The sequence below is a fragment of the Megasphaera sp. UBA4382 genome (assembly GCF_002391155.1).
In the GTDB taxonomy this organism is placed as follows: Bacteria; Bacillota; Negativicutes; order Veillonellales; family Megasphaeraceae; genus Megasphaera; species Megasphaera hexanoica.
Genome location: NZ_DGRS01000015.1, coordinates 1 through 57,671, shown reverse-complemented (window position 1 = coordinate 57,671; position 57,671 = coordinate 1). Strand labels below are relative to the sequence as shown.

Below are 57,671 nucleotides of genomic sequence, written 5' to 3'. Positions count from 1 at the left end.
GCGCCGGCAAACAGGTTCCACTGCGAACCGGTCATGACGATAAATACGAGGTAGCCAAACAAGCCGACGACGATGGATGGCAGGGATGCCAGCGTTTCTACGGCCATGCGGACCCAGTGGGTCAGGCGGCCTTTCTTTGCATATTCAGCCAGAAAAATACCTGCGGGAATCCCCGTAATCGTACTAGCGACCAGGGCCAGAAAAACAAGGTAAATCGTATTAAAGAACATGTTGCCCAGCCCCTGGGGACCAAAGGAGAGCATCTTTCCCGTCATGCCGCTGACCCCGTCGATGACGACGTACAAGACAAAGGCGATGAGCAGAATGACGGCAAAGGCCGCCCCGGCGACGAAAATACGGGTCATGCATGCATCTTTTCTTTTTTTTGCTTCAACACGGATCATATTAGTTTCTGCCTCCTTTTAATTCGGAAGCGGCATTGATTTGATGGATAATAAAGATAAAGAGGAACGATAACAGGAACAGCACCAGTGCCATCGTCCACAGCGCGGCATTATATTCGCCGCCTTCCATGGCACCACCCATATCGGCAGATATAGCTGTCGTCAGCGTGCTGGCCGGTAAAAAGAGAGATGTGGGAAAGACTTTCATCTGACCGATGACCATGGCGACAGCCAGCGCTTCTCCCAATGCTCTGGCCAGCCCCAGGATGATACCAGTAAAAATGCCACTCTTGGCTGCAGGCAGAACGACATGAGCGATTGTTTCCCAGCGTGTAGCCCCCAGGCCGTACGACGCTTCCCGCCAGGACTTGGGAACGGCTGCCATAGCATCGGCTGCCATAGTCGTGATGGTCGGGAAAATCATGATCGCCAAAACAATACCTGCTGCCAATACGGAAAAGCCAAAAGGCATGGGGAACAGTTTCCGCAGTGCCGGAATCAGTACGGTCATGCCGACAAAGCCATATACGACCGATGGAATACCCGTAAAGAGTTCGATAGCCGGCTGAATCAGACGGCGGCGCTGAGGCGTCGCAATTTCTGTCATGTAAATGGATGAAGCCATGCTAAAAGGCAGGGAAATAAGTAGTGCCAGTGCACATGTGACCAGTGAACCGGTCAGAAACATAGCCGCGCCGACCTGTCCGCCGCCTTCTGCCGTATCACTCGGCTTCCACTGGCCGGAAAATAAAAATTCCGTTACACTGTGACCGAATGTAAAGAATGTATCTGTGCCTTTAATAAAGAGAAAAGCGCCAATGAGAAGCGGCACCAGTGCCATACCGATGCCGCAAATCGTGATAAAGGTCCTGGCTGCCTTCTCGTTGCGGTGGGCCTTCCGGACTACCGTATCGATTGCCTTCATAACCTGTCCCCCTATAAGAAACAGCGTGCCGGATTTTATGATAAAACCCGGCGCCGCCTTATTTGAATGAATGTACTTAGTGAACTTCTTTGGTCTGCATCTTGGAGCTTACACCATAACCGAGTTCTTCAATCCGTTTGCCGTAATCGGCACCCTGGATGAATTCGATAAAGGCTTTAACAGCTGCTTTCGGTTCTTTGCTGGTGTAAATGTGTTCATATCCCCAGACACTGTATGTACCGTTATAGGTATTTTCCAGCGTCGGTGCCACACCATCGATAGAAACGGAATCTACGCTGCTGTCTTTGATGAGATAGGGAAGAGCGACATAACCAATAGCACCGGGGTTCTGGGCTACGCTCTGGATGAGAATACCGGAATTATCTGTTTCCAGGGATTTGTTGTCCGCTTCTTCAGCACCATTGATGGCATACTGTTTAAAGAGGGCCCGTGTACCAGACGTTTTCGGCCGCGTTACGAGAACGATTGGCATATCTTTGCCGCCAACATCTTTCCAGTTGGTAATTTTAGCGGTGAAGATATCCTGCAGCTGCTGACGCGTGAGATTCTTTACTCCTACATCTTTATTAATAATCGTAGCGACCGTCATAACGCAGACTTTATGGTCTTCCAGTTTTTCTGCTTTGGCCTTGTCCAGTTTCGTTTCAGCCGGGACATCGGAGTTGCCCATATCGACGGATCCATCGGATACCTGTTTCAGACCCGTGCCGGAACCACCTGCATTCAGGGTAATGGTAACATCCTTATTTCCCGCCTTGAACTGTTCGGCTGCGTCTTTAACCAGTGGCAGCAGCGCAGAAGAACCGGAACCGGTAATACTGCCGGAAACAGCTGCCTGCTTGCCAGAAGCACCCTTATCCTTATCTCCGGAACTGCCGCATCCGGCAGCCGTCACAACCATCATAGCGGCTAAGGCTACGAGAACTAATTTTTTCCATTTCATCGTAAATCGTCTCCTTTGTGGAAATTGGTTTCCTTGTTCGATTGCAACCTTATGGTAACAAGGCCGTGTAAGGAATCTATGTAAAGAATGTAAAGATTCTGTCAAAAAAATCCCATTCCTACTGTCTCCCAAAATCCCATGAAACTAAAAAAAATGTTGCCCCAACTGTCTTCTCCCACTGGGAGAGGACGGCCGGGGCAGCACCTCTGGTTATCCTATATTTTATTTATATGGTATTACATCTGTATGACATCGTCCTGTGGATTCATCAGCTTCTGTCACGCTTTTGATAGACCGGCAGTGTTGCCGCCGCATAGGGCATGACGGTAACGGTATAGTCCGTCTTGTTTTCTGCCTGCAGCGTCTTCTGCGCCATCTGCCAGGCCTCTTCCATCGTCTCTGCCGGAATTTCTCCGGTCCTGCGAATGACTTCAAAGTAGGCCCGGTCGGTAACAATGTACACTTCTTTCATCATCCGTATGAGACAACGGGTCTTATATGCCGAAAAGGCAGGAATGGTAAAATGCTGGCGCACGGCAGACAGCACCTCGTCGAGGTCATCCCGGAAAAACCAGTCCGTGAAGTCCGCCGGTTCATACATATCGGGGCAGGCCATGGCCAGAATCAGGATACCGCCCGGCTTTACAGCAAAAACGGCATTCATATGAGCCTTGGTTGCCTGATACAAATTGATATCTTTGGGATGTCCCCCGGCTGACCCGATCACGACATCCGACAGATGCTCAATGGGTACGCCGTCCAGTGCCAGGAGGCGCCGGCATCCTTCCTGCCATGCCGTCTGCCAGTCGCCGCTTACGACATCGTGTAATTTCCCCTCCGCCGTGAGGACCAGGTTGACGAGAAAGGCCGGTTTCAAGAAAGCCGCTCCTTCCATCATATCGCAGTGGATGGGATTGTCTGAAAGTTTTCCCGCATCACATCGGGAATCCATCCCGTACGGGCAGACAGGATTCAATGCCAGGGCATGGTTAGTCATAATGGTGTCATAGCCGGCAATTCCCGGCAGTACGGCCTTGCGGCCGCCGCCAAAACCCGCCATATCGTGGAACGAAACAGCCCCGGTCAAGATGACCGTATCGGCTTCTACAGCCAGGCGGTTCAATTTCACATCATTACCATAAGATGTCGTTCCCACTGATACGAGTTGATTTTCATCATGACAATCATGCTGGACGATGTTCAGACGCTGCATCATATCCCGGCCACATACGGCCGCCGTTTCCTCTTCCGTCTGTTGGCGATGCGTGCCCAGGGCGACGAGGACCGTAATCTGATCATCAGCAATGCCTGCCTCTTCCAATTCTGCCACAATAGCCCGCAGCATGCGGTCCGTATGAACCGCCCGGGTCATATCACTGACAATGATGACGACCGTGCCGCCCGGCTTTACACAATCCACCAGAGGACGGCTGTCTATGGGATGGCGCAGGGAATAGCGGATTGCCTCTTCCTCATGGGCTGTTTCTTTTGTTTGGGTGCTGGTGAAGTGATACTGTATATGCTGTTCGTCCAGAACCAGAGACTGTGTTCCAGTTCCGTAGGGAAACTCAAATGATTTCATGCCCTTCAATCTGCCTTTCCTTAGTTTGTATGATACAGGGGAAATGAAACAGTAATCGTCGTCCCTTCCCATTCTTTGCTCTGAAGAGAAATCTTCCCCTGATGTTGTTCTACGATATGCTTGACAATGGCCAGTCCCAGCCCACTGCCGGAAATCGCCTGGGATCGGCTGGCATCGGCGCGGTAAAACCGCTCAAATACGCGTTTTTGCTTATCTTCCGGAATGCCGATGCCCGTATCGCGGACGATAAGCAGGACCCGGTGTTCTTCAGAGCGGACGGTCACATACACATGACCGCCGGGCCGGTTATATTTTACGGCATTATCGATGAGATTCATGACAACTTCTCTCAGGCGGCCCGTTTCTCCCCATACAGGCACTTTTTCCAATGCACAATGGACAGTGACCTGTTTTTCATGAAGGACCGGTTCCATAAATCCTACGACATCCTGCACAATACCTTCCAGATAGACAGGCTGGCATTCCTGTACTTTCCGCCGCTCCTCAATACGGGATAAATGAATGATTTCATCAATCATAGCAAGCAGCCGTTCGGCCTGCTCGTGGATCCGGCTGCCAAAATGCTGGGCATCTTCCTTATTTTTAAACATGCCGGCCGACAGTATTTCAGAAAATCCCCGGATAGACGTAAGGGGTGTCTTCAGTTCGTGAGAAACATTCGACGTAAATTCCCGGCGCAGCTGCTCCCGCCGTTCCCGTTCCGTTATATCGTCGAGAATGAACAGGATACCGTATACTTCCTTATTTTTATACACCGGCTGTACGGTCAGCTGATACAGCAGGTCATCTTTGCTCAGCCGCTGTTCCTGCGCTACCCCGGATATATCATTGCCACGGATAGCCTGCCAGTCCGGTTCTGTAAACAGAGATGGCAGGGAAAGCCCCGTCACGGCCAAATCACGGCGCAGGTTCAGGACAGAAAGAGCACACTGATTGATGACCAGTACTTTATAGGATGTGTCGGTCAGGATAACGCCTTCCTGAAGATTTTCCAGCATCAGACGGATGATATTCCGCTGTTTTTCCAGCGTCTGAATCGTGTGTTCTATCGTCTGGCTCTGTTCGAGTATTTTTTCTACCAGTGGTCTCAATTCACTGTATACAGGCGGCACTTTTCCACGGATACTATCGGGGGAACCAATATGTTCCATAATCAGGGCAGTCCGGCGTAACGGCGTCAGAAGACTGGCCGTCAGTTTACGTGATGCCCCGATGCAGCAAAGAGACATACACAGCAGGAGCAGGCACAAGAGAGGCAGCAGAGATACAAAATGAGCATACAGAGAGTCTCGTTCCAGGCTGAGCCTGAGGACGGATCCATCATCCAGCCTCCGGGCCTGATAATATAACATCTTCGACAATGTATGAGAATCCCTGACGGAAGAACCAGTCCCCGTACGCATAGCCTGCTGCACTTCCGGCCGTTCCAGATGATTTTCCATCGACGCCCGGTCATAATCTGACTCGTATAACACACTGCCATCCGGCCCGATCCAGGTAATCCGTATGATTCCCTTTTCCGCATGGCCCGTTTCCTGCAGATACGCTAAGGGCCTATCCACCTGCTTTATTCCCGTCGTCAGTACGGTCATCGTATTTTTGAGTTCTTCCTCAGCCTGTCCCTGCAGGGAGTGCCAGACAAGGATACTATACAGGATCATCGTAACCGCCATACAGGCAAATCCGATGGCCAGCAGGCTGAGATAAATGCGCTTTTTCATTTTATTTTAGTTTTTAAGGACATAACCGACACCGCGTATGGTGTAAATGATCCGGTTATTGGTGCCTAACTTTTGACGCAGGCTGCGGATATGCATATCGATAGTGCGTGTTTCCCCTTCATAGGAAAACCCCCAGACGGCCTCCATAATACGTTCCCGCGTCAGGACAATGTTCTGGTTAATCATCATATAGCGCAGCAATTCAAATTCTTTAACAGTAAGAGGACACGCCATACCATTTACCGTCACTTCATGCCGTTCCTCATCCATACGGATTGGTCCGCATTCTAATATATGCGGCATTTCTTTTCTCGCCTGGCAGCGGCGGAGTACGGCATGGATACGGGATGTCAGTTCTACGATACCAAAGGGTTTTTTGACGTAATCGTCGGCTCCTTCATTCAGTCCCTTGGCAATATCAAATTCACTGGTTTTCGCTGTAAGCATGATAACCGGCAGCGTTTTATATGCGGCCTGATCACGCAGACGGCTCAGTATACTCAGGCCGCTTTCGCCAGGCAGCATAATATCGAGGAGAACAAGATCTGGTTTTTCACTTTCCATCGCCTGCCAGAATTCATGGCTGTCTGCCATCGTTTTTACAGCGAAATTCTGACTTTCCAGCGCATACCCTATGAGCTCCCGGATACTTGCATCATCTTCTACACAATAAATCAAAGACACGTGTACCACCCTTCCTTCAGGTCATTATATGTTACAGTAAAGTATACAAACAAAATATGTATACACTATGTAACTTCTGTAAAAGATATGTAAAAAGCAGCTGCGCCCAGGCACAGCTGCCGGATAATTAGAAATCTAAATCTTTAGATATAAGCTGAACTTCCCATTCTTTATCCACCTGCTTGTACGTAACGGTGGCGATAAAAGAGTGAAGATCACGGACCCATGTAAAGTTGCGGTCGTCAATATTGCCATTATCGAGATTCTTGTTAAAGGTGAACATAATCGTATCGAGAGGCGTCAGGACATATCCTACCGAGAACCCTTTCTGGCGGGGATGATCTATCGTATCGAACCGGTACGGCGTATATCCGCTCAGATTATGTTTTTTATACCAGAAACTCGTCCACAGCCGCGAATTGATACCCTGATTGAGGACAACGCCCCAGTACGGATCCTTCCGTACGGCATCGCGGTAAGAATACAGATCCTTCCGGTATCCCGTAAAGAAGCGGAGATTGGCCTTTGACCATAAATGAATGGGATTATGGGTCAGTTCTGTCCGGAACCCCTTATGCGTACCTTCCCGGTCTCCTTCGGCCCAACGGCCCCAGCTGGCACTGCCATCGATATAAATACCAGAATTTCCCGCATAGATACGGGGCATATAATAGCGCAGTTCCGGCCAGCGCGTAGCCCAGATATGATCGTCGTTATCGGTACTTTCTTCCTTGCTGTACCCGAATGTAAAGGTACCGACAGGCGTCCTTTTGCCGACTTTAAGGCCTGGCTTAAACCCTTCTTTAGAGTAAACGGCATAGTTCACATCCATATAGAGGTCCCCGTTGCGATTCATGGGGAACCGGGCATCGCCGCGAAGGCCGATGCCATTATCATTATTATACGTAGGCCGTGGAAGAAGCGAAAAAATCCACGGTTTCTGATTCCGGTCTTTGTCCAGCCGGCCTTCGTAATGTCCATACGTGAAGAGACAGATATTCTTGAACCACAATTTCGTATTTTCTGCAGTAAACTTTTCGCCGGGATAAATATGAATATCATCACCGGTAATATAATAATCCGGCGTCTTAGCTACGGCATGAGGGGTCGTAATGAGCCCGTGTCTGACATATCCCGAGCCATCGTACATTTCTGCCCCGGTGCCGCGGATATAGGTCGTAGGATCAATAAAGCCCTGAACCGTATCCATGGAAGCGGCAGGACCTGTACCAGAATAGGTAAGGCCTGTCGTTTCCAAAGCCATCGTACTATCCAGATAGACCGCTTTTCCCGATGTATGATACACCTGGGACTTGGTATTGCCTTCTATCGTATTGGCATGGATTTCATCCATGCCCCGCATGACGTCCACATTGCCACGACCTGCAACGAATCCGTCATTGCCGCGGACCAGGAGTTTGTCTGCCGTCATATGGACAGGCTGCTGAGGCAGGACTACATCATGGGCAGCCGAAGCTTCATCCAGATTGACGGCCTGCACGCCGCCCGCTGTCGTCCGGGCTACCGGTAATACGTCTTCCCTATGATTTTTTATTGTAATGCTGCTCTTGTCAACCGGAACGTCCTGGGCAGAAATCTGCAAAGAAAGAGGCAGTAATGCCGAAAGGACAGCCACTGTCAAACGTTTATTCATCTATGTCACCTGTCAGTTATTCATTAGTCGGTGTAATCGTCACAGTAGACTGGATATCGTCGGAGTCTGCCGCATCATCGTGTTCCAGCGGCACAGGAGTCACCGCTTCCGCCTGTTTTAATTCCGCTGTTGTCGTGTCTGTCGCCGGGTTTTCATCCGGTATGGTACGGCTTACAGAAGAAGACGGTACAGCGACGCCGCTGGCTGCCATATCCGCCGTAGCCGTATCTGTTTTTTCCCCATCCTGGCGGAATCCGACCACATCTGTATTCGCCTTCGTTTCTGCATACATGACCGTGCCCACGGGAATATCGACATCATTTCCCTTGACAAAAAGCCCGCCTACCAGGCCGACCGGTCCGAGGATGATAGCGCCCGCAGCCGATGCTCCGACAGCCCCGGCTGTACGTTTGTACTGTTCTTTCGTCTTTTCGCCTACAGTCAGTTCCACCGGGGTTCCATCGGCAGCCCGTACCGTATGATACGAAATTTCTATTTTTCCATCGCGGCCGAACCGTCCAGCCTTGCGTGCCTTGCTGACTGTCGCGTCTGTTTCCATTCCCCGGGGAATGGCCACGACATCTCCCACCTGAACGTCTTCAGCTACAATGAACCGTACCGTATCGCCTTCCGTCAGTGTCTTGGACTGGATGGGATCCATATTTTTCATCGTAACAATTGTTCCGGCCGGAACCGATACGGTTTCCGAGGTGAATTTCTTATTTCCCAGAAGGCTCGTCCGCAATGCATGGACACGCCCGGAAAGAGATCCCGTAGCCGCTTTGCCGTCCAGACCTTCTTCTAATTCGGAAACGCGGCTTACCAGTGGTTCTTCCGTGATTTTGCCGGAATACTGCCACTGCATCATATTGACAGCTGCCAAAAGTGATAAATCAGAACCTGAATTTCCGTATACATCGGTATATAAGGAATCAGTCCGGCTCTGGACACTGCCAGAAAGTCCGGCTTGTCCATTCAATGTCTTATCCAGTGCCCGGATCCGGTCGTTGAGTGACCCGCTCTGCGGAGCACCATATACAGTCGTTTCTACCTTTTCGGCTTTTTCCAGAATTGTATAGTCGGCCGCGCCGGCAGCCATCGTACCGCATACTGCCAGGACAGCCAGTAAGCAGGCCGCTTTCTTTCTCCACATGCTGCATCCCTCCATTATATGTCACATACATTGTATGCCATAGCATTCGTATAAATTTTTTTGTCTATTCTATATAATTATATCGGTTTCATATGTAAAAAGCAACACTAGCAGTAATAATAACCTGCGTGTCCATCCTGCCGGCAGGAACATCGAAGTAACAAAAAAAGCATCGCATTCCGGTCCCGGCCACAATGCGATGCCTCGTTTACTTTTTCCTGCCTTCTACGCCCGGCGTTTGTTTGCCTGTTTTTTACGCCACCATAAAAATCCATAAATGGCGACGACAATAACCGTCAGAACGAGCAGTCGTTCCCAATGTTCATTAATCCGCAGTAAATCGTGGCCAAACCACACTTCGACAACGACCGCCGGAATTTTTCCAATGGCATTGGCAATAAAATGATCCCTGTAGGAAATATGGCTCAAAGCACTGAACGCCGTCACTACTACATTGGGAGAATACGGGATAGCCCGTCCCAGCATGATGGTACGTATACAGCTGTAAGAGTCCAGTTTTTCCAGCTTATTGCTGCGCTGAATCACTTTTTTTGCCTGATTCCTCAGCAGCGTCCGCGTCAGCCGGAAACTCACTTCAATTCCCAGTACTTCACCGATCCAGGAAATAATAATCCCCGGCACCAGTCCGAAAATAACGCCATTTACCGTCAGAAAGGGAATAGACGGAATAGCCAGCGCATTGGCAAATACAATCATGAATACACTGACCAAAATGGCACTATAGCCAAAAGACGCAATATAATCGGTCAGACCATCCAGATCGCCTTCCACAGTCAGCCGCCACATGGTCGAATAAAAATCTGGCAGAAACCACTGGATGGACCACAGGAACAGAATTACCGCCAATACGCCGATAATCCGTACAGTCCAGCCTATTGTCTTATCAGTCATATGGATACTATCCTCTTTTTACCCTTTGCAATAACCTTAAAAAGGCTGCCTTGACAGACAAGGCAGACACCTTCTTTTGTACGACTGTATCATCCGTTGTCTGCATAATACAGCAGACGTTCAGCACCATGACAATACAGACTAAATAATATTATACCATAGTTTCCACCGTTACGATAGGGTAAATATACGTTTTCACCGTGCCAGCCAATGGCCGGCACGCAGATCATCAAGGCACTGATGTAAACGCCGTTCATCATAAAACACTTCTTCCAGGCACAAGCCCTGGGCAGGTGCCGTAGCCCCCAGCTGATTTCTATCCCTGCTTTCCAATATTTCCCGAAAGCGTACAGGCGTCAGCCGGTGAAGTCCTAAATCAACCAGTCCGCCGGCAATATTGCGTACCATATGATAGAGGAATCCATCACCCAGGACATCTATATGGACGATGGCCCCTTCTTTTTCCACAAGGACAGCATACATGGTTTTTACGGGATTCATAGGCGTTGTATTTTTTCCCTCGAAAGCTGAGAAATCGTGAGTTCCCAGCAGTATTTCTGCCCCCTGGCGCATAGCGTCCAGATCAAGGGCGTTGCGGATGAACCAGGCGTAGCGGAGGCGGAACGGATCGTGTATACGGCTGTTGACAACCGTATACCGGTAATGTTTGCCTACGTTATCATGGCGCACACTGAAGTGTTCCGGCATTTCCCTGGCCGAAAGGACGGCAATTTGAAGAGGCAGATACCCTTTCATGGCATAAGGGATCTTTTCTACGGGAATCGTTCCTTCGCCATAAAAATTGACAACCTGCCCCCGGGCATGTACGCCCGCATCAGTACGGGCCGCGCCATACACCGTAATAGGAGAAGAAAAAATCTGTGATAATCCCTGTTCCAGATGCCATTGTATGGAAGAGGCATTCGTCTGGCGCTGAAAACCGTGAAAGTCCGTGCCATCATAGGCGACGATGAGACAGATGTTTTTTTTCATACAAACTACCGCATAACCACTAAAACAGCTGTCAGACCTATCACTATGACCATGGCAATGCTGTCGCGGAAGGTATATGCCAGTTCGTGCATACGCGTCCGCCCTTCCCCGCCACGGTAACACCGGGCTTCCATCGCCGTAGCCAGATCGTCAGCCCTTCGGAAAGCACTGACAAACAAAGGTACCAGAAGGGGTATCATATTTCTGCCCCGCTGCATGATACTGCCGCTGGTAAAGTTAGCACCACGCGCCGTCTGAGCTTTCATGATGCGGTCCGTTTCTTCCAGAAGAGTCGGTATAAAACGCAGGGCAATGGTCATCATCATCGCCAGTTCATGAGCTGGCACGCCGATGCGCCGGAAAGGGTTCAGCAGATGTTCGATTCCATCGGTGAGGACGATGGGCGATGTCGTATACGTAAGCAGGGAAGAGAACACAATCAGATAAATAAGCCGTGCCGTCATAAGCGCGCCCTGGCGGATTCCTTCCCAGGTAATATGCAGGATGCCCCATTGCCAGATGACCGTACCGGGTGTCGTAAAGACATGGATCCCCATAGTCAGGATGATGATGACCCATAGCGGTTTCAGTGACTTCAATATAAGCTTTAATGGCAGATGGGAAATAAAAAAGCATGCCAGGATAAATACCGTTATCAAACCGTACGCCGGGAGCGATTCCGCCAGAAAAATAGCTACAATAACGATCAGCGTCGCTATGATCTTGCAGCGCGGATCCAGCTGGTGGAGAAAAGAAGTACCAGGAAAATACTGTCCCAGCGTAATATCTTTAAGCATGGTCTTTCCCCCTTATACATTGAAAAATGGAATCAGCAGCTTCTTCTACCGTATGCACCCGGTCCTCGAGTGGCAGGCCTCGTTGTTTCAGATATTGCATCACTTCCGTCACCGGTGGCACGGAAACGCCGGCACGGTGGAGCGTTTCCTGTTCCGTAGCAAAAACAGACAGAGGTTCCCCATCAATACAGATTTTTCCCTGGGAAAGGACGATGAGGCGGCTTGCCATGCGGGATATGTCGTCCATATTGTGAGAAACGAGGATTACGGTAATATTCTTTTCCCGGTGCCAGCGCTGAATTTCCGCAAAAATTTCCCGCCGTCCTGCCGGGTCCAGTCCGGCCGACGGTTCATCCAGGATGAGATACTGTGGATGGATGGCAATGACGCCGGCAATGGCGACACGGCGCATCTGACCACCGCTCAGGCGAAACGGCGACCGGTCGGCATAGGTTTGGTAATCCAGGCCGACAAATTCCATCGCTTCCCTGACCCGTTCTTCTATTTCATCGTCATTAAGGCCGAAATTACGGGGACCAAAGGCGATGTCTCTGGCTATGGTTTCTTCAAAGAGCTGATATTCCGGATACTGGAAAACCATGCCCACTTTATGGCGCATCTGCATGGCTTCCTTTGTTTTCTGGCTGATGTCCGTGCCATCGACGGTAACCGTACCCTGCGTAGGCTGCAAAAGACCATTTAAAAGCTGGACCAGTGTCGATTTACCCGATCCCGTATGCCCGATAATACCGACAAACTCACCCGATTTGATTTCCAGACTCACGTCATGCAGGGCCGTTTTTTCAAACGGCGACCCCAGGCCGTACGTATGCGTAACATGTTCCAGCTTTATTGACATAATGCGTCTCCCAATTCTTCCTTGCTGATAATACTCCCTTCAATGGGGATTCCCTTTCTGCGCAGGCGGGCAGCCAGTTCTGCCGGTACAGGCACATCCAGCCCCAGTTCCAGCAGTTCATCGACATGAGTAAATACCTCGCGGGGCGTGCCATCCATTTTGACTTCTCCGTGGTGGATGACGATGACCCGGCCAGCCTGTACGGCTTCTTCCATAAAATGTGTAATAATGATGACCGTAATGCCTTCCTGGTTCAGCTGGCGGATGGTGTCCATGACTTCCTTCCGCCCCACAGGATCCAGCATGGCTGTCGGTTCATCCAGGACGATACAGCGAGACTGCATCGCCAGGATGCCTGCAATGGCCACCCGCTGTTTCTGGCCGCCGCTCAGAAGATGGGGGCCATGCTTAGCAAAAGCTGTCATGCGGACTCTGGCCAGGGCGTCACTGACACGCTGGCGGATTTCTTCCGGCGGGACACCCAGATTTTCCGGTCCAAAAGCAACATCCTCTTCTACGACGGCCGCGACGATCTGATTGTCAGGATTCTGAAAAACCATGCCCACGTTCTGGCGGATTTTCCACAAATTGGCCGGATCATCGGTCCGCATCCCCAGGACTTCACACGTTCCTTCCGTCGGTACGAGCAAGACGTTGAAATGCTTGGCTAATGTCGATTTTCCCGAGCCGTTCGTACCGATGACAGCGACGAATTCGCCGGGCTGTATTTCCAAAGAAATATCCTTCAGGGCATAGACGGTCTGCCCGTTTTCATCCTCATAGGTATGACTCATATGATCGAGTTTAATCATAGGTGTACTCATGTACCTGTCTCCTTACACGTGAATATATCCGCACCTATTATACAGGGTTTAAGCGTCCTTGTAAATCAGAACAGACGGCTTCCTGTCTGGTAGACAATAAAAGTCAGCACCCAGGCTACGGCAATCTGGAATACGACAGAAAGGGCCGTCCATTTCCAGCTGTGTGATTCAGCATGGATGGTGGCAATCGTCGCCGCACAGGGGATATAGAGCAGGGAAAACAACATCATACAGTACGCGTTAAGTTCTGTGAACCCCATCTGTCCCATGCTGGCCGCCAGAGTAGCCAGTGCCGTTGTAGAATTAATATTGACGCCATCGAAGAGTACGGCAAAGCTGGAAACGACAACTTCCTTGGCCGAAATACCGGCAAGGAGCGCCAGGGAAATCTGCCAGTATCCCAGACCAATCGGCGCAAAGAACGGCACCAGTCCCCGTCCGAGGATTGCCCCGAAACTGTGGGCCATGTCACCATAACCGGAAGGCCCGAAATTGAGGATGAACCACATGAGGATAGATGCGGCAAAAATTATCGTACCTGCACGGCTCAGATAATCTTTGACTTTTTCCTTTACGGAAATCATTACGGTGCGGCTGCTGGGCCGCTTGTATTCCGGTAATTCAATGAGCAGGGCATTATCTGCCTGCTGCCGGTGGAACAGATTCAGCAGCAGCAGGCAGATGAGTGCTACTACAATACCGATGAGGTACATCGAATAGGCAACGACCATGGCATGTTCCGGAAAGAACATGCCCGAAAATAAAATATAAATGGGCAGGCGGGCACTGCAGGACATAAAAGGCGTGACCAGCATGGTACGATAGCGGTCGGTCTTATTTTCCAGAGCCCGCGATGCCATGATAGCCGGTACACTGCAGCCAAATCCCAGGATCATGGGAATGAATGCCCGGCCAGAAAGGCCCAGATGATTCATGATGTCATTCATGATAAATGCCACCCGCGACATGTATCCACTGTCTTCCAGGACAGCCAGCGTAACAAATAAAATACAGATATTAGGCAGAAATGTCAGGATGCCGCCTACGCCGGCAATGATGCCATCACATACAAGAGAGATGAGCATCTCATCTGCCCCGAGGGACAGCAGGCCGTCTGTCGCATAGACCGACAGGATATCGATAGCCGACTCAAAATAATCCCGAAGCATATCACCGATAAAAAAGGTCAGGAAAAACACGACGCCCATGACGAAAAGGAAAATCGGGATACTAAGCCATCGGTTTGTCAGAATATGATCGGCATAGTCCGTCGCGGCTGCCCGTTTTGCCTGATTGACGACGACTTCCTGGATAATTTCTTCAATAAAACTGTATTTCTGATTAATAATGTCCGTTTCATAACTGCGGTCTACCACCCGTTCTATCCCTTCCAGCGGGAATTTTTTTGTAATTTCCGGGTCTTGTTCCAGCAGTTTCAGTGCATGCCAACGGTAATTAAAAAGGTCCGGATAGGCACTCTTCAACATATTCTGCAATTGGTCGATTTTATCTTCCAGCCCGTCGCTATACACCATGGCAAAATCCTGATGATGATTGTGCTTGTGATGTGTTTCATCGGAATGATTATGAATCAGCCGGTCGGGATGTACGTGGTCCTTATGGTGGATAGCCGCATGCAGCAGGACGCTGAGTCCCCTCCGCTTCAGCGCGGAAACGGGAATGACTGGCACGCCCAGCATCTCCGGCAGGCGGTGCAGGTCAATTTCCATACCACGTTTTTCGACAATATCCATCATGTTGAGCGCTACTACGACAGGTCTCCCCAGTTCGAGCAGCTGCAAAGTCAGATAGAGATTTCGTTCCAACGCCGATGCATCGACGACATCGATGATGACATCGACGTCATCACTTAAGATGAAATTCCGCGATACCTGTTCTTCCATCGTATAAGAAGTCAGACTGTACGTCCCCGGTAAATCGACGAGATGGATATGAACGCCGTGGGAGTCGATGGCCCCTTCCACTTTTTCGACAGTGACGCCCGGCCAGTTCGCCACTTTCAGATTTGCTCCCGTATAGGCATTGAACAAGGTCGTCTTGCCACAATTCGGATTACCGATAAAGGCGACAGTCATCCCCTCGGTCGGCTCTGCACCCGTATGTTCCATTCCCTGGGGAATATGCTTTCCCCTTTCTTTTTTTCCCAATCCCAGCATAGTGTCAGCTCCTTACTACAATGCGGGACGAAATGCCCCTGCCAATAGCCAGCCGCGTATTGCGCACTTTGATGATCATCGTGCCGCCATTTTTATTGTTCAGGACATCGACGGGTGTACTGACTATCATTCCCAGCGCCTGCAGACGTTTTTCAATTCTCGGCGCCAGGTTCAACGTTTCTACAATATATGTATGTCCTGCTATTCCCTGATCTAGCGTCATACTATTCCCCCCTTACCGGGACCGTTCCGGACCGTACGCATTGTCACCTTCTGTTCCCCGTACGGTGAAAAAGGCCAGGAAACAAACGGCTGTAATGGACTGGACAGCTGTCCCCAGCGTATCCAGTGCCAGGATGGGAGCTACATAACTGCCTAAATAACAAAAGTACGGAATGATAAAAAGAGCTCCTCCTTTATTCATATCATGACAACGCCTCCATCCCAGTGACAACTGGGACCAGACGGTCGGAATGGTCAATACGATGAGCAGAATGCCAAATCCCCAGGCAAAATCAATGCGATGGATAATAATCGATTCTACGATTTTACTATAGAGAATGAATGTAAACATAAACTGCGCCACGATAAGCAGCAATGTCCGCATAATGAAAGGTCGTCGGGCAATGCGTCCCTGAAAGGCAAAATATTTTTCTTTCAGTTCCTTGCCATTGCGGAATCCCAGAATACTGTCTTCCGATCCCATTCCGACGGGCATTTCCAGACCTTTATGGATACGCGCCGACTGGTGGGACCGCTTTTCTAACTTCAATTTCTTGCGGGACATGTGTATACCTCCTGTATAACCGCTTATAATGCAACTGATGATAGCTGTTTTCTTCTAAATGGTATCATATTCTGTGCCTGCACTCAAATATTTTCCACAAATCTATGTTATAATATAGCAACAACACGAAAGGAGAACGGCGATGAACAATCATATGATAACAAATTTAACCGGTTCAGATGGCTATTTCACTTTTAATTTTTTCTGCGAATCTATTGTATCTTCCCTCCATACGGTCATTCACCTCATGGAAGATGAACAGATAACGGCACCGGAAAAGCTCTCCGAACTCCCCGGACTGCTTGCAAAAATAGGGGAAGACCTCACCCATGGATATGAAAAGCAAGAAATCGATATGGACCGGTTCAAAGACAATATTCTCGATTTTTACGATGCCGCCTTTGCCGCCAATGATGAACTGGCCCCTCTCATACTGAAAGGCAGCGATCATCTGCGCTACTATTATTACGTCTACGCCCAGGGAGTCAATATCATGCTGCGCACTCTGCTGGAAAATATCGTCCGCGATATCCCCAAAAATGTCGATCCCCGTCCCTATATTACAGACATTATGACTGATTTTACGAAACAGCTGGCAAATCACCCGTAAAAAACACCGGATTCCTCCTTATCCAGGACGAATCCGGTGTTTTTTACCTATTATCCATCAATTCAGCACAAAGAAATGAAGGAACGACACCAGTGCGACGACAAAGCGGTAATAGGCAAAGGATGCCAGTGTCGATTTATTCAGGAATTTCAAGAACCACAGGACGGACACGTAGGCTACAATAAAAGCCGTTACAAATCCGATGGCAATCATGACCAGGTCATTGCCACTGAGATAAGATAAGCTCTTCAGTAAGTCATAAAAACAGGCTACGATCATGACCGGGACAGCAATGATAAAAGAAAAATCAGCTGCCGCTTTCCGGCTCATGCCCAGGAACAAGCCTCCGGCAATGGTCGAACCAGAACGGGAAAAGCCAGGCCAGAGAGCCAGCATCTGAAATGCTCCGACGAGGAATGCCTGAACGATGGTCATCTTTTCTACATCTTTGCAGCGCACCTTCATGTGAGCCTTTTCCGCAGCCAGCATGAACAGGCCTCCGATAATCAGACCGATAATAACCGTACCTGCAGAAAAGAGATATGTCTTAATGGCATGATGGGCCAGATAGCCGATACCCATGACAGGGACAATACCGGCTGCCACATGGGCCAGTGTAAGTCCCGTATCGGTGCGGAACCAATTTTCCCGGCGGAATAAGTTCCAACAGCGATACTGATACAACATGCGGATAAACTTTTCCTTGTAAATGATGAGCACAGAAAGAATCGCACCCAGCTGGATAAACACTTCAAACACGCTGGCCCGGGGACCGTCAAATCCCAGCCAGTCACCGACAAGAATCATATGACCGGTGGAAGATACAGGCAGATATTCTGTAAAGCCTTCGACAATGCCGAGGATGACGGCAATCATATAATCGTTCATTGATATAACTCCTTTGTCATAAATCCATGAGTGGTCAGAAAGCAAAACCTTTCACACGCATAAAAAAAATTATATCACACACCTTGACAGAAAGATAGAGAAATCCGTAAACATGTCCGGACTAAATGGATATCCGGCAAAACATAACAGGAGCTGCAACGAAATGAATCGTCTTCACTTCGTTGCAGCTCCTGTTATGTTCATGCTTATAAAATGGCAGCTTACGTCCTGCCACCTACAGGCCAGCCTACCTTCTTCTGGTCCGCCTTAATCAAGACTCATGACGTGATTCGGGTCTTCAATCGTAAATTTAGCGTATTTCGGATCGCCTTTGTGTTCAAAATACAGAGTGTTGCCTTCAAGATGACCGCGCCAGCTGACGATAATCGGGCATTCGCGGCTCAATTTCTTCAGCATTTCAATAGGATTCAAATTTAAAATCGGCGCAAATAAGAACCCGACGTTATCAATCATTACGACACGGGCATTCAGTCTGTGGATAGCTTCGGAAATAAGGGAAATCGCCTTTTCCGGCCGGTCTGCACGGGGAATTTCAAGAAATTCATCATCAAAGAGGTCTTTGGCTTCGCAAATCTTCCAACCATCCTGGAAGGTCAGTTCACGAATCAGTTTGCTCTTGCCTGAACCAGGTCCGCCGATAATGATGAGAAGTTTTTCTTCTTCCTGTGCAATGTACTTCCACCGTTTCAAAACATCTGCATCTGTAACCATGGATATCACCTTCATCTGCAATTATTATTTATATTTATTATACTGGATGCGGGCCTTGTAAGTAAAGCATTTTTCCTATTTATTTTATTAAGTTTAGAAACGGCTTGTAAAATACGGCGTTTTCTACTTCAAACCATAGCGTTCCATGGGGTCCTGGATATTTTTAATGGGTTCGCTGATGAGCAGGACATCATCGACGTAATCCGTCTGATGCTTACTGATGAACACGAGGGAAACGCCTTTTTGGAATGGACTGTCATAATAATAGGCATCGACAAATTGCTCCCCTGCCGGTCCTTTTTCTATACGGCTGGGTTCACCATAAAGGGAAAATATCGTTGAGAGGCGGTATCCCAGGGTGGCTCCGCGGCCGGTATAACTGCTATTCGTAAGGAGAAATACTTTCTTTACCATATTATGCCGGTCTACTTCGACGCCATACGTACCGTACAGCCAGAATTTACCCCCGCTGCGTTTGACCAGATTGGTCCACATATTATATTTATTGGCTACAAACGGTTCGTTGACACCATATCCCACGAGAGTAAAATCTCTTGGTGTCCAGCCGCCGATTTTTTCCAGAGGCCGCCCTTCAATATACGGCGGTCTGGGCGGCAACAGGGCAACACGGGCCACTTTACGTTCCCCGATGGCAAAGACCAGGACATGATCCTTTCCTGGGTTTTCATAAACGAAATAATAGACATTGGCATCGGCATCGCGCAATACTTGCAAAGGACGTCCGTATTTGCGTACCAGGAGTTCTGCCGGGTGGCCGAGATGAATCCCCGGCCCGATATAGACATCCGGCCCCTCAGCCAGTGTGACAGAATCGACACCGGGGTGGACTGCCTTCCGGCCGGCCGCCGCTTCTTTCAAAATCTGAGGCGTATCATTGCGCAGGCGTACCGTCATGTCCAGGTCCTTGCGGTTATATTTCAGTTCTGTATAATGGGCACTCTGGGCATATTTCGTCGGGCTGCCAAAAATACGTTTTACTTTTTGCAGAGAATCTCCGGCATGAAGGCCGTTAAAGGCAAAATCAGCTTCACTTAACGTCCGGTCTTGTGTGACTTCATCTACGACGAGTCCGTCATGATCTGCAACGGATTTTCCGTCTTTTTCCTGCTGATCCGACGTTTTTCCCGGGCGTTCTGTCTGATTTTTCAGATCTTGTTTTTTGTCCTTCTGCTGCTCTGCCGGCTGTACCGGTACCGAAGCAGGGACAAACAAAGGTATTTCCCCGGACAAGGTAGTTTCCTGTGCCGGCATCTCTGCCGCCAGGGCCGGTGATGAGGCCATCAGACCCAGGCACAGAAGGGTTGCCAGAACACGCAGCGAATACTTCATCATGCGCCCTCCTTTCAAAACGTGATATAGTAAAAACACCCTTCGATGTGGTTCAAAGGGTGTTTTTAACATTATTTCTGTTCCGGACGGCTCAGTGGGAATAAGAGGACGTCGCGGATAGAGGCACTGTTCGTCAGGAACATGACGAGACGATCAATTCCGATACCCAGACCACCCGTCGGCGGCAGGCCATATTCCAGAGCGCGGCAGTAATCTTCATCCATCTGATGAGCTTCGTCATCGCCCCGTTCCCGTTCCTTCATCTGTTCGATAAAGCGGTTCCGCTGGTCAATGGGATCATTTAATTCAGAAAAGCCATTTGCCAGTTCCCGGCCATAAATAAATCCTTCAAAACGGTATGTCAGGAGTGGGTTTTCGCGGTCCTGTTTGGTGAGCGGAGAAATTTCCAACGGATGTCCCGTAATGATGGTCGGCTGAATCAGGTTTTCTTCTACAAATGCTTCGAAGAAAGCATTGATGATTTTGCCAACGCCATCGTACTGACCATATTCGACATGATGTTCATCAGCCATCTTGCGCGCCACTCCGATATCCGTAACGCCTTCAAAATCGGCTCCACTGTATTTCTTGACCGCTTCTATCATCGTCATCCGGTCCCAGGGAGGAGTCAGGTCGATTTCTTTATCAATATAAGTCAGTTTCATCGTTCCATAGAGCATCTGTGCCAGTTTGGAAACCATATCTTCTGTAATGAAAATGACATCTTCCAGGTCACCATAAGCCTGATACAATTCGACGGTTGTAAATTCCGGATTATGACGGGTATCAATTCCTTCATTGCGGAAGCAGCGGTTCATTTCATAGACCCGTTCCAGTCCGCCGACGAGGAGTCGTTTCAGATGCAGTTCCGGGGCAATACGCAGATAAATGTCCATATCCAGCGCATTGTGATGAGTTTTGAACGGTCGGGCTGCAGCACCGCCGGCAATAGTATGGAGCATCGGCGTTTCGACTTCCAGGAAATGACGGTCGTCGAGATATTTACGGATTCCCTTTATGATCTGGGAGCGCTTGATAAACGTATCTTTGACTTCCGGATTGACAATCAGGTCCAGGTAACGCTGGCGATACCGCGTTTCTTTATCGGTCAGGCCATGGAATTTTTCCGGCAGCGGGCGCAGAGATTTGGAAAGGAGCGTCCATTTTTCGACGCGGATTGTCGTTTCTCCCGTGTGAGTCGTAAAGACAGGGCCTTCTACGCCGACAATATCACCAATATCGAGCAGTTTGAATAAATCGTAGGACTGTTCACCCAATACATCTTTGCGGAAATAAAGCTGGATTTCCCCGGTAATATCACGGAGCACGCAGAATGCCGTCTTGCCATGGCGGCGGATTGCCATCAGGCGTCCGGCAACGCTGACAAATGTCTGATCTTTTTCCAGTTGTTCTGCCTGTTCTTTGACGTCCTGGGCATGATGATCCCAGTTATATTTCTGACCGAAGGGATAAATGCCCGCATCGATAAACTGCTGCATTTTTTCGCGGCGGACCTTCATCTGGTCATTTAACTTTTCTTCTTCAATCGGTGCTGTATTCTGTTTCGTATCAGCCATAATTATTGGTTCCTCCTAAGTTGTTTATTCTGCATCGGGCGGTAAAATACGGTATTTCAATTCACCTGCCGGTGCTTTGACGGTAACAACAGCCGGATTGGATGCACTGATCCGCTGTCCCAGAATAGCCGAACCTACCGGAGATTCATTGGAAATTCTATTATTGAACGGATCCGCTTCGGCTGTGCCGACTACGGTATAATCAAAGCGGTCCCCCGTTTCTACGTCTTCCAGAATAACTTTGGAGCCCAGGCGTACTTTCGCGCTGCTGTCTTCCGTTTCTTCAATGATTTTTGCCGTACGGATTTTTGCTTCCAATTCGGCAATGTGCCCTTCGACCAGGGCCTGTTCGTTTTTTGCATCATCATATTCTGAGTTTTCACTCAAATCGCCCAGGGCGATAGCTTCCTGGATACGTTTCGATACCTTGATACGGCGGACAGATTTTAATTCATTTAATTCGTCTTTTAACTTCTGCAGACCTTCCTGGGTAATCAGCGTTTCGTTAGCCATGTTATTACTCCTTTGTATTGGATACTTAAATTACAAACAGATACACAAGGCATCGCCCTGTCTATCTGTTATTTTTACCGTAACTTTAATTATATGCATATACGTGCCTGGTGTCAATGTTCTTCCTTTTCCAGCAATGTCCTGATGAGGGACTCAAAAACAGCCGTACTTTCTGCCCTGTTGAGCCGTTCCCGTATGGCTGCCGACCCGTACAATCCTTTCGTGTACCAGGCTGCATGGGAACGCATTTCCCTGAGAGCTGTATAATCGCCCTTATAGGCCCGCAGGGCCTGGAAATGCTCCAGCATCTGCCGGTACCGTTCAGCCGGTGACGGCGGGGACTGTATGGTTCCCGATTCCAGATAAGCCCGTATCTGTGGAAAAATCCAAGGATTTCCCTGGGCTCCCCTGCCGACCATGATGGCCTGGCACCCTGTCTCATCGAACATCCGCGCAGCCGACGGTCCATCGATAATGTCCCCGTTGCCAATGACCGGGATGGATACAGCCCGGACGACGGCAGCGATTTTTTTCAAATCGGCCTTCCCGCTATAAAACTGCTCTCTCGTCCTGCCATGGACCGTAACGGCAGCCGCCCCGGCCGCTTCTGCCCGTTTTGCCAGTTCCGGAGCCGTAAATTCCTCCTCATTCCACCCCGTACGCATTTTAACCGTAACGGGAATGGATACAGCCTGGACGACGGCACGGATAATCGCTTCCGCCCGGGGAAGATCTCTCATGAGAGCCGCTCCTTCGCCATTGGTCACTACTTTTTTTACAGGACATCCCATGTTGATATCGATTATATCGGCACCCGCTTCTTCTACCGAAGCTGCCGCCTTTGCCATCGTATGAGGGTCGGCCCCAAAAATCTGCATGGATACCGGATGTTCTTCCGGCGCTATGCGCAGCATGTCCTGCGTATGTACATTATGATACAGCAGCCCCTTGTCGCTGACCATTTCCGTACAAACCAAAGCCGCGCCATAGCGATGAGCAATGACGCGGTACGGTAAATCACAGACACCAGCCATCGGAGCTAGTATCACAGGCGCAGAAAGCCGCACAGTGCCGATATAAAACGGCTTAGCGGTTGCGTTCATAGATAATTCTCAATCCTTCCAAGGTAAGCATAGGTTCGACAAGATCAATGGATTTCGTCGCCGGGGCAATAATGACGGCCAGTCCTCCCGTTGCGACGACACGGGCATTGCTCCCCAGTTCACGGCGCATCCGTGATACGATGCCATCCACCTGGCCCACAAAGCCATAATACACGCCTGCCTGCATACTTTCTACGGTATTGCGGCAGATAACCCGCTCTGTGCGCCGCACTTCGATACGGGGCAGCAGAGCCGTGCGCTGTACGAGTGCATCTGTCGAAATGCCGATACCCGGACAGATGGACCCGCCCAGATAATCTCCTTTCTTATCGACGGCACAGAACGTAGTAGCCGTACCAAAATCAATGATGATTACCGGACCACCATATAATTCATACGCTGCAACAGCGTTGACGATGCGGTCGGCTCCCACCTCACGGGGATTGTCATATTTTATATCCATGCCAGTCCGGATGCCCGGGCCGATGATAAGCGGCGCAATGCCAAAATAACGCTGGCACATCCGTTCCAAAGTCGGCATGACAGAAGGCACGACGGAAGAAATAATGATAGCGTCGATTTCTTCCGAATTCACATGATTTAAATAGAAAAGATTGCGCACGAGCACGCCGTATTCATCGGTCGTGCGCAGACGATCTGTCGAAATACGCCAATGATCGAGAAGTGTCTTATCATCAAAGATCCCGAGCACAATATTGGTATTGCCTACATCAATAACTAATAGCATGGTTTGATCCACCTCTGTATTCGATTCGATACAACAGACGGCAGATGAAATAACCGTCTCTGTCACTGTATCACACTTCCTATATGATAACAGAGTTTACCATAAAAAGACAGAGCACGTACCATAAAAATTATGAAAAATTGCCTTTACGCCTGAATCGGGCGGACGCGGACATCGCCGGCCAGAACCCGTTCTACTCCGCTATCAGTCCGGACCAGCAGATTTCCACTGTCATCCAGGTCAAAAGCCACACCGGAAAACGTGCGGTCCGGCATGACGACTTCTACTTCTTTACCAAGCATGCAGGATAATTTCTTCCATTCTTCTAATATGGGAGAAAATCCTTCTTTTTCCGCTTCAATATAGTAACGTTCCAAGTCACAGAAAACATCCCGCAGCAGCTTTGTCCTGTTTACCGGTATATTTTCCATGGCAAAACTGGTTACTGTCTTTTTCAGATCCCGGGGCAGCATTTTTTTCGTAATGCCCGTATTGATGCCGATGCCCATGATCAAATAATTGATTTTTTCCATAGAAGCGTTGAGTTCCGTCAGAATACCGACAATCTTTTTATCATGCACCAGAATATCGTTGGGCCATTTAATTCCGCATTCCAGTCCCTGCTGGCGCAGAGCATGAGTGATCGCCACGGCAGCGAGAAGAGTCATCTTCGATACTTCCATAGGCAGGAAAGGAGGGCGCAGGATAAGCGAAAACCATAGTCCCTGGGCAAAAGGCGATAAAAAGGAACGATTCAGCCGTCCCCGGCCGCCGCTCTGTTCTTCTGCCACGACAACCGTACCTTCTTCCGCCCCTTCATTGGCCAGTTTTTTGGCCAATGAATTGGTCGAATCTGTTTTTTCGTAATAAACCAGATTCTGGCCAATGACTTTAGTCGGCAGTCCTTGTGTAACGGCATCAGGATGCAGGAGTTCCGGTGCTTCCTTCAGGCAATACCCTTTTTTTGTAAATGATTCTATGACATATCCGCGCTGTTTCAGGACGCGGATATGCTTCCAGACAGCGGTGCGGGATATGCCGAACATATCTGATATTTTTTGTCCTGATACAAATTCGCCTTTATGTTCCAGTAAATAATCCAAGATATCCTGTCTCAAATTCGTTCCTCCTTTCCCCTGTCCGATACAGCGGGGATGCAACCCAGTTTTATTTCCTACTGCAATTGTAGCATAATAGTTTTTACTGTCAATACCATAAAATTACGTAATCGATAAAACTTTAAGATATGTTAATAAACAAATCGCTCTAGCCATTTCTACAAAATAAAGCTGCAACTATAGCTGCAGCTTTATTTTATTTATTCATCTTTTTTATTCAGTGTATTTCCCCAGGGGCTGACTTCTACAGAACCAGACGGCGTTTCCGTTTTATTATCGTCTGGCTTGGAATCGGCCAGAGGTTCCGGTGCAGTCTGACCTGCTTCCTGTGTTTCTGTGCCTGCACTCTGGGCCGCATCTGTATCAGCCGTTTCCGGTTCAGGTGCATCCAGTGTACCGTATTCGACGAGGTTTTTTACCTGCACACTGTTGATTGTTTCTACTTCCATCAGCGCATTTGCCATGCTCTTCAGGGCATCGAGATGTTCCCGCAGGATGCGGAGTGTATCTGCATAGGCTTCGGAAACTATATCATGCATTTCCTTATCGATCAGTTCGGCTACGCGTTCACCGTAATTGCGTTCGTGGCCAAGGTTCTTACCCAGGAACACCTGTTCCTGCTGTTCCCCGAATACCATAGGCCCCAGCTTGCTGCTCATGCCCAGGCGGGTAATCATCTGGCGGACAATACGGGTAACGCTCTGAAGATCACCCGATGCACCGCTGCTGATTTCGTTGAATACAATCTGTTCTGCAGCCCGGCCACCCAGGGCGACGCGGATTTGAGCCAGATAGTATGACTTCGTTTCGTAAGACCGGTCTTCTTCCGGAAGCATCATCGTATATCCGCCCGCACGGCCGCGGGGAATAATCGTGACCTTATGGACCGGATCGGCATCAGGCAGCAGATAGGCAATGAGCGCATGGCCTGATTCGTGTACAGCCGTAAGGCGTTTTTCCTTTTCGCTGATGACATGACTGCGCCGTTCCGGACCGAAGCATACTTTTTCACTGGCTTCTTCCAGTTCCGGCATATTGATGACTTTCTTATCCTGACGTGCGGCCAGGAGAGCCGCTTCATTGAGCAGGTTGCCCAGGTCGGCCCCGGTAAATCCCGGTGTCTTCTTGGCAATCGTTTCCAGATCGACGTCCTTACCCAACGGTTTCCCCTTGGCATGTACTTTCAGGATGGCAATCCGTCCCCGCAGATCCGGACGATCTACAGTAATTTGACGGTCAAACCGGCCAGGACGGAGTAATGCCGGGTCAAGGATATCCGGACGGTTCGTCGCGGCGATGGTAATAATTCCTTCATTGGCGCCAAACCCGTCCATTTCGACCAGCAGCTGATTCAGTGTCTGTTCCCGTTCATCATGTCCACCGCCGAGACCAGCACCACGCTGACGGCCTACGGCATCGATTTCATCGATGAAGACGATGCAGGGGGCATTTTTCTTGGCCTGGGAAAACAGGTCACGTACACGGGACGCACCGACGCCGACGAACATTTCTACAAAGTCCGAACCGCTGATGCTGAAAAACGGCACGCCTGCTTCCCCGGCAACAGCACGGGCAAGCAGCGTCTTACCCGTCCCGGGAGGTCCGAAAAGAAGAACCCCTTTCGGAATCTTAGCGCCGATATTGTTATATTTGCTCGGGTTGCGCAGGAACTCGACGATTTCTGACAGCTCTTCCTTAGCTTCATCTTCACCGGCAACGTCTTTGAAGGAAACCTTGATTTTTCCTTCTCCATGCATTTTGGCATGACTTTTACCAAAATTCATGACCCGGCCGCCACCGCCCTGTGTCTGCTGCATGATGAAGAACCACACACCAATCAGGATCAGGATTGGCAGCACGTTGCTAAGCATGCTCATCCACCAGGAAGGCTGTTCAGGCGGCTTGGCAATGATATTGACATCGGCATCCCGAAGTGCCGGCAGCAAGGCCGAATCAGTCGGTGCATAGGAAGTGAAGGACGTACCATCTTTCAACTGACCGACGATGGCATGATCATCCGTAATCTGTACAGCATCTACTTTCTTCTGCTGGACCTGATTCATGAAATTCGTATACGTGATTTCGGACTTGTCTGACTTATTAGTCGTAAAAGCATCTATGATGGAGACGGCAACGATAATAATAAGTAAGTAAAGGCTTACATTCCGCACAAATTTACTCAAAATACTGCTCCTTTCGCGCACGTTTTTATGAATATACAGGTTCATCCCTGCCGCAAGGAGAGAGAAGTAACCAAATATATTCTTATATTATCACACTTTAAGGAAAGCAACAACATTTTTTAATGACTGTACACTTCTTCTTTCAATACGCCAATATACGGCAGATTCCGATAGCGGCTGTTATAGTCCAGTCCATATCCTACGACAAAAGCGTCGGGGATTTCAAATCCATTATAATCGACAGGGATATCTACTTTCCGGCGCGACGGCTTGCTGAGCAGCGTCGCAATCTTTACGGAAGCGGCCCCCCGTTCCAGGAGAAGGGGTTTCAATTTGCTGAGCGTAACCCCCGTATCTATGATATCTTCGACGATGAGGATATCCCGGCCCCTGACATCACTGTCCAGGTCTTTACGGATCTTGACAAAGCCCGAAGAAGTCGTCGAAGCGCCATAACTGGAGCAGACCATGAAATCAAATTCAACAGGACCATCGATACAGCGGGCCAGATCGGTAAAGAATGTGACGGCCCCCTTTAAAATGCCACAAAGCAATATATTTTTCCCCTTATAGTCATTCGTTATCTGCGCGCCTAATTCGCGTACGCGGGCCTTGATCTGTTCTTCTGTAAATAAAACTTGCTTTACGTCACTATGCATGATTTTCCTCCTGAATATGAATCAATGATGCTGCCGCTTTTTAAATGCCCCCCGGGCAGCACGGGTAAAACACAATTGTTCTTTTGTCGTATATACACAGAGGCCCAGCCCTTCAAAGCAATGACCGGCACCTTTTGCAGCCAGCTGGCGGACGGTTTCCGTATAGTGGAATGGCACATCATGAAAACTTTGGAGCACACGGGAAAACAAATACCGGATAAGGCGTCGCTGCATAGCCAGTGGCTGTAACAGCAGGGCCTTCTTTTCGATACTGGCGCCCTTCTGGTCTTCCTGCACCAGAGAAGCAGCCCGTTGTTCCGTCTGGCGGGAAAGAAATTCCTCGTCGGCACCGGCCAGCACGGCCAGCCTGTTCAAATCGGCTATGACTGCCGGATTATATTTTTCCAGTTGTGGTATCAGTTCCAGGCGGATGCGGTTCCGCCCGTATTCCCGGCTCTGATTGGTTTCGTCTTCGCAGGGAACCAGTCCCCGTTCTTTAATATAATCTTCTATATCCCGCCGTGTCAAGGCCAGAAGGGGCCGGATGATGTCGCCATTTTTAGGTCGGATTCCGCCCAGGCCCTGAAGGCCGCTGCCGCGCAACAGGTGCTGCAACACCGTTTCGGCCTGATCGTTCTGCTGATGTGCTACAGCAATTGCCGAAGCTTGGCATCGTGCTGCACATTGCCGTAGAATGCGGTAGCGTTCCGTCCTTCCGGCCGTCTCCAGACTCTGATGCGTCACCGCCGCAACGTGGGGCACATCGACAAATTCCCACATGAAACCACAGCCCCGTTCTTCTGCCGCCTTCCGTACTACCGGAACCTCATCATCAGCCGCCCGGCGGATGCCGTGATGCACATAACACACGGTCAGCGTCAGATTCCACGCACGGCGCAGAGATGCCAGCACATCAAGCAGGGTCAGCGAGTCCGGCCCGCCGGAACAGGCAATGAGCAGGTGATCACCCGGCAGGAACAGCTGTTCATGCCGGCAGAATGACTCTACTTTATCCCGGAGGCGTCCGGCCGTGGACTTCATCGGTTCCGCCAGGCCGCATCCTGGAACGCCTGGCTGTAAAAAATACCTTCCATGAGATCTTTTTCACTGATCTGGATTTCCGGAATATCATAATGGCAAAGGCACGAACGGGCTATAAGCAGACCGGGCAGGATGATATCGCTGCGCCGTGGCTGCAGTCCTTTTATATGACGCCGTTCCTCCGGCGTCATACGTTTCAGTGTGTCAATCCAGCCTGACAGACAATCCCGGGTAATGACAGTGCCTTCTACCCGGTCCGCATCATAGGGATCCAGTCCCAGTTCCATAGCTGCCAGTGACGTAAGCGTGCCGCCCACGCCCAGCAGCCGGTCAGGAACAGCCGGTATGGGCAGCCACTGATTGCGGCAGCGCCGTTCCAGCGCGTCACATGCCGCCGGACCGGATACGTCCTGACAAAACCGCACGGCCCCCATGGGGTAACTATGCGACCAGAGGCTCCTTCCCTCTTTTCCCAGTGCCATTTCACTGCTGCCGCCCCCTATATCGAGGACTGCCACGACCATTCCGGGCAGCGCACTGCCTGCCGCTCCGCGATAGCTGAACGAGGCTTCTTCCAGCCCGCTGAGAATGCGGCAGTGCCAGCCAAAGCGGGCCCGTACTTCCGCCAGGAAGGCCTGTCCGTCCGAAGCTTCCCGCACGGCACTCGTCGCTACGGCGCAAACGCACAGATCCGGGTACGCATCGTTCCACTGCCGCATAGCTTCCAGCGAGGCCTCTACTCCTTCGCTGGACAAACGGCCGGTCCTGGATACGTCTTTTCCCAGACGGGTCGTCGCTAATTCTTTTTTTGAAAAATGCCATTGTCCGTCCCGGTCTCTTTTTCCCCGCATGAAGCGGAGAGAATTTGATCCGATATCGATAACGGCATATACATCATGTTCCATAACTGCTCCTTTTCGCATAACAGGAAGAAACAAAAAGAGCATTCCCTGTCGGAATACTCTTTTCCCTCCATACCTTCCTGGATACGGAATTAATCAGCATGCCGGGCACCGCGGCCGCCGCGTTTCGATTCAGTATTGCGTTTCAGATCCATCAACCGTTCATCGCTTTCTTTCAAAAATCTGCTCAGCCGATCTTCAAAGGACAGAGACTGGGGAGCGCGGCGGTTCATGTCAAACCCGCCATTGTGGTGGTGAAATTCCCGCTTGGAATGAAACTCTTTCTTTTCCGGAGCCGGCTGTGTCCGCTTGATAGACAGGCCGATCTTCCCTTTTTCATCAATAGATAATACCTTGACATGTACCTTATCCTGAACTTTCAGGAAATCATGAACATCTTTTACATATTCATTTGCTACTTCAGAAATATGGACGAGACCAATTTTTTTATCCGGCAGTTCGACAAATGCACCGAACTTGGTTATTCCTGTAACAGTTCCTTCCAATACACTGCCTACTTCGATTGTCATGCTGCTAAGACATCCTCCTTTAACTATAGACACGCGTCGCAAATAGCGTTTACACACATTATACTAATAAACATTAAAAAATTCAATCGTAAATTATGCTTTCTACTGCCTTTCCGCCCCATCAGCGACGGTATGGGATTTCACCCGGCTTTGCCAGTCCGAACTGTTCCCGCGCCTGCCGCATGATTTCTTCCGGTGAAGACAGCCGGTCTTTTTCTTCATGCAGTTTCTGGTTTTCTTCAGTCAATTCCCGTTCCTGGTTGACCGTTATCGTCATATCCTGATGAATCTGCCATAACTCATATATCTTGGAACCGAGAAACAGGCCGCCAAAAATCAAAATAGCCACGACAATCCGCTTATAAGCAGACCAGCCCGCCTTTTTCCTGCGGCGGACGTTCCGTCTCCTGCCCTGCCCGGATAGGCGCGGTCGTCCTGTACGTTTCACCGTCATGTCTCAGCTCCTTTTCAGATTAAAAAAATCTTAACTTATAGTATACCTTGAAATGACTACAAGATAAAGCCTTTTCCCGATATTTAAAGGGAAATGCCGTAATGTGGCTGACGAAAAGGGCCAATTTCTTAGAGATTATCCCCTTTTAAAATAGGAGAATCTCTCCTATAATAGACATATGTATTCGAAAAGGAGGCTACGTTATGCCATATACACCGATAAACGATGAAATACTGACCAGGCTGAAAGAAATTGCCGGCAGCAAAAATGTCCTTACAGAGACTGACGCCATGCAGCCATACAGCCATGACGAAGTAACCGATCCGGCATACCACCATATGCCGGAAGCCGTCGTATTTGCCGAATCAGCCCAACAGGCCGCGGCCATCGTACAGCTGGCCAACGAGTATCATTTCCCTGTCGTTCCCCGCGGTGCCGGAACAGGGCTGGCCTGCGGAGCTGTTCCCATCTATGGAGGCATCGTATTGTCACTGGAAAAAATGAACCATATCCTGGAAATCAATACAGACAGCCTGTACGCAGTCGTTGAACCGGGTGTGCGCACGTCAGATTTGCAAAAAGCCGCTGAAGAAAAAGGATTATTCTATGCCGGCGACCCCTGCAGCGGCGATTCCTGTTTCATCGGCGGAAACATCGCGACCAATGCCGGTGGCAACCGGGCCGTAAAATACGGGACAACGCGGCATCAGGTCTATTCCATTGAAATCGTAAATCCTACGGGACGGATTGTACAGCTCGGTGCCCGCCTGCAGAAGCAATCGACGGGATATTGTCTGGATCAGCTGGTCATCGGATCAGAAGGAACACTGGGCATCATCACCAAAGCCACGTTGAAATTACTCCCCAAACCCCGGTACAAGCTGGACCTTCTCGCCGTGTTCGACGACACAGCAGCGTCCATCGGCGTCGTCAATAAAATCATAAAAGCCGGCATAACGCCGACGTGCGTTGAGTTTATGGACAACATCACCATCAAATCCGTAGAACGCTATCTGAACGAAACGCTCCAAGGCAGCGATACGGGCAATTATCTGATTGTGGAAGTAGAAGGCACGAGTGAAGACGACCTCGATGATAAAGCCATCGTCCTCGACGAACTATGCACGGCCAGTGGTGCTTCTTCCGTACTGGTCGCCGACCCGGCCCGTATCTGGCAGGCCCGCAAGGCCTTTGCCGAAGCGGTACGTGCCGAAAGCCTTATCGTATGTAAGGAAGACGTCGTCGTCCCTGTCGATCAGGAGCCGCGGCTTCTGGCCCGGATTCTGGAACTGGCCCGGAAATATGGCCTCATCACACGCATCGCCAGTCATGCCGGAGATGGCAATATTCATTTGAACATTTTGAAAAACGAGGACCTCACATACGAACAATGGGAAGAAAAAGTTTCGGAAAATCAGCAGGAGCTGTATCGTTTCATTTATCAGCTGGGTGGCCGTCTGTCTGGTGAACACGGAATTGGCAGCAAACGCAAGGCATTGATGGAAGAATTCACCAATCCCGACGAACTGGCCATGATGCGGGCCGTAAAAAAAGCGCTCGATCCAAACAACATCCTCAATCCCGGTAAAATCTTTGATGTGGAATGAATACCTGAAAGGTGTCTCTTTACTTCCTTTCTATTTGCAGGTATAATAGAATAATCTTCAGGGCAGGGCGCAATCCCCGACCGGCGGTGACAGTCCGCGAACACGCAGTGTACGATTTGGTGAAATTCCAAAACCGACAGTAGAGTCTGGATGAGAGAAGATATGATGATAGTGTATGTGTATTCTTATTGTCATAAAGCCCTGTGCATGCATAGTGCAACAGGGCTTTTAATTATATACAGGAGGTTTCTGATGGATACAAAAGAACAAACATATAATACGATTGAAGAAGCAATCCAGGAATTGCAGTCTGGTCATATCGTCATGGTTGCCGACGATCCCGAACGGGAAGATGAAGCCAACTTCATCTGCGCTGCCCAGTACTGCACCCCGGAAAACGTCAATTTCATGATGAATCATGGCAAGGGACTCATCTGCCTGCCCGTCAGTCAGGAATATGCCCATAAGCTGGGCTTGTTCCCTATGGTAGGCGAAAACACCAACAACAACCATACGGCTTTTACCGTTTCTATCGACTATAAAGATACAGATTCGGGTATCACGGCAGAAGACCGGGCCCGTACTATCCAGAAAGCCGCGACAGATTCTATCTCAGCTGATGATTTTACCCGGCCGGGACATGTATTTCCCCTGACCGGCGTCAAGGGCGGTGTCCTCATGCGCAACGGCCACACGGAAGCCACATTGGACCTGTTGCGCCTGGCCGGGCTGAAGCAAGTCGGCGTATGCTGCGAAATCCTCGATGAACGCGGCGAAATCATGCACTCCAAGGCACTTTGGGAACTGGCCCGCACTCACCACCTGACTTTCGTCTCCATCCACGATCTGCAGAATTACTGCCGTCGTCATGACAAACACGTCGTGCGGGAAGCTACGGCAAAGATGCCTACCAAATACGGCGAATTCAAGATTTACGGTTATATCAATGACCTGACCGGGGAACACCATGTCGCCCTCGTCAAAGGCGAAATCGGCGATGGCAAAAACCTCCTCTGCCGGGTCCATTCGGAATGCCTGACCGGTGATGTCTTCGGTTCCTGCCGCTGCGACTGCGGTGAACAGCTGGCCGCCGCCCTGACGCAGATCAATAAGGAAGGGCGGGGCATCCTCCTGTATATGCGCCAGGAAGGACGCGGCATCGGCCTCATCAATAAGCTCAAAGCCTATGCCCTGCAGGAACAGGGGTATGACACAGTAGAAGCCAACGAAAAACTGGGCTTTGCCCCGGATCTCCGCGAATACTGGATTGGTGCCCAGATACTCCAGGACCTGGGTGCCCGGGAATTACGACTCCTTACCAATAATCCCCTCAAGATTTACGGTCTCGAAGGGTTTGGCGTGGAAATCGTCGAACGGGTTCCCATTGAAATGCCGGCCCAGAAATTTGATGAATTCTATCTGGAAACTAAGAAAAATAAGATGGGGCATATCTTGACTCATCTGAAATAAGTGATTGTAAAAAAGGCAGTAGCATTACGCGTTTTTGCGTAATGCTACTGCTTTTTTAAGCGGAATCATATGTGTATTACGTAATCTTAAGCTGCGCCGCCTTCATTATCGGCTTCACCGCTGGACCATACTTTCTGTGCATAGATGGCATTGAACAACAGAGCGGCCTGTAACGCCACCTGGGACAAGTTGGCTCCCAGGGTGCCAATCGTGTTGTCCCCCAGTACCATCTGAACCGATAAAATCGTCCAATAAATAAAATTGGCAATATTGACAAAAATCCAGAGAGACCAGTTTTCATTATACTTCAGAATGTAGAGAATCTGAGCTATAAAACTGACTACGAAGTTAATGGAATCAAAATAAGGCAGCTGGCCGCCTACCTGGGCCAGGACGAACCAGCCGGCCGCCCAGGCAATGAAGGCTGCCATAAATACTTTTTTCCGCGTCCCCGGTTGAAACGAATGAGTCGTTTCCTGATGCCCCCACATATACCATCCTATCGGCTGGGAAATGACATAGACGATATCCATGGCAAAAGACCCATAGGCATGGCTGATCCAGGCAATGTATGTCATGGCAACGCATTGTACAAAGCCAAAGATAAAAGATATTTTACGGCCTTTCATGCCGTATACCAGACAAAGCACTCCGGCTACGCCGGAAATCATGCCGACGATGCTGTCGGGGGCGATGGCATAGACGACGAGCTGCAATAAAATCAGCACGGCCACATAGGTAACTTCAAAGCGCTTCCAGTTGGTAAAGAGCTGGCTATAAAACCAATTATGCTGTGTTGTTTCCATATTATGCTTCTCCTTCCGGATCAGAAAGGATCTGCAGAGCCGTCACGAGCGAGTCCTGTTCTCCCTTTGCCACGAGATCGGCACTATTCACTAAATCATTGACACCTTCTGCCAGGTCTCCCTGATAGAGGACGACATTATTCAGGATCGACAATGTTTCCATATGGCGCAAGCGGCCGATAATCATCAGAATCCCCGATTCCATATCATCGGCGACAATGCCCTTTTCAGACCAGAACGCTTCGGTCTTATCATTGTCATCCATATAAAATCCATCGTGCGAACGGATAATGCCATAACAGGCCTTTGGAGCATATGTATGGGCCAGGGCCAGGAGCCGGAAGGACGGTACGGCCGGATATATTTCCGGCACATACTTGCGGGACAGTCCATCATCGCGGACAGCTCCTTCGGCAATCACTAACTGCCCTAGCGGTATATCATGCTGCATGGCTCCGGCAGAACCGACGCGGATAACCCGTTTAATACCGACATTATGCATTTCTTCCACGGCAATGCCCGCAGACGGTGCTCCGATTCCTGTAGACATAGCTAGTATCTTTTTCCCCTTGTACATGCCAATAATGGATTTGTATTCCCGGTTACAGGCCCAGGGAACGACATGATCCATCAATTTCGCAATCGTATCTACCCGTGCAGGATCTCCCATGATAATGGCAGAATCCGTGTCAATGGCTTTGGTCAGCTGGGTATGGGGCTGAGGAATTTCTTTCGCTTCCATACTGAATCCTTCTTTCCCTTTTGTCTAAATAATCGTAATACGGCCCTGTGGTTTTGCATACGTATCTCCCACGTTTCCTCCCAGAGCTTCTTTGATATAATTGCGGGCAGCATCGACATCGAGATAATCGACATCACCAACCGTTACTTTAGCGGGATCTGTCAAGGCAGAATAGGTATCGCCACCCGATGTCAGATAATCGGGAACGACGATGCAATACGTCGCATCGGGGTTGAAGGATTTGCCACCTACTTTTGTAATGGTCACGCGGCTTCCCGGTTTTGCCGGACTATAATAGGTGGAATGAGGATATACGTCCCCTTTGGCATAAGGTACCCGCGTATCGACGGTGTATTCAATCCCTGCTACCTGCGGAAATGCACCAATAGCTTTCGGGGTCGTACAGGTTGCGGCTTCCAGGATTTCCAATAACGTCGATCCTTTCATCGTCACATATTGGAGGTAGTTGTGATAAGGCATGACGAGCAGCAAATCATTTTCTGTGATTTTTCCCTTGTTGATAGAAGCACGGATACTGCCGCCATTCATGATAGCCCCATCAACACGGACATGCTGTAACACTGTAGCCTGACGTACCTGCCACAGGAAGGCATCGGCCAGAAAATCACCCAGATTCGTTTCTTCAGTCCGGACGCCGGGTGCGCGTGTGCCATCGAGTGTCATCGCCGTTGTGCCGACCACACTGGCCAATTTCTTGGTAATACGGGCCTGTGCCTTATCTACTATAGCTTTTACTTTAGGATCTTCCTTATTATATCGTCCATAAGGATACAGGTCTTCTTTCCATTTCCCATCAACCTGTTGAATGACACCGATATTGGCCAGATGTGCCCCCGTTTCGGCTAACAGTGTGCCGTTTACTGTACGGTCTTTTATGACATGATCATGGCCATCAATAAAAATGTCAATTCCCTGAACGTGATTGAGCACATCGTCCGACCGATCTCCCGCTGCATCGGGAGCACTTCCCAGATGACCGATGGCAATGACCAGATCACAGTCTGCATCTTTTAATGCATTGACTTCCTTTTGAGCAGCCGTATACATATTATCTTTAGCCAGGAACGTCAGTCCCCGCGTACTTTTCGGGTTGGAAGTCGTCACCGTCGAAGGGGTCGTCAGGCCAAATACGCCAATGTTCAGATTGCCTTTTTTAAGGATGGCATGTGTCTTCGGAGTAAACGGCTTTCCCGTGGCGTCTACGATGATATTCGCTGACATGACGGGGAAATGAGCCTGCTTGATGCGCTGTTGTGTGACATCCGCCCCATAATCGAATTCATGATTGCCCAGGGCCATGGCATCGTATCCGGCGGCATTCATGAAATCAATAGCCGTTTTTCCTTTGCTCAGATTGACCAGATTGTTGTCCTGGATTGCATCCCCTGCATCGAGCAGTAATACTTGTTTTCCCTGGGCTTCAAAATCTTTTCTGAGTGCCGCAACGGTTGCCATACCGTTGACACCATCGGCACGCTGATCGTATCCATGAGTATCGTTAGTATGCATAATGACCAAATGAGAATAATCTGCTGCAAATGCTGAACTGACTAAACAGGACAGAACCAGCGCCAGGGCTGCAGTTTTCTTTTTCATGTGTACCCCTCCAATTAAGTTACTCTAATGCTATACGTTTGTTATATATTTTCATTAGTATTATACACTAACTAACAGAAATATTCAGATTTTTTTCCATATGGCAGTTCCCTTTCCCGTCTAAATCAGCTATGGAACAGGGTAAACGTTTCTTTATTATAGTCAATAAGGCCATCCCGCTTCATTCTGCCCAATTCAGCCGACATGGCAGACCGGTCTACGGATAAAAAATCTGCCAGCTGCTGCCGGTTAAATTCGATGGAAAACGTATCCTTGCCTCTTTTTCTCGCTTCGTGTGATAAATAGGCCATCAGTTTCTGCCTTGTCGAACGCTGTGACATGTATCGTATTTTTTCAGTCAGTACAAGATTTTTTCCAGCCAATACTGCCAGCAGATTGGCCGCCAATGTTTTCTGACTTTCCGTCAGCGTCGTGTGGCCACCCAGGATGTAGCGGAGATTGATGAACAGCACTTCACTTTTTTCTACCGCCATGACATCGACGGCAGAACGGGCATCGGGAAGACTGGCAAAAGCTTCTGCAAACATGCCTCCTGCAGGGATATATGCCAGTATATTACGATTTCCCCAGTAATCCTCTTGTATAATATGGACACTACCATGTAGAACAATGCCCAATGCATGCACTTCATCACCGGCATAAAAGATAAAATTTCCCTTATCGTATGAACGTACACGGCTTCCCATATCTTTAAGGAGTACATCGATTTCCTTTTCGTTAATTCCCAGAAATAAGGGCAATTTTTTTAATACAGTCACATTTTGATTCATTTCGCACCTCATTGTTAGAATAACAACAGATTTTTCTTTCTTATTGTACTATACTAATGATATAAACAAAAGCACTCTGAATAAAAGTATATCATAAAACCCTGTGTATTAAGGAGGAAATTCAAATGAAACGTAAAATCATTCACATCAATCAGGATAAATGTAACGGCTGCGGCTCCTGTGCCCGGGCCTGCCACGAAGGAGCGATTGCCATGATAAACGGCAAAGCCACGCTGCTGCGGGACGACTACTGTGATGGCCTGGGTGACTGTCTTCCCCATTGCCCGACCGATGCCATTACCTTTGAAGAACGTGAAGCGGCTCCCTATGATGCCCAGGCGGTAGCGGAACACCAAAAAGCACATTATACCGGAACGGGCTGCCCCGGAAGCCGCATGCAGACACTGCATCAGGAGCAGCCTGTCTGTCCCGGCCAGAAGAGCCAGGTACTTACAGGCCAGGATTCTGGATGCGCATCATCCCAGCCGTCCCTGTCCCGGTTGCGCCAATGGCCGGTACAAATCAAACTGGTACCAGCCCATGCACCATATTTTAACGGTGCCCGGCTCCTCATCGCCGCCGATTGCACCGCCTATGCTTATGGCCGTTTTCATGAAGACTTCATCAAAAACCGTATCACCCTTATCGGCTGCCCCAAACTGGATGACATCGACTATTCAGAAAAGTTGACGGAAATCATCCGCAGCAATGACATAAAAGAAGTAACTATCGTCCGCATGGAAGTTCCCTGCTGCGGTGGACTGGAAATGGCAGCCAAAAAAGCCTTGCAGCAGAGTGGCAAGTTCATTCCCTGGCAGGTGGTTACCATCTCCCTTGACGGAAACATATTAGATAAATAAATCAGCTCTATAAAAAGAAACGGGCGTGCGAAAGCAAAACTGCTTTGCACGCCCGTTTCTTTTTCACTGCACATTGACATTCCATTCTTCCTTCAAAGTAGAAAGACACATGAATGTCTGAGATGAAGCTACCGTCGGAATTTCATTGAGCTCTTCCATGAGGAAATGTTCCAGATCGTCCGGTGTCTTGACCAATACCTTCAGCAGGTAGTCAAAAGCACCGACCACATGATGGCATTCCAATACCTGGTTAAATTCGACAACTTTCTGGCGGAATTCTTCCACATCACCGGAACGTTCCAGGTTGACCATAATAAAGGCCGTGACGTTATAGCCCGTCTTGCGGCGGCTGATTTTAGCCCCATAGCCTTCAATAATACCATTGTGTTCCATTTTACGGATTCGTTCTGAAACAGCCGGTATAGACAGGCCGACTATTTTGCTGATTTCCGTAGCTGAAGCCTTGCCATTCTTCTTAAGAATTGTCAGGATTTTTTCGTCAATATGATCCATTCAGGTTACATCCCCCTTACGTTAGTTAATGCAAGATTAAAAGATTTCTGCATACATATATTATCTTACATTATAAAGGAAATGTAAATATATAATTTAAAATTTATTGAATGTCTTTATAATCAATCGTATAACGAGAAAATCCACAGAATACAGGATTTACTTCACCAGATGAAAGTCCTCGTTAAGATCAGAAAAATGGTCCTTAAACCCTTCCGTCATGTATACAGTGCCGTCTTCCGCCGTTATTTCGCCTTCTACACCATCCAGATTTTTAAGGAATTCCATCCCTTTTTCAGGTCCAAGGACAAAGATAATGGTCGTAAACATATCACTGAGCATACCGGCATGATCAACCTTTCCATCAATGACGACAGAATCACTCATAACGCCGGAACGGGCTGGCCGGCCGGTCCGCGGATCAAAAATATGATGGTAGCGGATGCCATCCTGGATGAAGTACCGTTCATAATCCCCGGAAGTGCCTAAGGCCTGATTCTCAATAGAAACGATGCCCAGATACGTATCGGGAGAATCATTGCGGGGATGGCGGATACCAATTTTCCATGGCTTATCCTTGCCCGTCCTGCCGACGGCATACATAGAACTGGCCCCCATGTTGATGAGCCCGCTCTGAATGTGGTGGGCTTCATAAATCTTGCGAACTTCATCGACAGCAAAACCCTTGGCGATACCGCCCAGATCGAGGCACATCCCTTCTTTCGCCAGCATGACGCTGTGAGTTCCCGGTTCGAGCAGGATATCCTTATAATTTACGTGAGTCAGGGCCGATGCAATTTCTTCATCGGACGGAACATGCTGGTCATCATTTCCGATATCCCACAATTTTGTGATGATACCGACACTGATGTCCCATGCCCCCTGGGTCTTTTCCGAATATTCTTTGGCAATGGCAATCATTTCATAGACTGACGGGTCTACCTGGACATAGGATTGACCGGCCGCTGCATTGATGCGGCTTATATCACTATCCGGATTTTGGGCACTGGCCAGACTATCGAGCTGATGTACCCGTTTGAGCCCTTCTTCTACGGCTTCTTTTGCTTCTTTTCCTTCTGCCCGCAGCTGAATCGTTGTATCCATGGCAATGGTGCTCTTATTATAAGACTGCTCCGGATGCAGTGAACACCCGGAGCAGCTCATAACGATCAAAAGCGCAGCCATGCTGAGATAACGGGCATAGCGTTTCAGATCCATATATTAACCTACGTTTTCTTTCGTTTCTTCTTTCTTATAGACGCCTTTAATCATTTCACCGATAGCACCAGTCGGGCACTTGGTCAGGCAGGTAGCATTGTCACAATGGTGGCAGACATCCTGATTGACAACGGCGAGGTGATCGATAATCTTGATGGCTTCTTCATCTTTATGCGAGCAGTTGCGCATGCAGGAACCGCAGCCCAGGCAGAGGGCTTTACAGTTCTTCATAGCCGGTGCACCAAAATCTTTGGAGCTGCAGCTTACGCTTACTTTTGCACTGATAGGAAGCAGTTCTATTACATGGTTCGGGCAGACACTGGCGCATTTGCCGCAGCCAGTGCAGATGTCTTTATTGACCTGGGGCAGACCATTTTCGCCCATGGTCATAGCGCCGAACGGACAGCTGCGTACGCAGTTGCCAAATCCAAGGCAGCCGAATTTACAGAACTTGGGACCCTGCTGGACCAGCTTGGCAGCAGCACAGTCATGTACGCCCTTGTATTCAAAAGCAAGTTTGGCAATGCCATTGCCGCCACGGCATTTGACGTGGGCATATTTCGGTTCCGTTGCTTCAGCGACTTTCCCTGTCAGTTTAGCTACGACAGCAGCAACAGCTGCTTTGCCAGGTACGCAGAGATTGGGCGGAACATCCGGATCGAGAACGACAGCTTCAGCATATTTTGCACAACCGGCAAAACCACAAGCACCACACTGACCTTGCGGCAGTGCTTCTTTAACTTCGCCGATGAGCGGATTTTCTTCCATGGCAAACTTCTTATCTGCCGAGGCCAGGACAAAGCCAAATACGAGGCCAATGCAGGTCAGAATGACGACAGCCATGATCGCGGTTAACGTATAATCCATGATCTAGTACATCTCCTTTTCTCCGTTATATCATACCGGAAAAGCCGAGGAATGCCAGGGACAGCATACCAGCTACAACGAAGGCAATCGGTGTACCCTTGAGCGGTTCCGGTACATCTGCATAGTCCAGTTTTTCACGGCAGCTGGCCATGAGGATCAGAGCCAGAGCAAAGCCAAGGCCGGCACCAACGGCGAATACGATGTTTTCAACGAAGTTGTAATTGTTGGTAACACTGATAACAGGAACGGACAGAACGATACAGTTCGTTGCAATCAGCATAAGGTAAATCCCCCACATGTTATACAGCGTCGGAGATTCTTTCTTGATGACAATTTCCAATAGTTGCACGAAACTGGCAATCAGAATTACGAACGAAATCGTACGCAGGAATTCCAGATGAAGTGGAACGAGAACCTGCGTGTAAAGCAGCCAGGCCAGGATTGTACTGAGGGTAATGACGGACGTTACGGCAAAGCCCATCCCGACGGATGCATTTAAGTTCTTGGAAACGCCGAAGAAGATACACAGGCCCAGGAACTTGGTCAATACGAAGTTGTTAATCAGAACAGCTCCGATAAACAGCGTAAAATATGCGCCCATTATCCTTCAACCCCTTTCAATTGTCTCTGTCTTTCAACATGCTTATTCCAGATTTTGAAACCGGCCATGATGAAACCGATGAGCATGAAAGCTCCTGGCGGCAGGGCCATGATCAGGGCAGGCTGATAAGCATCGCCAAAGACCGGCATGCCAAAGAAGGTGCCATTGCCAAGGATTTCACGGATAAAGGAAATAAGGAACATAGCAATCGTAAAGCCGATGCCCATGCCCATACCATCGAGGAACGAAACGACGACGCCGTTTTTGGAAGCAACCGATTCTGCACGTGCCAGGATGATAGCAAATACGACAACCAGGTCGAGGTATACGCCCAGAGCTTTATACAGGTCCGGAGCATAGGCCTGCAGGAACAACTGTACGCACGTTACGATGGTAGCAATACAGGTGATGTATACAGGGATACGGACTTTTTTGTTAATCAATTTGTGGATAATCGAAACTACCGTGTTGTTGGCGGTAATAACGAACCATACTGTACAACCCATAGTCAGACCATTGACGACACTGGTTGTAACGGCGAGGCCCGGGCACAGGCTCAAGGCCAGGACGAAGTACGGGTTTTCTTCAATAATGCCTCTAGTAAATACTTTCCAAAGATTCATTATCATTTACCCCCTAACTGCGCTGCTTTTTCAACAGCCTCTTTTACGCCTTTTGTAAAGGCCCGGGAAGAAATGGTGGCACCCGTCATAGCCTGAATTTTATCCTTTTCAGAGGCATTTTTGGTAACTTCCAGATTTTCTGCTTTTTTGCCTTTGAACTGGTCTTTAAACGGGGATTTAGCACCTCTGTCGCCGAGGCCCGGAGTTTCATTGGCTTCGAGAACCGTATAATCGATGACTTTGCCATCCATGGAAACGGCGGTCAGCATTTTGATCGGTCCGCCATATCCTTTCGGAGCCGTCGGAATGATATACGCTACTTTCTGTCCGCCCTTCTGAGCGATGAACGTATCCGTTTCACCAGGAACAGGAACGAACTGGTCAGCATCGACCAGGGCTTTCATGGAATCCTGTTTCATCTGTTCTGCTTTCGCTGCAGCCGTCGGGCCGGTAATGAAGAATACGAGACCGATGATACAGCCGGAAACGAGGCACGTGCAAACCAGATTCATAGCGATTTTGAAGATACCGCTCTTATTATTGTCTGCCATTTTATTTAGCCCCCTTTGCCTTTACTTCACCGAAGACGGTCGGTTTGACGAGACGGTCAATCAGCGGAGTCAGTGTGTTCATGAGCAGGATGGAATAGCAAACGCCTTCCGGATACCCGCCGAGTACACGGATCAGTACGGTAATAAGGCCTGCACCGAGTGCAAAAATAATCTGGCCTTTCAGTGTAATCGGAGCCGTGACCATATCTGTTGCCATGAAGAAAGCACCAATAATGAGGCCGCCGGCCATCATTTCAAATACAGCAGCATTGGGGCTGTAAATAATAGCAGTAAGAACGCCGACAGTTGCAATCATGACAACCGGAACCTGCCATTTGATGTAACCTTTCCAGATCAGATAGAGACCGCCGAGAATCAACAGGACCGTGCAGGTTTCACCAGCGGAACCGCTGCGCATGCCAAAGAACATCTGCTGATAAATGGTACCCCAGTCGGTGGCATTGAATGCATTGAACAATGCATCCTGACCGCCATGCTTGAAGGCATTCAGCGGAGTAGGTCCGGCAACGGCATTGACAGCAGCACTGCCGTCCATGTTAGTCCATGTCGTCATGGCAATCGGCCAGGAAACCATCAGGCCGGCACGGCCGACGTGAGCAGGGTTAAAGAGGTTATAACCAAGGCCGCCCATAGACTGTTTACATACGACGATGGCCAGGAAGGAACCGACGATGCTCATCCACCAGGGAAGGCTCGGCGGGCAGCACATCGCCAGCAGAAGGCCGGTGATGACGGCACTGCCATCGGTGATAGTGACTTTCTTGTGCAGTGCTTTTTCCCATAAAAATTCAAAAATAACTGCAGACACAACTGCAACGACCATGTTAAGAAGTGCATTGGCACCGAAATAGTAAACGCCGAACGCAGCAGCCGGTACGAGAGCAGCTACAACATTCCACATAATCTTAGGAATGCTTTCGTTACAGCGAACATGCGGTGAAGATGATACAGTAAGATTTAATTCCTGCATGTCTTTAGCATCCTTTCCTATAGTTTGTCCTTTCGCTTCTGGACTCATGATATCCCTTCTTCCAATTAGTTCTTAGCCTTTTGCGCATCGGCTTTGGCCTGTGCTGCTCTCTGCATAGCTTTGCATTGTGCCTTGGCGTTGCGGATATACTGGACGATATTGCGTTTTGCCGGGCAGGTATAAACGCAGCTGCCGCATTCTACGCAGTTCATGACACCGTATTCCATGCATTTATCCCATGCCTGGCAGGAAGAGAAGATGCTCAGCTGACTCGGGATAAGACCCATCGGACATGCTTCTACACAACGGCCGCAACGGATACACGGAGATTCTTCACCAACCTGGCATTTTTCAGGCGATAATGCGAGGATACCAGATGCACCTTTGGTAATAGGAACATCGAGCTGGTACTGGGCAAGACCCATCATCGGGCCGCCGCCGATTACCCGGTCGGGAGTCTGGGAGAAACCGCCGCAATAATCAATGACTTCCTGGAACAATGTACCAATACGGAGATTCAGGTTCTTCGGTTCCTTGATGCAGTCACCGGTTACAGTCGTCAGACGGGAAATGAACGGGATACCATGGCATACGGCATCGGTAACGGCAATGACCGTACCGACATTGCTTACGACACAGCCGACATTCATCGGCAGTCCGCCTGGTTCGACCTGACGGCCTGTCATGGCTTCAATCATCATTTTTTCAGCGCCCTGCGGATATTTCGTGACACAAGGCTGAACCGTAACTTCCGGAATATCTTTAAAAGCTTCTGTCAGTTTGGCGATAGCTTCCGGTTTATTATCTTCAATTCCGATATAACCCTGATGTACACCGAGAGCTTTCATGATGATCTGGACACCGGTTACCAGTTTCTGAACATATTCATCTTCTACCATGGCACGGTAGTCGCATGTCAGATACGGTTCGCATTCGGCACCGTTTACAATGAAAGTATCGACAGGTTTGTTAGGCGTAAATTTTACATGAGCAGGGAAGGTAGCGCCACCGCAGCCTACAACGCCTGCTTTTTTAATCAGTTCGATGATTTCCTTGCTTTCGAGCTTAGTCCAGTCCCGTTCCTGGGGAATGCCATCAGCCCATTCATCCTTACCATCCGATTTGATGACAACAGCCATGCACTTAACCATCATGTTGTGCGGCATGGGAGCTACCTTGACAACATCACCGGAAATAGAAGCATGGATGTCAGCATGGAGAAAAGCATCGCTCGTACCAATGAGCTGCCCTTTCTTGACATGATCGCCAACCTTGACTGTCGGAGTGCAAGGAGCGCCAAAATGCTGGCTCATCGGGATGACTACTTGATCCGGTATTGCTGGGGTTTCTATGGCTTTATCTTTTGCATAGATTTTGCCATCGTCAGGATGAACCCCACCTCTTTTAAAGGTTTTCAACATCAAAAATCACCTCATTAAATATATAATGAAAAAATAAAAACATTAAGCAACCAATTTAGAGAAGCGATACGTTTTCCGGCCCGGCATATTTCTTGTCTGTCAAAAACCTGTCGAATAACTTGACGCCTCTACAAGACGGCATGAAAGCCGTAATGCCGCCGATGAATTCCGACTGCACTATATCGTATCCCAAAGGGGTGCTTACAAATCTGCAATCACTAGGTGACCGCTCTTTCGAAAGCAGATAAACGTTTTATCAGGACAGAATTATCCACTTTCAATCGTTATCATTATATCATCATCTCTTTTATTATTCAATGTGAAAATTATAGCAAGCTCCTGCCCTATTTCCGCATGTCTTCTATATATTCCGCATGATTATCGACTTTTGTCCCAAAATATTTTTCCTATTCCGCATATTGATTATGCGTATTTTATATACAGAAAAGGTCTGTATTCATCACATATTCGTGATGCATAGATGAGAATTTATCTGATTCATGGAATTATCACCATAGCCTGGGCCATGTATGTGAAAAATTAGAACAAAGTACTATATCAAAAAGTGACAACAAATATAACTTAAACGATAAACTTTTCGGGCAGGATGCCACAAAAAATACTGCTCCGCATGATATAGCGGAGCAGCAGAATATACAGACGGATTTATTTATTTTTTAATTCCAACGCTGTCGAGATGAGTCCTCTGAATAACGGATGGGCTTTAGTCGGACGGGATTTAAATTCCGGATGGAACTGGCAACCGACAAAATAGGGGTGATCCGGAAGTTCTACAATTTCGACCAGCCGGTCGTCAGGAGATGTCCCCGATATGACCAGCCCGGCTTTGGTAAGTTCTGTCCGGTACTTATTGTTGAATTCCCAGCGATGACGATGCCGTTCGTAAATAAGGTCTTGTCCGTAAACTTCCCGTGCCTTAGTGCCTTCAGCCAGTTTGCAGGGATATAAGCCGAGGCGCATCGTACCACCTTTGTTAGAAATATCCACCTGATCCGGCATGAGATCGATGACCGGAAATTCGGCATCTTCCTGGAATTCCGAACTCGTTGCCCCTTTCAGGCCTACGACGTTGCGGGCGAATTCCATGACAGCACACTGCATGCCCAGGCAAAGTCCCAGGTAGGGAATCTTATGTTCCCGCGCATACTGTACCGTCTTAATCTTGCCTTCTACACCGCGGTTGCCAAATCCGCCGGGTACGACAATGCCATCTACACCGCTGAACACTTCATCAAGATTGGCATCAGACGGTTCCAGCGTTTCCGAATCAATCCATCTGATATGCACTTTGGTCTTATAGGCATAACCAGCATGACTCAGTGCTTCGGCTACACTGAGGTAGGCATCGTGAAGTGCTACATATTTGCCTACGAGGGCAATCGTAAGGTCATGTTCCGTGTGATAGATAGCATGGACCATCTTCTTCCAGTCTTCCATATCGCACGGTTTATCCGGCAGATCCAGTTTTTCCAGTACGATACGATCCAATCCTTCTTCAGAAAGGAGAAGCGGAACTTCATAGATACTGTCCAGTGTTTTATTTTCGATGACAGCATCTTTATCAATATCGCAGAACAGGGCCAGTTTATCTTTCATTTCATCAGACAGCGGCCGTTCTGTACGGCAGACGATGATATCAGGTTGGATGCCAATACCCCGCAATTCTTTTACGCTGTGCTGGGTCGGTTTCGTCTTCAGTTCGCCCGCAGCTCCGATGTACGGTACCAGAGTAACGTGAATATACAGCACGTCATTGCGGCCTACTTCTTTCTTTATCTGGCGGATAGCTTCCAGGAACGGCAGGCTTTCAATATCGCCGACAGTCCCGCCGATTTCCGTAATGACGACGTCGGCATTGTCATCATCGCCTACACGGTACACGCGGTTTTTGATTTCATTGGTAATGTGGGGAATAACCTGTACCGTATGGCCCAGATAATCGCCACGCCGTTCTTTTTGAAGCACCGACCAGTAAATTTTGCCGGTCGTGACATTGGAATTCTTACCCAGATTGATATCAATGAAACGTTCGTAATGACCTAAATCCAAATCTGTTTCCGTGCCGTCGTCGGTGACAAAAACTTCACCGTGCTGATAGGGGCTCATCGTACCGGGGTCTACATTGATATAGGGGTCAAACTTCTGAATCGTAACCTTGAAACCACGATTCTTCAGAAGACGGCCCAGTGCCGCTGCCGTAATCCCTTTACCGAGTGATGAAACAACCCCGCCTGTCACAAATATGTATTTAGCCATAATTCCTCCCTGCTGAGCATGACTGCTCGTAGACTGATAAAGTAAGTACTGTAAGATGCCGCAACTGCGGCAGGAAATCATAAGGTATATTATATTACATTTTTTCAGGAGCAGAAACCCCTAAAATGGCCAGACATCCGGCGATGGTAATGCGGACAGCCGTAACCAGGGCCAGTCTTGCTTTTTCCAGATCCTTATCAGACTGGATGACATGGCAGTGGTTATAAAAGTTATGGAACAGGCTGGCCAGTTCATGAGCAAAATGAGCTATGCGGTGTGGAGCCCGTTCCCGTGCGGCAATCTGGATTTCTTCCGGAAAAGCCGCCATCTTCTTGATCAGTTCCAGTTCCTGTGGTTCCTTCAGCGTATCCCAGACTACATCAGACCAGTCTTCCGGGATAGTACCGCCCGCTTCTTCGATTTGTTTGTAAATGCTGTAAATCCGGGCGTGGGCATACTGGATATAATATACCGGATTTTCATTACTATGGGATTTCGCCAGATCCAGATCGAAGTCGAGCTGTGTATCGAGAGAGCGCATGATAAAGAAATACCGGGCTGCATCGGTCCCGACTTCTTCAATCAGTTCATTCAGGGTGATTGCCTGGCCAGTCCGCTTGCTCATCTTTACGGGCTTGCCATCGCGGAACAGGCTGACCATCTGCAGCAGCAGCACTTCCAGCTGAGCCGGATCATATCCGAGAGCTGCCATGGACGCCTTGACGCGGGCTACGTATCCATGATGATCGGCACCCCAGATATTGATCATTTTCTTAAAGCCCCGTTCATATTTATTCTTGTGATAGGCAATATCGGCAGCCAGATAGGTCGGCACGCCGTTATCGCGGATGATGACCCGGTCTTTATCGTCGCCGTAATCGGTCGATTTCAGCCAGAGCGCCCCGTCTTTTTCGTAAGCCTTGCCCCGCTTTTTCAATTCATCACAGGCCGCACGGATGGCATCGGGGTGGAGAGTCCGTTCGCTGAACCAGTTATCATAATGGACATTAAACGCAGCCAGATCCTGCCGCAGGGCCTTCAGTTTTTCTGCATAGGCCCGGTCCTTGAAGTACGCCAGCCGTTCCGGTTCTGCCATGGATAAATACGCATCCCCGTCCTGGTCTATAATGGCCTGGGCCGTTTCAATGATGTCATGGCCATGATACCCGTTTTCCGGGATTTCCGAAGGATATCCCAGAAGTTCCAGATAGCGTGCATTGACGGAAGCCGCCAGATTGTCCATCTGATTGCCGGCGTCATTGATATAATATTCAGCCTGTACATGATAGCCGGCCTTGCGCAAAAGGTTTACGAGAGCACTGCCATAAGCAGCGCCGCGGCCATGGCCGACATGGAGCGGTCCCGTCGGATTGGCACTGACGTATTCTACCTGCACGGTGTCATCTTCCCGCAGCTCTGCCTGCCCATACTGTTCACCTGCAGAAAGGATCTGCCGGAGCGTATCGTAAATTACCATATGATTCAGAAAGAAATTGATAAAGCCGGCACCGGCAATTTCTGCCTTGTCCAGCCAGGGATAATCCATCTGGTCTACAATAGCGCGGGCAATCAGCTGCGGAGATGTATGGGCAATGCGCGCCGACTGCATGGCAATATTCGTCGCAAAATCGCCAAATTTCTTCTGGGGAGGTACTTCGAGCACGACTTCAGGGTATTCTCCCTGAGGCAGTGTGCCCGCCTTGACAGCTCTGTCCAGAGCTTCCTGTATGCCTTGCTTGACTAATTCCTTCATTTCCATTACGCATGATCCTCCTGCACATCAATAGACAGCTGATTATAATTGGACGCAAAACCATCGATTGTCACATCGTATCCCAGTTCTATATGTCCCGTACCATCGGACAGAGTAGAGCGGCACACATAGGTCTTCAGCGTGACCGGAAGCCTGCCCAGAGGCGTATCGTACCACGAATGGGTTTCCCTTCCCGGCCAGTATTCCTGCCGCTGCTGCATCTTCCCTGTCCGTACCAGTACGACGTTGCCATTATCCAGGACCTTGATGATGGTGGTCACACCTTCAAGTCCTGTGATTTCGCTTTCGGCATACATAATATACTGGGTATCTTTTTTCCTATAATACTTGCCTTCCGATACGAGCTCCATTTTCAGCTCCTGACCTTGTTCATTGCGCTGGATGCTCGTAACGCTTACGACAACGGGTTTCACGGAATTCCAACCTTTCTTTTTTTATTTCAATGTTACTATTATATAACAAGCAGGGGAAAAAGGAAATAACAAATCATGAATGTTTCGCATCCTCTATGAGCCAGGACCAGTATTTTTCCGGCATAAAGCTGCGCCGCACCGTATCATTGCGCCGTTCTTTTATAGCAATAGTCTTATAATACGCCTGCCAGAGATGATTGAATCCCTGCTCGTCCCGGGAAAGAGATAATTCCTGCAACGTCCTTGGGATTTCAATCAGGGAAAGGGTGTGATTCTCATAGAAGACACCCATGTGCCGGCGTATATCGTGGATGACCCACCGTTCTCCGGGAAAACGGGAAACAAAGTGCGGTGCCATGAGGGGTACGACAGCACAGGAAGGTGCCAGCCGGGCATAGAGCATACCATCGGACAATTCACGGAAGCGCAGCAGCCCCAGTAACTTGTGTCGCTCATTGCCCGTCCTGCGGGCCATCTGACGAACTGCCCAGACCGGTTCATCGCTGAGATGATGGAGAAATTCTTTTTTATAATGAAAGGCCAGCCTCAGGTACAGGAGGAGCGCCTCTTCCCTCCCGGGCAGTTCTGCCATGAAGGCATAGTACAGGAAATGACTGGCCCTGCCGCCACACTGCTTACGGAGTGCTTCCAGGATCCGCCGGGCTTTGCCGGGATCAGAAGGCACAAACCGCGGTTGATCAAACAGCGATAGCTCCCCCTGGGTGCGGATATTTTCTGTCTTTTCTATGCCATCATGCCAGGCGTCAAATACAGCCGACAAAAAGCCGAAAAACGTCCCGTCATATTCGTAATTCATATGGTGCCTCCCGAAAACAAATCAACTTCTTCGTAGCGGGACCGCCCCTCATCCTGCAGGAGATGCCGCCGGATTTCCCCCTGCCCTGTATGACCGCCATAGTACCGTCCCCGGCAGGTGATGAAATATTTTGCCCGTTTGAGGACGATTCCCAGGCGCCGCAGACTGTCATAGGAAAGCCAGGCCTGCCTGCGGGCCGCGCAGATGCGCCGTGCCGACTGTACGCCAATGCCCGGCACGCGGAGCAGCATGTGATAGGAAGCGCGGTTGATTTCAATGGGAAAGACTTCCGGATGCCGCAGGGCCCAGCAGGCTTTCGGGTCGAGGTGAAGATCAAAATCAGGCATATCGTCACTCAGTATTTCATCGGCCGTAAACTGATAAAAACGCAGCAGCCAGTCCGCCTGATAGAGGCGGTGTTCCCGCAGGAGCGGCGGCGTCCTCAGTTCCGGCAGTCCCGGCCCATGGAGCATGGGCACATAGGCTGAATAATAAACGCGTTTCAGGCTCACATGGCGATACAATGATTCGCTAAGACGCAAAATCGTGCGGTCACTGTCCGGCGTCGCTCCGATGATGAGCTGCGTCGTCTGCCCGGCCGGTACGAAAGCAGGTACTTTGCGGCTCTTTTTCCGTTCCTCCTGCCGTTCGGCAATGCCTGCGCGGACAGCACGCATGGGCAGGAGGATACTCTGCTTCGTTTTTTGCGGCGCCAAAAGCCGGAGGCCTGCCGATGAGGGCAGTTCTATATTGACGCTGAGCCGGTCCACATACTGTCCCAGTTCCCGGATCAGTCGTTCATCCGTCCCGGGTATGCCTTTCATATGGATGTATCCGTTAAAATGATAGACATCGCGGAGCAGCCGCGCCGTACGGATGAGAAGCTCCGTCGTCGTATCGGGACTCTGGTAGACACCGGAACTCAGGAATAATCCTTCTATATAATTGCGCCGGTAAAACTGTATCGTAATATCGGCAATTTCTTCCGGTGTCAGCATAGCCCGCTTCGTCTCCCGGCTGCAGCGGTTGACACAATAGGCACAGTCATAGATACAATAATTCGTCATGAGTATTTTCAGCAGGGATACACAGCGGCCATCACTGGACCAGGTATGACAAATACCGGAGCAGGCGGCATTGCCGATGCCGCCCTTCTGATTGGCTCTGCGGCTGCCGCTGGATGAACAGGAAACGTCGTATTTGGCTGCATCACTCAGAATTTGCAATTTTTCCTGGATTCCGTCCCAATCCATACCGACTCCCCCCTTTTTCTTCCCTTATCATAGCACATCCGCTGCTGTCTTTCAAACATACGTTCTTTCATTGCTTCAAAAAAAGAGGCTGCCCTTTAAGACATCCTCTTTGCCGCCGCCATTACATATGCAAGCCTTCCCGCAGCTTTTCAAAAATCTTTTGTTCATCTTCTGTCAGGTCCCGGCCCAGGTCTATTTTCAGTTCTTCCCCGTTATTGCGGGCTTTTTCCTGTTCATGAGGATCACCGCTTTTAGCCGTATTGTCACGAATAATCATAGAACTCACCTCCTGTGCTTTCTAACAATATATCATCGTTCCTTTTGAACAACCGGAGAAAAAACGGGACCGTCCTACTGTGGCAGTCCCGTTTTCATCACGCCCGTTAAATCAGTGTTTTCGGATCCGGATATTCATTGATGCTTTCGACGAGTTTATCTGCCAGATCATCGAGTTCGCATTCCTGATCGTCTTTCAGAGACGATTTGATGTCCATCGTCGGTTCCAGCAGTTCGCAGCACTTGAACTGGTTTTCTACGTAATCGACCATCGTCTTATAGGCAGCCGATGCCCAGCTGTGGCAGGCAATGACGCCAACAGTACGCTTTTGATACATGAGTGTCTTCAGATCGTGGAGGAAGTTTTCCATAGGCAGGAACAGATTGAGGTTGTACGTCGGAGCAGCCAGTACGAGATGGCTGTATTCCCAGGCCTTCGCCGTGATGTAGGATGAATGAATCTTAGCCACATCATAGAGGCGGACATCCTGGATTCCCCGCTGGCTCAGCTTATGAGCCAGTGCGCAGGCAACCCGTTCTGTATTGCCGTAAATGGACGAAAAAGCAATGACGACACCTTTCTTTTCCGGCACATATTTTGCCCAGTGAAGGTATTTTTCAATAATGTATTTGATGGTTGCCGGCGTACGGAATACGACACCGTGGAGCGGGCAGATATAATCGATGGGAAGGCCCGATGCTTTTTTGAGGACATTGACGACCTGGGGGCCAAACTTGCCGACTATATTGACATAATAGCGGCGGGCAGAATCGAGATAATTTTCTTCAAAATCAACCTGGTCGGCATAAACATTGCCCAATGTACCGAACATGCCAAAAGCATCGGCACTGAAGAGGACATGGTCCGTCAGGTCATAACTCATGATAACTTCCGGCCAGTGAACCATCGGTGCCTTGACGAACTGGAGTGTATGTTTGCCGAGCGCCAGCTGGTCGCCTTCTTTGACTGCGACATAACGATCCGGCATCGGTTTGCGGAAAAATTGTTCAAACAGCTTGAACGTCTGGGGCTGGCCTACGATCTTGGCATCAGGGTATTTTTCCAACAGGGCGACGGCCGAGCTGGCATGGTCCGGTTCCATATGCTGCAGGACGAAGTAATCGAGCTTGCGGCCATGAAGCAGATATTCTACATCTTCCAGGAATTCATCACGGCATCCCTTGTCCATGGCATCGATGACACAGGTCTTTGCGTCATCAATGAAATAGGAGTTGTAGGTGACGCCTTCGGGAATCGGGAAAATCCGTTCAAATAATTCGGTCCGGAAATCATTGCATCCCATCCAATAGATGCCATTTTTGATTTCTTCTGTAATCTGCATAAGTATCGTTACCTCCTTTAAAATATAAAGAGAATTTTCATCTACCTGTATCATATCATGTTTGCAGGCAGGAATAAATATCAATACGGAAAATCTATCGACTTACTTGTCTGATTTTGCTTTTTCTGCCGCTTTGCTCTTATTATTGTCGGCTGTACGGTCCGTTTTAGCCGAAGCGCTGTCGCCACGGACGGTATCGGCTTCACGGCTATCCGGTCCGGATGCCGGTGCTGTCGTATCCGATGCGATAGCATCGGCCCGCCGCTGTTCGTCTGAAACAGCTGAACGGACTTCCTCCTGGCTGGACGAAGACTGTTCACTGGCCAGGGATTCCGCTTCTTCAATGAGATGCAGCAGTTCATCCCGGTCAGCCTGGGACAGGCCCTTACTGCTGTCGAGCAGTTCCTGTACCTGGGACGCGACGCTGGCAGCTTCCGACCGGGCCCCGCTGCGGCTGATGCGTCCGGACTGATAATTGCGGTTCAGATCACGGAGAGCGCCGGAAAGTTCCAACGTCTTGCTGCGGATTTTACTCATAGACAGCTCATCGCTGCGCTGTTTTTTTGTATCTGCATCGTGGAGTTTTTTATCTTCTTCCCGGCTTTCCAGCAGTTCTTCCTGTTTCTGTTGCGATACTTTCGCCAGGGCATCTGACGTGATATGCGTGCCTGTATAATATTCATATCCCATATAGCCGAATATAATCAGGGGGAGCAGCAATGCCAGGATTTCGACACGGCGCATGTGGGCGGCCCGCTTCCAGCTGATCGTATTCCGGCGGCGTATTTCCATGATAATGACAAAAAGCAGAATGGCTGCAATCGCAAAAAGGGCGACATAAATCGCCAATTTATGCCATACCGTCGCCTGAAGGCTGATTTTAGACGGAGACGAATTTTTCAGGCTCCACATATACGTACTGCCCTGATCGTCGGCTTTGGACGCATTGCTCTTTACATTCGTTCCCGATGGAAAAGAGACAATATATTCCAGGTCCGCCCCATTTTCTTCAATGGGCATTCCCAGTCGCAATTCTTTAATGCTGTCAGCAGTAAAATTATAATCGATATAATAGGTCGAACAAAAGAATCCGTCATGGGTCTTATGCACGACGCGGTCAACGGAGCTGCGGTTGGCCCCATCTTTGGTAATGGTCTTCATAGCCCGGAATCCCTTGCCATTGTCGTTGTCATAATCCATGATCGTATAATTCCGCTTCTGAAACTCATCCGCATCAGCCCGGAGTTTCTTCTGACCAGACGCCGATTCTGAAACTTTCAGCACATCCTGCGTCTCACTGCCATCGTCGTGGATGATCGTCTGGGCCCGGAAGCCGGAGAGCAGACAAAAGGCGGCTATAAGCAGTACGGTCAATCCCAGTTTTAGGTAGGTTTTCATAAAGTCCTCTCTTTCTACATGCATTATTCTTCCTTGGGCGGTACCATTCCCGATTCTACGATACGGGACCGGCCGGAGGACCTTGTTTCTCCACCACCCTGCCGTTCTGACCGGGCTGCCTCCATAGCGGCGCCGTTGCTGGATGCTTCCAGGGGAATGCCATTGACATAAATACCTTCAATGACGCCCAGACCTTTTTTCATGCGGATGCTGGCTATGACACTGTCACCAGAAGCAATGTCATAAATGCCATCGGCTTTATCCGGAGCTATGCGATAGCGGTTAAAGCCTACCTGGAACTGTACATTGCCATCATGATACGAAACGACTTTCGCTTCCATGTAGTCGCCTCCGATGAGCGGCTTAGAAGCCGATGCGCCTTTGATTTCCATCATGCCTTTATCGTCACGGGCAATATGTACGTATATAGTCTGATGTTCTTCTGGTTCCGTTACGTCCATCCAGGGAGCCGTGTCTTCGGGAAAGACAACGCGTATATAATCGGTGCCAAAGCTGGACACTTCCAGACGGGGCACGCACTGCCACTGGTAAGGGATGCCATCGACCGTGATATTATGCCAGCGCCAGCCAATATACCCCAGGGCAGCCAGCTGGACGATAGAAACCACGATGAGGACGAACCATTTAATCCGGCTGTCAGAAGGAAGAGTCATATCTGGTAATTTCATTTTCTATCGCCTCCTTCTGATGACCAGGGAGAATGGGTAAAGTGTTTTTCCCTTTCCGGTTTAGGCGCAGCACTGCCCCAGGGCGAACCGTGATGCTGTGCCGGCCGGGCAGCCGGCGCCTGTGCTTTTTCTTTTGCCGGTACGGACGGAGGCAGTGGGATGTCATCAGGATTATGAAATACGGGCGGCGTAAACCGGGATAGTTCCGGTTCTCTCGGCGTAACCGTTTGTGCTGGGGGAACGGGCGGTTCCGGTTCTTCTTTTAGTTCCGGCATGTGAATCGATTTCATCCATTCCGGCATCTCTTCTGCCACATCAGCCATATCGTCTGTTTCTGCCGGCTGTCCGGCTGGAACATCAGGAGATCCAGCTTTTCTGATAGAGGCCGGCTGTTTTTTACGGCGGCTGTGGGTTTTGCGGTTTGCACGTACCGTCGTTACATTATGACGCAGGTCTGTCCGGTGCCGTGCCCGTTCTGCCGCATCACGGCGACTGTCTGATGTACGGCGTATCTGTATCAGCACCAGTGCCAGGATGATAATTGCCACGACCGGTACCAGCGGGGAAACGCTGCCGCTCCAGAAGAAGGCCACCACCAGACAAAGAAGGGCGCAGATGCCAAACTTCGTATGCTTGGTATGACCGCTCTGGATTCCCTGGACCATTTCATAAAATCCAATGAGAATCAGATAGATAGAGGAAACGATGAGCGGTACGGAAGAGTAGAGGCCGCTCCGCACCAGCATAGTTTCTGCCGCGATGATGACCGGGATGCCCGCATACAGCACGGGACCCCAGAAACGCTTTTTGACACCTTTCAAGAGCAGTGCCAAAATAGACAGGAATAATATGACCGTAACGGCAATCGTCGTCCAGTGAAATCCCTGGATGCGGGCAATCCCATACCACGATGAGGGCAGGGACGAAATGAGCAGTGATCCTGCAGCGGCGCAGCGGCCAAACCAGCGGAACGGCACACCCCAGGCCTTGCGGATGTCAATGGAATACCCTGCCAGCATAATCGCCGCCGCCAGGGTAGCCAGCAGCAGGAACGGGATATATTCTGAATCGAGCGCAGCCAGTCCGAATGCTGCAAACACCGTAATCGTAAGGGTCCAGGAATACACGGACAGGCGGATTTCATCATTGTGGCGCTGCAGCAGGCCATAAAACGGCACCAGCAGGACGAGCAGGATCCACATAAAAGCGGCTCCTCCCGGCGCATCGACCGGACCTCCGCTGGCCGCCCAGAGCAGTACCCCCAGAGCATAGAGGATCACTGCCCCGGCGGAACGAAGGAGATAGCTAACCGGCAGCGACAGCAGTGCCCATCCGGCAAGATAGGAAGGCGTATCCCAGCCCACATAGTAGGTTTGCAGAGCTATAGCCAGAGAAACGCCCAGTATGAGGACATGAGTGACAGCGATCACTTCACCGCCCCAGGTTCCCTGGTGACTGCGGAGCATCCCGGCACCAACGGCGATTTGTGAAAAAAGCAGCAGTCCTGCCGCCAGTCCGATGCGCACGGCAAAACTCGTCTGGTACCAGAAACCGGACAGCCCCCATATCAGCGCCATACCGGCAATAGTAAGGCCCAGCGCCGTTACTACAATCAGCAATGGCAGGGGAATGCCTGCCGTTTTCGTTTCCAGTATATGACGTATCTGGACAGCCCCTTCACGGGAAACCCATCCTCTGGATTCCCATTCCCGGATCTGCTGTTCCAGCCATTTTGTGTCCATGTGTTCCATATTATATGTGCCCCCCAGGCAGAGTACGTATTCATTCTAAGCGTACCATCAGCTTATATCGATATCAGTATATCACAAAAACCACAAATTCCCTATAAAAAAAGAGACTCTGTCCCTATTTTACAGAACAAAGTCTC

Annotated in this window: 56 protein-coding genes and 1 riboswitch (1 of these 57 running past the window's edge); of the genes, 4 read left to right on the top strand and 52 right to left on the bottom strand. The window is 49.5% G+C overall.

What is annotated here, in order from left to right; all coding sequences use genetic code 11:
* The 16 genes from pstA to B4H10_RS01280 form a co-directional block, all read right to left on the bottom strand.
* Nucleotides 1-404, bottom strand: partial view of a phosphate ABC transporter permease PstA gene (gene pstA, locus B4H10_RS01355; protein ID WP_292018038.1) — the beginning only. Its footprint begins 475 nt before the window's first position; only the first 404 of its 879 coding nucleotides appear in the window; the start codon lies at nucleotides 402-404; its stop codon lies off the left edge, out of view.
* 1 nt (nucleotide 405) lies between these two features.
* Nucleotides 406-1,329: a phosphate ABC transporter permease subunit PstC gene (pstC, locus tag B4H10_RS01350; RefSeq protein ID WP_075581993.1), complete on the bottom strand. Its 924-nt coding sequence runs from the start codon at nucleotides 1,327-1,329 to the stop codon at nucleotides 406-408.
* A 76-nt stretch (nucleotides 1,330-1,405) separates the two neighbouring features.
* A complete protein-coding gene (locus B4H10_RS01345) occupies nucleotides 1,406-2,293 on the bottom strand; it encodes a phosphate ABC transporter substrate-binding protein (RefSeq protein ID WP_059076731.1) in 888 nt (295 codons plus the stop codon).
* Nucleotides 2,294-2,561: 268 nt separating this feature from the next.
* A complete protein-coding gene (gene larA / locus B4H10_RS01340; protein WP_150824172.1) occupies nucleotides 2,562-3,875 on the bottom strand; it encodes a nickel-dependent lactate racemase in 1,314 nt (437 codons plus the stop codon).
* 20 nt (nucleotides 3,876-3,895) lie between these two features.
* Complete coding sequence (locus B4H10_RS01335; RefSeq protein ID WP_292018037.1) at nucleotides 3,896-5,617, bottom strand: sensor histidine kinase; 1,722 nt, start codon at nucleotides 5,615-5,617, stop codon at nucleotides 3,896-3,898.
* A 6-nt stretch (nucleotides 5,618-5,623) separates the two neighbouring features.
* Nucleotides 5,624-6,301, bottom strand: coding sequence for a response regulator transcription factor (locus B4H10_RS01330; RefSeq protein ID WP_059076729.1), 678 nt, complete (start codon nucleotides 6,299-6,301; stop codon nucleotides 5,624-5,626).
* 127 nt (nucleotides 6,302-6,428) lie between these two features.
* Nucleotides 6,429-7,955, bottom strand: a complete 1,527-nt coding sequence (locus tag B4H10_RS01325) for a hypothetical protein (RefSeq protein WP_292018036.1) — start codon at nucleotides 7,953-7,955, stop codon at nucleotides 6,429-6,431.
* Between the two features lie 16 nt (nucleotides 7,956-7,971).
* Nucleotides 7,972-9,108, bottom strand: coding sequence for a hypothetical protein (locus B4H10_RS01320; RefSeq protein ID WP_292018035.1), 1,137 nt, complete (start codon nucleotides 9,106-9,108; stop codon nucleotides 7,972-7,974).
* Nucleotides 9,109-9,333: 225 nt separating this feature from the next.
* On the bottom strand, nucleotides 9,334-10,020 hold the full coding sequence (locus B4H10_RS01315; RefSeq protein WP_059076726.1) for a TVP38/TMEM64 family protein: 687 nt from the start codon (nucleotides 10,018-10,020) through the stop codon (nucleotides 9,334-9,336).
* Between the two features lie 195 nt (nucleotides 10,021-10,215).
* On the bottom strand, nucleotides 10,216-11,013 hold the full coding sequence (gene truA, locus B4H10_RS01310) for a tRNA pseudouridine(38-40) synthase TruA (protein ID WP_113855432.1): 798 nt from the start codon (nucleotides 11,011-11,013) through the stop codon (nucleotides 10,216-10,218).
* 5 nt (nucleotides 11,014-11,018) lie between these two features.
* Entirely contained in the window at nucleotides 11,019-11,810 is a 792-nt protein-coding gene (locus B4H10_RS01305; protein ID WP_292018034.1) for an energy-coupling factor transporter transmembrane component T family protein, read from the bottom strand.
* Nucleotides 11,803-12,669 (bottom strand): energy-coupling factor transporter ATPase, encoded by an 867-nt coding sequence (locus B4H10_RS01300; protein ID WP_059076723.1) that lies wholly within the window; start codon nucleotides 12,667-12,669, stop codon nucleotides 11,803-11,805. Before B4H10_RS01300 ends, B4H10_RS01305 begins: the two co-directional genes overlap by 8 nt.
* Complete coding sequence (locus B4H10_RS01295) at nucleotides 12,660-13,493, bottom strand: energy-coupling factor transporter ATPase (RefSeq protein WP_059076722.1); 834 nt, start codon at nucleotides 13,491-13,493, stop codon at nucleotides 12,660-12,662. The genes B4H10_RS01300 and B4H10_RS01295 overlap by 10 nt, the downstream gene beginning before the upstream one ends.
* A gap of 65 nt (nucleotides 13,494-13,558) precedes the next feature.
* On the bottom strand, nucleotides 13,559-15,589 hold the full coding sequence (gene feoB / locus B4H10_RS01290; protein WP_113856514.1) for a ferrous iron transport protein B: 2,031 nt from the start codon (nucleotides 15,587-15,589) through the stop codon (nucleotides 13,559-13,561).
* Nucleotides 15,590-15,674: 85 nt separating this feature from the next.
* Nucleotides 15,675-15,893 carry a FeoA family protein gene (locus tag B4H10_RS01285; protein WP_059076721.1) on the bottom strand — a complete coding sequence of 73 codons (219 nt, stop codon included), beginning with the start codon at nucleotides 15,891-15,893 and terminating at the stop codon, nucleotides 15,675-15,677.
* A 12-nt stretch (nucleotides 15,894-15,905) separates the two neighbouring features.
* Complete coding sequence (locus B4H10_RS01280; protein WP_075581986.1) at nucleotides 15,906-16,457, bottom strand: DUF805 domain-containing protein; 552 nt, start codon at nucleotides 16,455-16,457, stop codon at nucleotides 15,906-15,908.
* A gap of 142 nt (nucleotides 16,458-16,599) precedes the next feature.
* Between B4H10_RS01280 and B4H10_RS01275 the strand changes: the two genes are divergently transcribed.
* Nucleotides 16,600-17,067, top strand: coding sequence for a hypothetical protein (locus B4H10_RS01275; RefSeq protein WP_292018033.1), 468 nt, complete (start codon nucleotides 16,600-16,602; stop codon nucleotides 17,065-17,067).
* Between the two features lie 57 nt (nucleotides 17,068-17,124).
* Here B4H10_RS01275 and B4H10_RS01270 read toward each other — a convergent pair whose 3' ends face one another.
* From B4H10_RS01270 to B4H10_RS01205, 14 genes are all read right to left on the bottom strand, one after another.
* The gene (locus B4H10_RS01270; protein ID WP_059076718.1) at nucleotides 17,125-17,955 is read right to left on the bottom strand and encodes an undecaprenyl-diphosphate phosphatase; all 831 of its coding nucleotides are present in this window, start codon (nucleotides 17,953-17,955) and stop codon (nucleotides 17,125-17,127) included.
* A 267-nt stretch (nucleotides 17,956-18,222) separates the two neighbouring features.
* Entirely contained in the window at nucleotides 18,223-18,687 is a 465-nt protein-coding gene (gene brxF, locus B4H10_RS01265) for a BREX-3 system P-loop-containing protein BrxF (RefSeq protein ID WP_059076717.1), read from the bottom strand.
* A gap of 123 nt (nucleotides 18,688-18,810) precedes the next feature.
* Nucleotides 18,811-20,040 (bottom strand): hypothetical protein, encoded by a 1,230-nt coding sequence (locus B4H10_RS01260; protein ID WP_234995382.1) that lies wholly within the window; start codon nucleotides 20,038-20,040, stop codon nucleotides 18,811-18,813.
* Nucleotides 20,041-20,108: 68 nt separating this feature from the next.
* Nucleotides 20,109-21,614, bottom strand: a complete 1,506-nt coding sequence (gene lysS, locus B4H10_RS01255) for a lysine--tRNA ligase (RefSeq protein WP_075581984.1) — start codon at nucleotides 21,612-21,614, stop codon at nucleotides 20,109-20,111.
* A gap of 24 nt (nucleotides 21,615-21,638) precedes the next feature.
* Nucleotides 21,639-22,127 carry a transcription elongation factor GreA gene (gene greA / locus B4H10_RS01250; protein WP_059076714.1) on the bottom strand — a complete coding sequence of 163 codons (489 nt, stop codon included), beginning with the start codon at nucleotides 22,125-22,127 and terminating at the stop codon, nucleotides 21,639-21,641.
* Between the two features lie 113 nt (nucleotides 22,128-22,240).
* On the bottom strand, nucleotides 22,241-23,230 hold the full coding sequence (gene dusB, locus B4H10_RS01245) for a tRNA dihydrouridine synthase DusB (RefSeq protein WP_075581983.1): 990 nt from the start codon (nucleotides 23,228-23,230) through the stop codon (nucleotides 22,241-22,243).
* A complete protein-coding gene (locus B4H10_RS01240; protein WP_059076712.1) occupies nucleotides 23,214-23,978 on the bottom strand; it encodes a type III pantothenate kinase in 765 nt (254 codons plus the stop codon). Before B4H10_RS01240 ends, dusB begins: the two co-directional genes overlap by 17 nt.
* A 146-nt stretch (nucleotides 23,979-24,124) precedes the next feature.
* Nucleotides 24,125-25,096, bottom strand: a complete 972-nt coding sequence (locus B4H10_RS01235) for a biotin--[acetyl-CoA-carboxylase] ligase (protein ID WP_292018032.1) — start codon at nucleotides 25,094-25,096, stop codon at nucleotides 24,125-24,127.
* A gap of 200 nt (nucleotides 25,097-25,296) precedes the next feature.
* Nucleotides 25,297-27,279 (bottom strand): ATP-dependent zinc metalloprotease FtsH, encoded by a 1,983-nt coding sequence (ftsH, locus tag B4H10_RS01230; RefSeq protein WP_277345551.1) that lies wholly within the window; start codon nucleotides 27,277-27,279, stop codon nucleotides 25,297-25,299.
* Between the two features lie 119 nt (nucleotides 27,280-27,398).
* Entirely contained in the window at nucleotides 27,399-27,938 is a 540-nt protein-coding gene (gene hpt, locus B4H10_RS01225; RefSeq protein ID WP_059076710.1) for a hypoxanthine phosphoribosyltransferase, read from the bottom strand.
* 21 nt (nucleotides 27,939-27,959) lie between these two features.
* Nucleotides 27,960-28,979, bottom strand: coding sequence for a tRNA lysidine(34) synthetase TilS (gene tilS / locus B4H10_RS01220; RefSeq protein ID WP_113855426.1), 1,020 nt, complete (start codon nucleotides 28,977-28,979; stop codon nucleotides 27,960-27,962).
* Nucleotides 28,976-29,884 carry a Ppx/GppA family phosphatase gene (locus B4H10_RS01215; protein ID WP_292018031.1) on the bottom strand — a complete coding sequence of 303 codons (909 nt, stop codon included), beginning with the start codon at nucleotides 29,882-29,884 and terminating at the stop codon, nucleotides 28,976-28,978. Before B4H10_RS01215 ends, tilS begins: the two co-directional genes overlap by 4 nt.
* Before the next feature lie 89 nt (nucleotides 29,885-29,973).
* Nucleotides 29,974-30,411, bottom strand: coding sequence for a S1 domain-containing RNA-binding protein (locus B4H10_RS01210; RefSeq protein WP_059076707.1), 438 nt, complete (start codon nucleotides 30,409-30,411; stop codon nucleotides 29,974-29,976).
* A gap of 121 nt (nucleotides 30,412-30,532) precedes the next feature.
* Nucleotides 30,533-30,865, bottom strand: a complete 333-nt coding sequence (locus B4H10_RS01205; RefSeq protein WP_059076706.1) for an FtsB family cell division protein — start codon at nucleotides 30,863-30,865, stop codon at nucleotides 30,533-30,535.
* A gap of 203 nt (nucleotides 30,866-31,068) precedes the next feature.
* On the opposite strand from B4H10_RS01205, the gene B4H10_RS01200 reads away from it, so the two are divergent.
* The gene (locus B4H10_RS01200; protein ID WP_059076705.1) at nucleotides 31,069-32,472 is read left to right on the top strand and encodes an FAD-binding oxidoreductase; all 1,404 of its coding nucleotides are present in this window, start codon (nucleotides 31,069-31,071) and stop codon (nucleotides 32,470-32,472) included.
* A gap of 49 nt (nucleotides 32,473-32,521) precedes the next feature.
* Nucleotides 32,522-32,638: riboswitch (FMN riboswitch) on the top strand.
* Nucleotides 32,639-32,724: 86 nt separating this feature from the next.
* Entirely contained in the window at nucleotides 32,725-33,942 is a 1,218-nt protein-coding gene (locus B4H10_RS01195; RefSeq protein WP_059076704.1) for a bifunctional 3,4-dihydroxy-2-butanone-4-phosphate synthase/GTP cyclohydrolase II, read from the top strand.
* Between the two features lie 86 nt (nucleotides 33,943-34,028).
* On the opposite strand, the gene pnuC is transcribed toward B4H10_RS01195, so the two are convergent.
* The 4 genes from pnuC to B4H10_RS01175 form a co-directional block, all read right to left on the bottom strand.
* Nucleotides 34,029-34,748: a nicotinamide riboside transporter PnuC gene (gene pnuC, locus B4H10_RS01190; RefSeq protein WP_059076703.1), complete on the bottom strand. Its 720-nt coding sequence runs from the start codon at nucleotides 34,746-34,748 to the stop codon at nucleotides 34,029-34,031.
* Between the two features lies 1 nt (nucleotide 34,749).
* Nucleotides 34,750-35,490 (bottom strand): nucleoside phosphorylase, encoded by a 741-nt coding sequence (locus B4H10_RS01185; protein WP_059076702.1) that lies wholly within the window; start codon nucleotides 35,488-35,490, stop codon nucleotides 34,750-34,752.
* Nucleotides 35,491-35,514: 24 nt separating this feature from the next.
* A complete protein-coding gene (locus tag B4H10_RS01180; protein WP_059076701.1) occupies nucleotides 35,515-37,107 on the bottom strand; it encodes a bifunctional metallophosphatase/5'-nucleotidase in 1,593 nt (530 codons plus the stop codon).
* A 125-nt stretch (nucleotides 37,108-37,232) separates the two neighbouring features.
* Nucleotides 37,233-37,898: a Crp/Fnr family transcriptional regulator gene (locus B4H10_RS01175; RefSeq protein WP_170087273.1), complete on the bottom strand. Its 666-nt coding sequence runs from the start codon at nucleotides 37,896-37,898 to the stop codon at nucleotides 37,233-37,235.
* Between the two features lie 125 nt (nucleotides 37,899-38,023).
* On the opposite strand from B4H10_RS01175, the gene B4H10_RS01170 reads away from it, so the two are divergent.
* On the top strand, nucleotides 38,024-38,758 hold the full coding sequence (locus B4H10_RS01170) for an ATP-binding protein (protein WP_113855420.1): 735 nt from the start codon (nucleotides 38,024-38,026) through the stop codon (nucleotides 38,756-38,758).
* Between the two features lie 63 nt (nucleotides 38,759-38,821).
* Here B4H10_RS01170 and B4H10_RS01165 read toward each other — a convergent pair whose 3' ends face one another.
* The 18 genes from B4H10_RS01165 to B4H10_RS01080 all read right to left on the bottom strand — a co-directional run bounded on the left by B4H10_RS01165 (nucleotide 38,822) and on the right by B4H10_RS01080 (nucleotide 57,534).
* Nucleotides 38,822-39,271 carry an Lrp/AsnC family transcriptional regulator gene (locus B4H10_RS01165; protein WP_059076698.1) on the bottom strand — a complete coding sequence of 150 codons (450 nt, stop codon included), beginning with the start codon at nucleotides 39,269-39,271 and terminating at the stop codon, nucleotides 38,822-38,824.
* 159 nt (nucleotides 39,272-39,430) lie between these two features.
* Nucleotides 39,431-40,375, bottom strand: coding sequence for an FAD:protein FMN transferase (locus tag B4H10_RS01160; protein WP_292018050.1), 945 nt, complete (start codon nucleotides 40,373-40,375; stop codon nucleotides 39,431-39,433).
* Nucleotides 40,376-40,492: 117 nt separating this feature from the next.
* Entirely contained in the window at nucleotides 40,493-41,356 is an 864-nt protein-coding gene (gene rnfB / locus B4H10_RS01155) for an RnfABCDGE type electron transport complex subunit B (RefSeq protein ID WP_059076696.1), read from the bottom strand.
* A 25-nt stretch (nucleotides 41,357-41,381) separates the two neighbouring features.
* The gene (locus tag B4H10_RS01150; protein ID WP_059076695.1) at nucleotides 41,382-41,957 is read right to left on the bottom strand and encodes an electron transport complex protein RnfA; all 576 of its coding nucleotides are present in this window, start codon (nucleotides 41,955-41,957) and stop codon (nucleotides 41,382-41,384) included.
* Nucleotides 41,957-42,580, bottom strand: coding sequence for an electron transport complex subunit RsxE (gene rsxE, locus B4H10_RS01145; RefSeq protein ID WP_059076694.1), 624 nt, complete (start codon nucleotides 42,578-42,580; stop codon nucleotides 41,957-41,959). The genes B4H10_RS01150 and rsxE overlap by 1 nt, the downstream gene beginning before the upstream one ends.
* Nucleotides 42,581-42,582: 2 nt before the next feature.
* Nucleotides 42,583-43,131, bottom strand: a complete 549-nt coding sequence (locus tag B4H10_RS01140; RefSeq protein WP_059076693.1) for an RnfABCDGE type electron transport complex subunit G — start codon at nucleotides 43,129-43,131, stop codon at nucleotides 42,583-42,585.
* Between the two features lies 1 nt (nucleotide 43,132).
* Nucleotides 43,133-44,170 carry an RnfABCDGE type electron transport complex subunit D gene (locus B4H10_RS01135; RefSeq protein ID WP_059076692.1) on the bottom strand — a complete coding sequence of 346 codons (1,038 nt, stop codon included), beginning with the start codon at nucleotides 44,168-44,170 and terminating at the stop codon, nucleotides 43,133-43,135.
* Nucleotides 44,171-44,187: 17 nt separating this feature from the next.
* A complete protein-coding gene (rsxC, locus tag B4H10_RS01130) occupies nucleotides 44,188-45,543 on the bottom strand; it encodes an electron transport complex subunit RsxC (protein ID WP_059076691.1) in 1,356 nt (451 codons plus the stop codon).
* A gap of 666 nt (nucleotides 45,544-46,209) precedes the next feature.
* Nucleotides 46,210-47,820: a CTP synthase gene (locus B4H10_RS01125; protein ID WP_059076690.1), complete on the bottom strand. Its 1,611-nt coding sequence runs from the start codon at nucleotides 47,818-47,820 to the stop codon at nucleotides 46,210-46,212.
* A gap of 94 nt (nucleotides 47,821-47,914) precedes the next feature.
* Complete coding sequence (argS, locus tag B4H10_RS01120) at nucleotides 47,915-49,579, bottom strand: arginine--tRNA ligase (RefSeq protein ID WP_292018030.1); 1,665 nt, start codon at nucleotides 49,577-49,579, stop codon at nucleotides 47,915-47,917.
* The gene (locus B4H10_RS01115; RefSeq protein ID WP_083237101.1) at nucleotides 49,579-50,007 is read right to left on the bottom strand and encodes a DUF1934 domain-containing protein; all 429 of its coding nucleotides are present in this window, start codon (nucleotides 50,005-50,007) and stop codon (nucleotides 49,579-49,581) included. Before B4H10_RS01115 ends, argS begins: the two co-directional genes overlap by 1 nt.
* A 73-nt stretch (nucleotides 50,008-50,080) precedes the next feature.
* Nucleotides 50,081-50,824: a TIGR03915 family putative DNA repair protein gene (locus B4H10_RS01110; protein ID WP_292018029.1), complete on the bottom strand. Its 744-nt coding sequence runs from the start codon at nucleotides 50,822-50,824 to the stop codon at nucleotides 50,081-50,083.
* Complete coding sequence (locus tag B4H10_RS01105) at nucleotides 50,821-52,077, bottom strand: putative DNA modification/repair radical SAM protein (protein ID WP_075581973.1); 1,257 nt, start codon at nucleotides 52,075-52,077, stop codon at nucleotides 50,821-50,823. Before B4H10_RS01105 ends, B4H10_RS01110 begins: the two co-directional genes overlap by 4 nt.
* 121 nt (nucleotides 52,078-52,198) lie before the next feature.
* The gene (locus tag B4H10_RS01100) at nucleotides 52,199-52,354 is read right to left on the bottom strand and encodes a hypothetical protein (RefSeq protein ID WP_170087271.1); all 156 of its coding nucleotides are present in this window, start codon (nucleotides 52,352-52,354) and stop codon (nucleotides 52,199-52,201) included.
* Nucleotides 52,355-52,460: 106 nt separating this feature from the next.
* A complete protein-coding gene (locus B4H10_RS01095; RefSeq protein WP_113855416.1) occupies nucleotides 52,461-53,696 on the bottom strand; it encodes an FprA family A-type flavoprotein in 1,236 nt (411 codons plus the stop codon).
* A 102-nt stretch (nucleotides 53,697-53,798) separates the two neighbouring features.
* On the bottom strand, nucleotides 53,799-55,094 hold the full coding sequence (locus B4H10_RS01090) for a hypothetical protein (RefSeq protein ID WP_292018028.1): 1,296 nt from the start codon (nucleotides 55,092-55,094) through the stop codon (nucleotides 53,799-53,801).
* A gap of 23 nt (nucleotides 55,095-55,117) precedes the next feature.
* Nucleotides 55,118-55,783, bottom strand: coding sequence for a hypothetical protein (locus tag B4H10_RS01085; protein WP_059076685.1), 666 nt, complete (start codon nucleotides 55,781-55,783; stop codon nucleotides 55,118-55,120).
* Nucleotides 55,780-57,534 carry a DUF2157 domain-containing protein gene (locus tag B4H10_RS01080; RefSeq protein WP_292018027.1) on the bottom strand — a complete coding sequence of 585 codons (1,755 nt, stop codon included), beginning with the start codon at nucleotides 57,532-57,534 and terminating at the stop codon, nucleotides 55,780-55,782. Before B4H10_RS01080 ends, B4H10_RS01085 begins: the two co-directional genes overlap by 4 nt.
* Nucleotides 57,535-57,671 lie beyond the last annotated feature (137 nt).

Coding starts and splice junctions, on each gene's coding strand:
- pstC (WP_075581993.1), bottom strand. CDS start 1,329: ATGAAGGCAATCGATACGGTAGTCCGGAAGGCCCACCGCAACGAGAAG.
- B4H10_RS01345 (WP_059076731.1), bottom strand. CDS start 2,293: ATGAAATGGAAAAAATTAGTTCTCGTAGCCTTAGCCGCTATGATGGTT.
- larA (WP_150824172.1), bottom strand. CDS start 3,875: ATGAAATCATTTGAGTTTCCCTACGGAACTGGAACACAGTCTCTGGTT.
- B4H10_RS01335 (WP_292018037.1), bottom strand. CDS start 5,617: ATGAAAAAGCGCATTTATCTCAGCCTGCTGGCCATCGGATTTGCCTGT.
- B4H10_RS01325 (WP_292018036.1), bottom strand. CDS start 7,955: ATGAATAAACGTTTGACAGTGGCTGTCCTTTCGGCATTACTGCCTCTT.
- B4H10_RS01320 (WP_292018035.1), bottom strand. CDS start 9,108: ATGTGGAGAAAGAAAGCGGCCTGCTTACTGGCTGTCCTGGCAGTATGC.
- B4H10_RS01315 (WP_059076726.1), bottom strand. CDS start 10,020: ATGACTGATAAGACAATAGGCTGGACTGTACGGATTATCGGCGTATTG.
- truA (WP_113855432.1), bottom strand. CDS start 11,013: ATGAAAAAAAACATCTGTCTCATCGTCGCCTATGATGGCACGGACTTT.
- B4H10_RS01305 (WP_292018034.1), bottom strand. CDS start 11,810: ATGCTTAAAGATATTACGCTGGGACAGTATTTTCCTGGTACTTCTTTT.
- B4H10_RS01300 (WP_059076723.1), bottom strand. CDS start 12,669: ATGTCAATAAAGCTGGAACATGTTACGCATACGTACGGCCTGGGGTCG.
- B4H10_RS01295 (WP_059076722.1), bottom strand. CDS start 13,493: ATGAGTACACCTATGATTAAACTCGATCATATGAGTCATACCTATGAG.
- feoB (WP_113856514.1), bottom strand. CDS start 15,589: ATGACTGTCGCCTTTATCGGTAATCCGAATTGTGGCAAGACGACCTTG.
- B4H10_RS01285 (WP_059076721.1), bottom strand. CDS start 15,893: ATGACGCTAGATCAGGGAATAGCAGGACATACATATATTGTAGAAACG.
- B4H10_RS01280 (WP_075581986.1), bottom strand. CDS start 16,457: ATGTCCCGCAAGAAATTGAAGTTAGAAAAGCGGTCCCACCAGTCGGCG.
- B4H10_RS01275 (WP_292018033.1), top strand. CDS start 16,600: ATGAACAATCATATGATAACAAATTTAACCGGTTCAGATGGCTATTTC.
- B4H10_RS01270 (WP_059076718.1), bottom strand. CDS start 17,955: ATGAACGATTATATGATTGCCGTCATCCTCGGCATTGTCGAAGGCTTT.
- brxF (WP_059076717.1), bottom strand. CDS start 18,687: ATGGTTACAGATGCAGATGTTTTGAAACGGTGGAAGTACATTGCACAG.
- B4H10_RS01260 (WP_234995382.1), bottom strand. CDS start 20,040: ATGATGAAGTATTCGCTGCGTGTTCTGGCAACCCTTCTGTGCCTGGGT.
- lysS (WP_075581984.1), bottom strand. CDS start 21,614: ATGGCTGATACGAAACAGAATACAGCACCGATTGAAGAAGAAAAGTTA.
- greA (WP_059076714.1), bottom strand. CDS start 22,127: ATGGCTAACGAAACGCTGATTACCCAGGAAGGTCTGCAGAAGTTAAAA.
- dusB (WP_075581983.1), bottom strand. CDS start 23,230: ATGAACGCAACCGCTAAGCCGTTTTATATCGGCACTGTGCGGCTTTCT.
- B4H10_RS01240 (WP_059076712.1), bottom strand. CDS start 23,978: ATGCTATTAGTTATTGATGTAGGCAATACCAATATTGTGCTCGGGATC.
- hpt (WP_059076710.1), bottom strand. CDS start 27,938: ATGCATAGTGACGTAAAGCAAGTTTTATTTACAGAAGAACAGATCAAG.
- tilS (WP_113855426.1), bottom strand. CDS start 28,979: ATGAAGTCCACGGCCGGACGCCTCCGGGATAAAGTAGAGTCATTCTGC.
- B4H10_RS01215 (WP_292018031.1), bottom strand. CDS start 29,884: ATGGAACATGATGTATATGCCGTTATCGATATCGGATCAAATTCTCTC.
- B4H10_RS01210 (WP_059076707.1), bottom strand. CDS start 30,411: ATGACAATCGAAGTAGGCAGTGTATTGGAAGGAACTGTTACAGGAATA.
- B4H10_RS01205 (WP_059076706.1), bottom strand. CDS start 30,865: ATGACGGTGAAACGTACAGGACGACCGCGCCTATCCGGGCAGGGCAGG.
- B4H10_RS01200 (WP_059076705.1), top strand. CDS start 31,069: ATGCCATATACACCGATAAACGATGAAATACTGACCAGGCTGAAAGAA.
- B4H10_RS01195 (WP_059076704.1), top strand. CDS start 32,725: ATGGATACAAAAGAACAAACATATAATACGATTGAAGAAGCAATCCAG.
- pnuC (WP_059076703.1), bottom strand. CDS start 34,748: ATGGAAACAACACAGCATAATTGGTTTTATAGCCAGCTCTTTACCAAC.
- B4H10_RS01185 (WP_059076702.1), bottom strand. CDS start 35,490: ATGGAAGCGAAAGAAATTCCTCAGCCCCATACCCAGCTGACCAAAGCC.
- B4H10_RS01180 (WP_059076701.1), bottom strand. CDS start 37,107: ATGAAAAAGAAAACTGCAGCCCTGGCGCTGGTTCTGTCCTGTTTAGTC.
- B4H10_RS01175 (WP_170087273.1), bottom strand. CDS start 37,898: ATGAATCAAAATGTGACTGTATTAAAAAAATTGCCCTTATTTCTGGGA.
- B4H10_RS01170 (WP_113855420.1), top strand. CDS start 38,024: ATGAAACGTAAAATCATTCACATCAATCAGGATAAATGTAACGGCTGC.
- B4H10_RS01165 (WP_059076698.1), bottom strand. CDS start 39,271: ATGGATCATATTGACGAAAAAATCCTGACAATTCTTAAGAAGAATGGC.
- B4H10_RS01160 (WP_292018050.1), bottom strand. CDS start 40,375: ATGGATACAACGATTCAGCTGCGGGCAGAAGGAAAAGAAGCAAAAGAA.
- rnfB (WP_059076696.1), bottom strand. CDS start 41,356: ATGGATTATACGTTAACCGCGATCATGGCTGTCGTCATTCTGACCTGC.
- B4H10_RS01150 (WP_059076695.1), bottom strand. CDS start 41,957: ATGGGCGCATATTTTACGCTGTTTATCGGAGCTGTTCTGATTAACAAC.
- rsxE (WP_059076694.1), bottom strand. CDS start 42,580: ATGAATCTTTGGAAAGTATTTACTAGAGGCATTATTGAAGAAAACCCG.
- B4H10_RS01140 (WP_059076693.1), bottom strand. CDS start 43,131: ATGGCAGACAATAATAAGAGCGGTATCTTCAAAATCGCTATGAATCTG.
- B4H10_RS01135 (WP_059076692.1), bottom strand. CDS start 44,170: ATGAGTCCAGAAGCGAAAGGACAAACTATAGGAAAGGATGCTAAAGAC.
- rsxC (WP_059076691.1), bottom strand. CDS start 45,543: ATGTTGAAAACCTTTAAAAGAGGTGGGGTTCATCCTGACGATGGCAAA.
- B4H10_RS01125 (WP_059076690.1), bottom strand. CDS start 47,820: ATGGCTAAATACATATTTGTGACAGGCGGGGTTGTTTCATCACTCGGT.
- argS (WP_292018030.1), bottom strand. CDS start 49,579: ATGGAAATGAAGGAATTAGTCAAGCAAGGCATACAGGAAGCTCTGGAC.
- B4H10_RS01110 (WP_292018029.1), bottom strand. CDS start 50,824: ATGAATTACGAATATGACGGGACGTTTTTCGGCTTTTTGTCGGCTGTA.
- B4H10_RS01105 (WP_075581973.1), bottom strand. CDS start 52,077: ATGGATTGGGACGGAATCCAGGAAAAATTGCAAATTCTGAGTGATGCA.
- B4H10_RS01100 (WP_170087271.1), bottom strand. CDS start 52,354: ATGATTATTCGTGACAATACGGCTAAAAGCGGTGATCCTCATGAACAG.
- B4H10_RS01095 (WP_113855416.1), bottom strand. CDS start 53,696: ATGCAGATTACAGAAGAAATCAAAAATGGCATCTATTGGATGGGATGC.
- B4H10_RS01090 (WP_292018028.1), bottom strand. CDS start 55,094: ATGAAAACCTACCTAAAACTGGGATTGACCGTACTGCTTATAGCCGCC.
- B4H10_RS01085 (WP_059076685.1), bottom strand. CDS start 55,783: ATGAAATTACCAGATATGACTCTTCCTTCTGACAGCCGGATTAAATGG.
- B4H10_RS01080 (WP_292018027.1), bottom strand. CDS start 57,534: ATGGAACACATGGACACAAAATGGCTGGAACAGCAGATCCGGGAATGG.